This is a genomic window from Mycolicibacterium sp. MU0053, assembly GCF_963378095.1.
GTDB classification, from domain to species: domain Bacteria; phylum Actinomycetota; class Actinomycetes; order Mycobacteriales; family Mycobacteriaceae; genus Mycobacterium; species Mycobacterium burgundiense.
In genome coordinates, this window is record NZ_OY726397.1 from 4,492,624 (window position 1) to 4,550,294 (window position 57,671).

The following is a 57,671-nucleotide window of genomic DNA, read 5'->3' on the forward strand; positions in this document are numbered from 1 at the left end:
GGTCACCGGCGAATGGGCCGCCGAGGGCGCACCCGGGTAGGGCGGCAGCTCACGGCAAGGGCCGCCGCCGGATGCCGTCGGCGATGCCGGAGATCAGGAAGTCCAACTCTGCGGCATCGTGCACGCGCCGGCCGCCGCTGGCCGCGTCCTGCATCACGCCCCCGATGAACATTGCCACCGCATAGGCCTGTCGGTCGACCTGGCCCGGACCGGTTGGGCGGCCGCCGGGCTGCAGCCGCAGCACGGCGTCCCGGATCAGCCCCATGAACTCGTCGGCGTTGCGGCGCAGCGCCGCGGCCAGTTCCGGATCGCGGGCCGCCTGCAACGCAAGTTCATTGCGCGCCTTGGTCCGCAGCAGCTTGGCCCCGCGCAATGACCGGCTGACCAGGGTGGCCAGCCCCGACGGGCCGGCCGCGTCGGCCGAGGCCCGGGTGGCCGCCGTCAGGTCCTTGAGGTCGAGTTCGACGACCCGCTCGGCGACCGCGCGCAGCAGCGCCGAACTCGTCCGCCAGTAGAACGACGTGGTGCCATCGGGAAAGCCGGCCTTGCGGTCCACCCGCAGATGCGTCACACCCTTGAGTCCGCCCTCGGCGAGCAGCCGGATCGCGGCGTCACACAGCGCGCGTCGACGCTGCTCGGGGTTGGGCTTGCTGCGCATGATGAGCACGAAGTCTAACCCCTGGGTATTGCCCCGCCAATCTCTATCATCGTAGAGTCAGGGAGTGAAACTCGTCTTCAATCTCCCACACATGCTGCGTATCAAGGCGATGTCACAGCCCTGGGAAGCCTCCGTCACCGGCGCCGACCAAACCCGGATGGCCAAATGCGCCGATGAGTGGGGCTACGACATGATCGCTGTCCCCGAGCATTTCGTGATCCCCAACGAGCATGTCGAACTGTCCGGGCCGCACTGGCTGCAGTCGACGGTCGCCCAGGCCTATCTCGCCGGTGCGACATCGAACATCAAGCTGAACTCCTGCGTCACCGTGCTGCCGCTGCAGCACCCGATCGTGCTGGCCAAATCGTTGGCCACCGCGGACTGGATGAGCGGCGGCCGGATGATGGTCACGTTCGGTGTGGGTTGGCTCAAGCCCGAGTTCGAGCTGCTCGGCGTCCCGTTTCACGAACGCGGGCGGATCGCCGACGAGTACCTCGCCGCGATCGTGGAGTTGTGGACCAGCGAATCACCAAGCTACCAAGGCAAGTACGTGTCGTTCGACGACGTCGCCTTCGAGCCGAAGCCGGTGCAGAAGCCGCACCTGCCCATCTGGATCGGCGGCGACGCCGACGGCGCACTGCGCCGCGCCGCCAAATACGCCTCCGGATGGTGGTCGTTCCTGACACCGCCCGAACAGATCGCCGAGCGGGTGAACTTCATCAAGTCCCAGCCGGATTACGACGGCCGGGCCTTCGACGTGGTGCATGGGTTGGGCACCGGTCGGGTCGGCGAGGGCCATGAGGTTCGCGACGACCCACACGGCCGGCCCGGCATGAACGCCGCCGAGATCGTCGACCGGTTGGGCTGGCTCGCCGAACAGGGCGTGACGGTCAGCGCGGTGCCGCTGCCACCGGTGCGCGGGGTCGACGAGTACCTCGACTACGCGCAGTGGGTCATCGAGGAGATCAAACCCCAGGTGCCCTAAATGTAATGACCAGGCAGGTTGTGAACGCGTAGGCGCTCGATGGGGGTCTTTCCTCCGATACCGGTGTGGGGTCGGTGGTGATTGTAGTGATGCAGCCAATCTTGGTAGGTCTGCGCGCGGGCGTCGTTGGACCGGTAGGTCTGGGCGTAGGCCCATTCGGCGGCCAGGGTGCGGTTGAAGCGTTCCACCTTGCCGTTGGTCTGCGGCCGATACGGTCGGGTTCGCTTGTGCGTGATCACATCGCCTAGTGCTTCGGCGAAACACTTTGAGCGGTAACATGATCCGTTGTCAGTGAGGACGCGCCGAACGATGATGCCATGGTCTACGAAGAAGGCGTTGGCGTTGCGCCAGAACGCTGCGGCGGTCTCCTTGCGTTCGTCGTCGAGTTCTTCGGAGTAGGCCAGTCGGCTGTGGTCGTCGACCGCGTGGTGCAGGTAGGCGTAGCCCATCCCGCTGCGGGTTTTGCGCCCCGCTTGCCGGCCGAGCTTGCGGTGCCCACCACCATCGGGGATACGGCCGAGCTTTTTGATGTCCACGTGCACCAGATCGCCCGGCGCCGCGTGCTCGTAGCGGTTGGGCTTCGGGCGGCGTACCGGCAGGCCGGTGGCCTGATCCAGGTGCCTCAACAGGGGCATCTTGTAGCGCTTGAGCACCGCCTGCACCGTTGATCGCGGCACGTGCAGGTGTGCGGCGATCCGATCGGGCCCCCAGCGGCGGGTGAAGCGCAGCTTGACGATCCGACGCTCCCGACGTGCCGGCAGCCGGTTGGGGCTGTGGCGCGGACGGCTGGGTCGGTCGAACATCGCCTCCGCGCCACCGACCCGGTAGCGATCGGCCCACTTCTTCGCTGTGGCCGGTGAGCACTGGAACCGCTCAGCAGCACGTCGGATCGACCAACCCTCATCGACAATCAGCTTGGCGAGTTTCAATCGCCCCTTCGGGGTCAGCGAAGCATTAGCGTGGGACACGAGGACCTCCTGGTGATCGGCGTGTGTGTGGTAACCACACCGATACCGGAGGTCCTCACCTACTTCCGCGCACCACGCCGTTCACAACCTCCCTGGCCATTACACCTAAAGCGCCAGCGAGTAACCGCCGTTGGCGCAGATGGTCTGCCCGGTGATCCAGGAACCGTGCTCGCTGGCCAGCACCAGGGCGAGATGGGTGACGTCGTCGGGCACCCCGGGCCGGCGGATCGCGTAGTTCTGCAGGATCGCCTTGGCCTGCGGGGAATCGCCGTGCTCGGCCCACAGCGCTTCGGTCAGCGGGGTGCGCATGGTGCCCAGCGAGATGTTGTTGGCGGTGATGCCGTAGCGGCCGTTCTCCAACGCGACGGACCGAGTGAGCCCCGCGGCGCCGGCCTTGGCCGCGCCGTAGACGGCACCGCCCGGATCACCGGTCCGGCCCGCGTCGGAAACGATGGTGACGATGCGCCCCCAGGCGTTGTCGACCATCGCGGGCAGCACCGCGCGGGTGCAGTGCAGCACCCCGTACAGGTTGACCCGCAGGAATGATTCCCAGTCCGCCGGGTCGGACTCGGAAAAACGGCCGCGATACGCGAACCCTTCCGCGCCGGCGTTGCCCGCGTTGTTGATCAGGATGTCGACGGGCCCCGCCGTCGCGACGGCGGCGCTCACCGCGTCGTAGTCGGTGACGTCGAAGGGCACTGCGCCGGCGCTGCCGCCATGTTCCTCGATCTCGTCGACGACCACCTGCGCGCGTTCGGCCCGCAAATCGTTGACCAGGACCTCGGCGCCGGCGGCCGCGAAGGTCAGCGCCAGGCCACGCCCGACGCCCTGGCCCCCGCCGGTGATGAGCACCCGGCGCCCGTCGAGTGCGATTTGTGCGCCCATGTGACTCCTCAAGCCGTTGTCCAGCGCCGTTGCGCCGAAATTGTCTCTACTTTAGTAGAGGGCGCGATGCGGCTGCGGCCGCGCCCGTGGCACGGTGAATAATTCTTCCCACCAGAGCCTCCTTCATCGCGGCGAGCGCACCGGCGAGATTGGCACCATGTCGACGAACCCGAGCAAGAACCTCGCACCACCCTCCTGGTTTCAGCGGGCGCTGGACGTCCGGCCGACCCGCTTCGATGTCGAGGTCGAGGGCTGTCGAATCGCCTGTCGGTCCTGGGGCGAGCCGGGGTTGCCCGTGCTGGTGCTCGTCCACGGCGGTGGTGCGCACTCCGGCTGGTGGGACCACATCGCCCCGTTCTTCGCCGCCACACATCATGTCGTCGCGCCCGATCTGAGCGGCCACGGCGACAGCGAGACCCGGTCCCGGTACGGCCTGGGGGTCTGGTCGCGCGAGGTGCTGGCCGTGGCCGCCGCCGCGAACCCGTCGATCCGCCCGGTGATCGTCGGCCACAGCATGGGCGGTTGGGTCACCGGCACCGCCGCGACCCGCGACGGCGCCAAGATCGACGGGATCGTGGTGCTCGACTCCCCACTGCGGGACCGCGCACCCGAGGCCGACCACCTCCGACGAGTTGGCCGGCACGAGGGGCACCTGACGCGGGAAGCGATCGTGTCGCGGTTCCGGCCGGTCCCCGGCCAGGAGGTGATCCTGCCCTTCATCGCAAACCACATCGCGATCGAGTCGGTGCGACGCAAGGGCCTGCACTGGCGATGGAAGTTCGATCCGGCCATCTTCCAGGGACGCTGGGTTTCGGAAGGCCCTGGTGAAGCCGACACCATGGAGCACATCTTCGCCCAGATGCCCTGCCGCATCGCCTATTTGCGTTGTGAGTACGGTTCGATCGACGTGGACATGGCGAACCGGATCCGGGAGATGCTGCAACTGCGCGGCCCATTCATCGAGCTGCCCGAGGCCGGACATCATCCGATGCTGGACCAGCCGTTGTCGTTGGTGTCCACGTTGCGCGCGTTGTTGGAGATGTGGTCGATCAGCTGAGCGCTGCACCCTCTCCCGTAATCTGCCGACATGACTGCACCGCACGCCACGCCCCCGCCGGTGATCGCCCGCTGGCTGGATTTCATGTCCAGCGGCGATACCGCCACCCTGGCCGATCTGCTGGACGAGAACGCCGTCTTCTACTCCCCCGCGGTCTTCACCCCGCAGGCCGGCCGGGACAAGACCATCGCCTACCTGCTGGCCGCCGAGAAGGTCTTCGGTGCCGCCGACTTCCGCTATCTCGAGCACTGGTACAACGAGCGATCGGCGGTTTTGCAGTTCACCGCCGATCTCGACGGCACCGTGGTGGAGGGCATCGACATGATCGCCTGGAACGACGACGACAAGATCACGTCGTTCAAGGTGATGGTGCGGCCCTTGAAGGCCCTGCAGGCCCTGATCCCGCGGATGGGCCAGTTGCTCGCCGAACAGGGCTGAGTACGTTTCGACCTCGCGGTAGCGGGTTAACCCGCTGCCTGTGAGCTTCGATCTGCGGCCCACCGCCGCTCAGCACGATCTGGCTCGGCGCACCCACGAGTTCGCCGAGCAGGTGATTCGTCCGGTCGCGCTCGACTATGACCAACGTCAGGAATTTCCCTGGCCGGTGCTCGAGGAGGCCGCCGAGCGCGGGTTCTACAGCCCGCTGTTCTATCGGGACCTGATCGGCGACCCCACCGGGTTGTCGCTGCCGATGTTCATGGAAGAGCTGTTCTGGGGCTGCGCGGGCATCGGCCTGGCCATCGTGATGCCGGCCCTGGCGCTGTCGGCCATCGGTCAGGCCGCTTCCCCCGAACAGATGCTGCAGTGGGCGCCCGAGTGCTTCGGCGCCCCCGGTGACCTGAAGCTGGCCGCGCTGGCCATCTCCGAACCCGAGGGCGGCAGCGACGTCCGCAACCTGCGCACCACGGCCCGACGCGCCGGCCCCGGCCCCGACGCCGACTGGGTGATCAACGGTCACAAGATGTGGATCGGCAACGGCGGGATCGCCAACGTTCACGTGGTCAACGCCGTGGTCGACGCCGAACTCGGGCACCGCGGCCAAGCGTTGTTCGTGGTGCCCGGTGGCACCCCGGGTCTGGAGTTGGTGCGCAAACTCGACAAGCTGGGCTGTCGCGCGTCGCACACCGCGGAGCTGAGCTTCACCGACGTGCGGATACCCGCGGAGAACCTGCTGGGCGGTGCGGAGAAGCTGGAGCACAAGTTGGCCCGGGCCCGCGAGGTGGTGGCCGGCGGCGCCAAGTCCGGGTCCGCGGCGCTGGGCACCTTCGAGCAAACCCGCCCGATGGTCGCCGCGCAGGCGCTCGGGATCGCCCGCGCCGCACTGGAATACATGACCGAGTACGCGAATCGGCGCGAGGCCTTCGGGGCGCCGATCATCGACAATCAAGGCATCTCCTTCCCGATTGCCGACCTGGCCACCCAGATCGACGCTGCTCGCCTACTCACCTGGCGCGCGTCCTGGATGGCGGCCACCGGGGTGGCGTTCGATCGCGGCGAGGGCTCGATGTCCAAGCTCGCCGCCAGCGAGGTCGCGGTCAAGGCGACCGAAAGGGCCATCCAGACCCTGGGCGGCTGGGGCTACATCACCGACCACCCGGTGGAGAAGTGGTACCGCGACGCCAAGCTCTACACCATCTTCGAGGGCACCAGCGAGATCCAGCGGATGGTGATCGCCCGCGCGCTCGGGGCCGCCGACGGCGCCCCACCGCTGCACGTCGAACTCGAACCCTCCGGCGGCGCTCTGAACCGGTGGTTCGGCCGTGGCACACCGCTGCGCGGCCGCGCCGCCGACGCGATGTTGTCGGCCAAGGACCGGGTTCCGGAACCGGTGATGCGCGCTGCGATGAAAGTTCTTGCCCCACCGCGCAGGTGAAATCCGGCGGTCGTCGGCGGGTGTGCCCGCCGGCGCGCGGGCGCCTCCCCGTCCCGACACCACAACTGGAAGAATCACAGGCATGGATGCCAGCGAGAAGCCCGGCCTTCGCGAGCGCAAAAAGGTCAGGACCCGCGAGGCGATGCGACGGGAGGCCTTTCGGCTGTTCGAGGAGAACGGGTATCCCAACACCACCGTCGAGCAGATCGCCGAGGCCGCCGACGTCTCCCCCCGGACCTTCTTCCGGTACTTCCCGGCCAAGGAATATGTCCTGATCGACGACGACTTGATCCCGCCGATCATCGACGCGTTCGTCGCCGCCCCCGCCGACCTGCCGCTCATCGCGGCGTACAAGCACGCGGTGCTGAGCACATTCGCGGCGCTCACGGCGGAGGAGCGCGACAACGCCATCCGGGGCCAACAGTTGATGTACTCCATCCCGGAGGCTCGCGGGATCCTCTACTCGCACTACGTTCGGCTGATCGGGCTGATCGCCGAGGCCGCCAAGGCCCGGATTCCCGACACCATCGGCGACTTCGAGCGCCGGGTGCTCGCCGGCGCGATCGTCGGAGTGTTGTTGTCCTGCGCCGATGGCACCCCGATGCCGGGGGACCCGATCTCCGCGGGGCTCGAGATACTCGAGCGCCGGCTCAATCTCGATGCACCGCAGGATCCCGGTTTATCCTGACCGGATGAGCAGCCCCCGAGTCCCCGGTGGCGTGGTGCACAAGTTGCCCGCAGACTTGCGAACGGCGTTGATCGCCAACACCACCGCGCTGGCCGCCTGGACGGACATCACCCCGCTGGCCCGCAACGAATTCATCTGCTGGGTCGAGGACGCCAAACAACAGGCCACCCGGGAACGCCGGATCCGGCGCACCCAGGAGGAACTCGAGGAGGGCATGCGTCGCCCCTGCTGCTGGCCCGGGTGCAAGCACCGGGAGCGCAACGGCAAAGCGTGAACTGTCGAGGGGTTCCGATGGTAGAACCAGAGGAACATGAAGCCGACCTTGAGTTTCCTGGCGTCGCTGGTGCTGGCGACTGCTGCCGCCACGGCCATCGCCGTCGCACCGGTTGCCGCCGCAGCACCGTTGCCGGCGAGCCCAGGCGATGCCAGCGGGTGCACACCGGATGGGACCTGCGGCCACGGCGGCCCCGGCGGCGGCGAGGGTTGCACCTCCAACGGCATCTGTGGCCACGGCGGCTGGGGTGGCGGTGGCGGGTGCGTGCCGGGCATCGGCTGCTTCGAGTGGGGCCGCTGACCCGAACCGGGTGCGTCATGATGAGACATGGCTAAATCTGTCTTCATCACCGGCGCCGCCGCCGGCATCGGCCGCGCCACCGCACTCAAGTTCGCCGCCAAGGGCTACACCGTCGGCGGCTACGACATCGACGAGGACGGGTTGGCGTCGCTGCGCGACGAGATCACGACGCTCGGCGCCAAGGCGATCACCGGGCATCTCGACGTCACCGACAACGACGAGATGACCACCCGGCTAACCGAATTCGTCGCCGCCGCCGACGACCGGCTTGACGTGCTGATCAACAACGCCGGCATCCTGGTCGCCGGCCGATTCGAGCAGACCGACGTCGCGTTGCAGCACAAGATGATCGACATCAACTGCAAGGGCGTGATCAACGGCCTGTACGCGGCCCACCCCCATCTGCGCCGCACCCCCGGTTCGGTGGTGGTCAACCTGGCCTCGGCCTCGGCGATTTACGGCCAGGCCGAACTCGCGGTGTACAGCGCCACCAAGTTCTTCGTGCGGGCCATGACCGAGGCCCTGGACTTGGAATGGGGGCCGCAAGGCATCCGGGTGATCTCGATGTGGCCGTTGTACGTGCAAACCGCCATGACCCACGACATCAGCACCGGCACCACCGCCTCGCTGGGCATCAATCTCACCGCCACCGAAGTCGCCGAGGCGATCATCGCGGCGGTCGAACCGTCGGCGATCCGCCGCGCGCTGCATCAGGTGCACTTTCCGGTGGGCGCCCAGTCCAAGGCGTTTGCGACGGGATCGCGGTTCAGTCCGGCCTGGCTGATCCGACTGCTCAACAAACGCCTGGCGCGCGCCGAATAGCTTCCCGCTGAGCACAACCGGTTCGGCGACCGTGGTGAACATCCATCCTCTTCGGCAGTTTCTCCACGGCGACCTGAGCTGGGCGATTACTCTCGCCCAATGCGAACACAGTGCACGCGGCGGGGATTCTTTGCGCTGGCCGGCGCCGCGGGACTGGCGGTCGCAACGGCGTGCTCATCGGATCCGAAATCCGAGGCCGGCGCCGCAGTCACCATCACCCACGCGTTCGGTGAAACCACCATCCCGGCACGACCGACGCGGGTGGTCAGCGCGGGCTTCACCGAACAGGACAGCCTGCTGGCCGTCGGGTCGGTGCCGATCGCGACCACCGAGTGGTGGGGTGAGCAGCCGTTCGCGGTGTGGCCGTGGGCGCAGGCCGCGCTCGGTGGGGCCCAGCCGACGCTGCTGAGCCTGGCCGAGGGCATCGACGTGGACCAGATCGCGGCGCTGACACCGGATCTCATCGTCGCGATCAACGCGGGCTGCGACGAGGACACCTACCAGCGGCTGTCGGCGATCGCCCCCACCGTCCCGCAGTCGGGGGCCGCGCCGTTCTTCGAACCCTGGAAGGACCAGGCCGCCACCATCGGCCGGGCCGTCTTCGCCGCCGATCAGATGACCGCGCTGATCGCCGGGGTCGACGACGGGTTCACCGCCGCCGGCGCGGCCCATCCGGAGTTCAAGGACAAGAAGGTGCTGCTGCTGCAGGGCAGCACCTACTGGGAGAACAGCGTGATCGCCAAGCGGCCGGACTGGCGGACCGACTTCCTGACCCAGCTGGGCTTCACCATCCCGGACAGCCTGGCACCGTTCGCCCGCGAACACGACAACCGCGCCTTCATCCCGCTGCCCGAGATCGGCCCCGTGCTCGACGACGCCGACGTGCTGATCTGGAGCACCGAGAGCGACGAGGATCGGGCCAAGCTGCTGGCCGACCCCAACATCGCGGCGCTGCGCGCCACCCGGGAGAACCGCAACGTGTTCACCGGCAAGGAGCTGGCCGGGGCGATCGCCTTCAGCTCGGTGCTGTCCTACCCGGTGGTGGCCGAGCAGTTGCCGCCGCTGCTGGCCGCGGCACTGGCTTAACCCGCGTCGACCCATCTGCTTGGATGGGCCGGTGAACCACCCACCAGAACCCACCGGCTACGCCAGGGTCGGCTCGGTGTACTACCCGATCCTGGTCGCGGTCTTCACCGCACTGGTGATCATCTCCAACGTGACCGCCACCAAGGGCGTCGAATTCGGACCGATCATCACCGACGGCGGCTTCCTGGTGTTTCCGCTGACCTACATCATCGGCGACGTGCTCTCCGAGGTGTACGGCTTCAAAGCGGCCCGGCGCGCGGTGTTCCTGGGGTTCGGCATGAACGCGCTCGCCGCCGCGGTGTTCTGGGTGACGCTGTATCTGCCGGCAGCCGAGTTCTACGAGCACCAGGCGGCGCTGGAAACCGTCGTGCACGCCTACACCCAGCTGATCGTTGCCGGCATGGCCGGCTTCTTGGTGGGGCAGACCCTCAACGCGTGGGTCGTCGTCAAGATCAAGGAACGCACCAAGGAGAAACACCTGTGGGCGCGGCTGATCGGATCGACCGTGATCGGCCAGCTCGGCGACACACTGGTGTTCTGCGCGATCGCGGCAAGCGCGATCGGTATCAACACCTTTCGCGACTTCGCGGTGTACACCGCGATCGGCTGGTTCTACAAGACCATCGTGGAGGTGGTGATCCTGCCGGTGACCTATCAGGTGATCGGTTACATCAAACGGCGCGAACCCACATACCAGCCGATGTTGTGAAATCTCCCAGGCTCTGAGCCGTTGCTAAGGCTCCTCTGGCGGGGCCGTAAAGCCACGGGACACCAAGGCTACTCGGCGGTAACGTTAGGTCATGAGCGTCTCTGTAGATCATGGAGTCAGGGCTTCCGGGAAGGCCGTGGTGCGCGATTACGGCGACTGTGCCCTGCTCATCGAGTGCGACAGTACCGCCGAGGTGCTGGCCTGGACGGCCGCGCTGACGAGCGCGGGGCTGCCCGGTGTCCTCGACATCGTGCCGGCCTATCGCACCGTCCTGGTGAAGCTGGACGGTCCGCGCTATCAGGCGCCGACCCGCCAGCGGCTGGAGCGGCTGCCGGTATCGGTCCAGGAACAGCCGACCGAACCGCCCGGCGGCAAAGCGGATGTCGTCATCGATGTGGTGTACGACGGTGCGGATCTGGTCGAGGTGGGACGGTTGTCCGGGCTGGATCCGGTGGGGGTCATCGCCGCACACACCGGTTCCCTGTGGCGGGTTGGGTTCGGTGGCTTCGCCCCCGGATTCAGCTACCTCATCGGCGGCGACCGGCGCCTGCAGGTGCCGCGCCGCGACGAACCGCGCACCAAGGTGCCGGCCGGCGCGGTCGGCCTGGCCGGCGAATTCAGCGGTGTCTATCCGCGGGAGTCCCCGGGCGGCTGGCAACTGATCGGGCACACCGATGCGGTGCTGTGGGACGTCGAACGGCCCGAGCCCGCGCTGTTGCGGCCCGGGATGTGGGTGCAGTTCCGGGCGGTATGAGGAGACGACATGACGACATTGGAGATCATGCACACCGGGCCGCTGGCTCTGGTCGAGGATCTCGGCCGGACCGGTAAGGCGCACTTGGGGGTCAGCCGCTCCGGGGCCGCCGACCGGCGCTCGCACACCTTGGCCAACCGTCTCGTCGCCAACCCCGACGACCGCGCGACCGTCGAGGTCACCCTCGGCGGACTGGTGGCCCGCGTCCGCGGTGGTGACGCCGAGATCGCCGTGACCGGCGCCGACACCGACCCGATGCTCAACGGAAAACTGTTCGGCACCAACAGCATTTGCCATGCCCGCGACGGGGACGTCATCACCTTGGGCACCCCGTACGCGGGGATGCGTTCCTATCTCGCGGTCCGCGGCGGCATCGACGTCGAGCCGGTGCTCGGGTCGCGCAGCTATGACGTGATGTCGGCGATCGGGCCGCGTCCGCTGCAGCGCGGGGACATCCTGGACGTCGGCGCGCGCACCGACGAATACCCCGAACTCGACCAGGCACCCGTCGCCGCCATCGCGGATCAACTGCTGGAGTTGCGCGTCGTCCCCGGGCCGCGCACCGACTGGTTCGTCGACCCCGACGCGCTGGTACGCACGGTCTGGGTGACCTCGGATCGCAGCGACCGGGTCGGCATGCGGCTGACCGGAACGCCGATGCGCTGGCGCTGGCCCGACGGGCACCTGCCGTCGGAGGGCGCCACCCGCGGCGCGATCCAGGTGCCGCCCAACGGGCTGCCGGTGATCCTGGGGCCCGACCACCCCGTGACCGGCGGCTATCCGGTCGCCGGGGTGATCATCGAAGAGGATGTCGACAAGGTGGCCCAGCTCCGTCCCGGTCAGCCGGTCCGATTGCACTGGGCCCGGCCGCGCGGCTGAGCCTCCAGGGCTCGTAACTGCGGCCGATATGGGATAGAACGAAGGGGTGTACCCCCAGGTTCTGACCGCTCGGTTGGTGCACACCGCCGACCTGGATCCGGAAGCCCGCGACGCCGCGCGGCGGCTGCTGACCGACGCCTTCGACGGCGACTTCACCGACGACGACTGGGACCACACCCTGGGCGGCATGCACGCGCTCGTGTGGCACCGCGGCGAGTTGCTGGCGCACGCCGCGGTGGTGCAGCGTCGCCTGCTGTACCGCGCTGCCGCCCTGCGCTGCGGGTACGTCGAGGCCGTGGCGGTGCGCGCCGAGTGGCGCGGCCACGGGCTGGGCGCGGCGATCATGGACGCCGCCGAGCAGGTGATCCGCGGCGCGTACCAACTCGGCGCGCTGAGCGCCACCGACGACGCGCCGGGCTTCTATCTGGCGCGGGGCTGGCAGCGCTGGGCCGGAACGACTGCGGCGTTGGGGCCCAACGGGATTGCCCGTACCGCCGACGACGACGGCTGCGTCTTCGTGTTGGCCACCGACACTCCGCTGGACATCGACACCGAGCTGGTCTGTGATTGGCGCGGCGGCGACGTCTGGTAGCGCGGGGTACCTTGGATGAAGTGAGTGACAGTACCCCCGAAACCGTCCGGCCCGACCGCGAATCCTTCGACCGGCTCTACCGCGGCGAGCCCGCATTCGAGGGCGGACCACCGCCCGGCGCCATCCCGTGGGACATCGGGCAGGCGCAACCGCGGCTGATGGAACTCGAGGCGCTCGGCGCGATCTCCGGTGAAGTCCTCGACATCGGCTGCGGCCTCGGCGACAACGCGATCTTCCTGGCCTCCCGCGGCCACCTGGTAACCGGTCTGGACGGCTCGCCCGCCGCCATCGACCAAGCCCGGCAGCGGGCCGCCGACGCGGGCGCGTCGGTGACCTTCGGCGTCGCCGACGCCACCGATTTGACCGGCTACGACGGCCGGTTCGACACCGTGATCGACAGCGCGCTGATGCATTGCCTCGACGACGACGGCCGCGACGCCTACGCCGCGGGCCTGCACCGCGCCACCCGCCCGAACGCGCGGTGGTTCGTGTACTGCTTCGCCGGCGGCACCGTCAACGGGGTGCCGGCCCCGATGCCGGTACCCGAGGACACCCTGCGCGACACCCTGCACCGCAACGGCTGGCGAATCGACTTCCTGGGACCCACGACGTATCTGGGCACCGTCGCCGGATTCACCGCCGTGACCGAGGCCCAGCCGGCCCAACTGTCCGACGACTCGGCCCCCGGCCACGAGCAGATGCGCGAGATGGCCGAGCGGGCCGCGGTGATCCTGCCGTTGATCGACGACGGACGGGTCCATCTGCCGTTCACTGTGGTGCACGCCACCCGGGTCGGCTGAATCCACACGTCGGCGCAATGGCCCAGTAACACCGATGAAATATCGCCTGCCTACACAGGAACCATGACTGTGCCCGAGGGGGCTCCGCTGACCGGATACCGGGTCGCGGTGACCGCTGCCCGACGCTCCGAGGAGCTGTGCACGCTGCTGCGTCGCCGCGGAGCCACGGTCTGCGCGGCACCGGCGATCGAGATGGTCTCGCTGCCGGACGATGAGGAACTGCACCGCCACACCGAGGCCCTGATCGGGCAGCCGCCCGACATCGTGGTGGCCACCACCGGCATCGGGTTCCGCGGCTGGATGGCCGCCGCCGACGGCTGGGGGCTGGCCGGCGACCTCACCGCAGCGCTGGCCGGCGCCCGGGTGGTCTCCCGCGGGCCCAAGGCCACCGGTGCGTTGCGCGCCGCCGGTCTGCCCGAGGAATGGTCACCGGAATCCGAATCGTCCCGGGAGGTCCTGGAGTATCTGCGCACCGGCGACATCGCCGGAAAGCGCATAGCGGTGCAACTGCACGGCGCCACCGACGAATGGGATCCGTTTCCGGAGTTCCTCGACGAACTGCGCGGCGCGGGCGCCGACGTCGTCCCCATCCGGGTGTACCGCTGGCGGGCGGCCCCGCTGGGCGGGCCCTTCGACGCGCTGGTGCACGGCATCGCCGACGAACAGTTCGACGCCGTCGCCTTCACCTCGGCGCCCGCGGTCGCGGCCACCCTGCTGCGCGCCACCGATCTCGGCGTTCTCGACCGGGTGCTGGCGGCGTTGTGCGGACCCGTGCACGCCATGTGCGTCGGTCCCGTCACCGCGCGACCGCTGGTGCATTTGGGGGTGCCGACCTCGGCCCCGGAGCGGATGCGCCTGGGCGCCCTGGCCCGCCACATCACCGACGAACTCCCGCTGCTGCGCTCGCGCCGACTGGTCGCGGCGGGCCATCAGGTGGAGATCCGCGGTACCTGCGTCGTGGTCGACGGGGCGGTGAAGGCGTTGTCGCCGGCCAGCATGGCCACCCTGCGGGCGTTGGCCGACAAACCCGGGTTCGTGGTGTCGCGCGGTGACCTGCTGGCCGCGCTGCCGGGGGCCGGCACCGACACCCACGCGGTCGAGACCGCCGTGCTTCGGCTGCGAACAGCGTTGGGCGACAAGAACATTGTCGCCACGGTGGTCAAGCGCGGCTACCGGTTGGCGATCCAGGACGGCCCCGCGGATCCGGCGGGTGCGGGGTGAGAGAACTGGTGCTGGTGGCGCACGGCACCCGCAAGCCCGGCGGGGTCTCGATGATCGGCGAACTCGCCGAGCGGGTCGGTGCCGCGCTCGCCCGACCGGTGCGGGTGGCCTTCGTCGACGTGCTCGGTCCCACGCCCAGCGAGGTGTTGCGCAGCCTCGGCGGCGCCCCGGCCATCGTGGTGCCGGCCTTCCTGTCCAGCGGCTACCACGTGCGTAGCGACCTTCCGGACCACATCGCGGCCAGCGCCCATCCGGCGGTCACCGTGACCCCCGCCCTGGGCCCGGACCCGCAGATGGTCCGGGTGGTCACCGACCGTCTGCTGGAATCCGGTTGGCGCCCAGGCGATTCCGTCGTGCTGGCGGCGGCCGGCACCTCGGACCGGGGTGCGCAACGGGATCTGCGGATCACCGCGACGCTGCTGTCGGCGGCGCTGGGCAACCGCGTCGAGTTGGCGTACGCGGCCACCGGTGAACCCCGGGTGCCACAGGCCGTGCGCCGGCTCCGGGCGGCGGGTGCCCGCCGGGTGGTCATCGCGTCCTATCTGCTGGCCGATGGCCTGTTCCAGGACCGCCTGCGCGGCGCCGGCGCCGATCTGGTCACCGCGCCGGTGGGCCTGCACCCGGGTACGGTGCGGCTGGTCACCGCGCGCTTTCGCCGGGCGGTGCTGCCGGTCCTGAGCGGGGCCGTTGTCGGCCGGCCTCTTCCTCGCGGAACTACACCGCTCGTCGAACCGGCCGAGTCCATTGTCGCCCGGCCTCTTCCTCGCGGAACTACACCGCTCGTCGAACCGGCCGGGGCCTAGATACAGCCGCTGACGCTGATGCGACGGCCGACGTTCGCGCACACGTTGACATTTGGCGGCGGCGGCGGTGGTGGCGGCGGTGGTGGGGCGGCCGTCTCGTAGTCCTCGGGCAGCGGCGCATACGCCGCCGGGGGCGGCACCCACGGCGCGATCGCGTCGGCGATGTTGCCGCAGCCGCTGACCGAGACGTGCCGACCACCGGCTCCGACGCACACGTCGGCCCAGCTGTGCGCGGGCGCCACGACGGTGCCGAAACCCTGGACGCCGGTGGCCAGGGCAATCGAGAAGACCGCCACGACGCCGACTCTGGCGCTTCGGTTCATCGCGGGCCTCCTCACACGTGGCATTGGTGTGACGATAGCCGCACCGCGGCTGTCAGCGGCCGACTTCGACAAACCCGTCGGCGGTGGTGCGGGTGGCGTAGACCGGGACCGTCACGCTCGGATCCTCGAGGCAGGCCCCGTCCCGCAGCCCGAAGGCCTGCTTCTTGATCGGGGACTGCACCACAGGTCGGCCGTCCCGGTCGCCGACGATGCCGCGGGACAGCACGGCCGCACCGGAGAAGGGGTCGATATTGCCCACGGCGTGCAGCGTGCCGTCGGCCAGCCGGAACAGCGCGGCCTGAGCGCCGTCGTCGAGCAGCACCGCCACCCCGCGGTCGGGGATCAGGTGGGCGTACCGGCAGGCCGCCGTCCAGATCCGGACATCGTCAAGCACGCTCATCGGTGCTCCTTTCGGGGACGAACACGGGCATCCCGATCGGCACCTTGCGGCCCGACCTCTCGGTGAATTGCACGGTGGGATCTTCTTTTTCGGGCGCGTTGACGAACGACACGAACCGGGTCAGCTTGTCGGGGTCCTCCAGCACGCCCTTCCATTCGCAGGAGTAGCCCGTGACGTGGCGCGCCATCGCCTCTTCGAATTCCGCCGCCAGGCCCAGCGAGTCCTGGCACACCACCTCGCGCAGATGGTCCAGCCCGCCCTCGAGGCCCTCGACCCAGGGTGCGGTGCGCTGCAACCGGTCCGCGGTGCGGATGTAGAACATCAGGAACCGGTCGACGTAGCGGATCAACGTCTCGGTGTCGAGGTCGGCGGCCAGCAGCTGGGCGTGCTTGGGCGTCGCGCCGCCGTTGCCGCCGACATAGAGGTTCCAGCCGGATTCGGTGGCGATGACCCCGACGTCCTTGCCGCGGGCCTCGGCGCACTCCCGCGCGCACCCGGAGACCCCCATCTTGATCTTGTGCGGGGCCCGCAGGCCGCGATAGCGCAGCTCCAGGTCGATCGCCAACTGCACCGAATCCTGCTGGCCGTAGCGGCACCAATCGCTGCCCACACAACTCTTGACGGTGCGCAACGACTTGCCGTACGCCTGGCCGGACTCCATGCCGCCGTCGACGAGGCGCTGCCAGATCTGCGGGAGTTGTTCGACCCGGGCGCCGAACAGGTCGATCCGCTGACCGCCGGTGATCTTGGTGTACAGCCCGAAATCCTTGGCGATCTGCCCGATCAGGATCAGCTGGTCTGCGGTGATGTCGCCGCCGGGCACCCGGGGCACCACCGAATAGCTGCCGTTGCGCTGAATGTTGGCCAGGAAGTGGTCGTTGGAGTCCTGGAGCGCGGCCTGCTCCCCGTCGAGGATGTGGTCGGAACTGGTCGAGGCCAGGATCGAGGCGACCACCGGTTTGCAGATGTCGCAGCCGGCCCCGCTGCCGAACCGGGCGATCAGCGCGCTGAACGTGCGGGTACCGGTGGCGGTGATGATCTCGAACAGTTCGGCGCGCGACTGCGGAAAGTGCTCGCACAGCGCCTTGGACTGTTCGACGCCCTCGGCCTCGAGCAGTTGCTTGAGCAGCGGAACGCACGAGCCGCAGGAGGTGCCCGCGCCCGTGCAGGCCTTCAGGGCCGGCACGTCGGCGCACCCGCCCGCGATGGCGTTCGTGAGATCGCATTTGGTGACGTTGTTGCACGAGCAGACCTGGGCGTCATCCGGCAGCGCCCCGATCCCCAATGCGGCGGCGCCCGAACCGGAATCGACCGGGGCGATCAGCGACAACGGATCACCGGGCAGTTGACTGCCGACCATCGGCCGCAGCACCCCGTAGGCCGAGGCGTCGCCGACCAGCACACCGCCCAGCAGGGTGCCGGCGTCGTCGGAGAGCACCAGCTTCGCGTAGGTCTGCTTCACCGGATCGTTGACCACGACCTCGAGGCACCCCGGCGTGGCCCCCATCGCATCGCCGAAGCTCGCGACGTCGACGCCGAGCAGCTTGAGCTTGGTCGACAGGTCGGCACCCGGAAATTCGGCGGCCCCGCCGACCAGGCGATCTGCCACCACCTCGGCCGAGGTGTATCCCGGCGCCACCAGGCCGTAGCAGCGGCCCTCGATGGCCGCCACCTCACCGATCGCGTAGATGCTGGGATCGCTTGTGACACAGGACAGGTCGGTGAGTACGCCGCCGCGTTCGGCGATCCGCAGCCCGGCCTCGCGAGCCAACTCGTCGCGCGGACGCACGCCGGCCGCGAAGATCACCACGCCCGTATCGATGAATGTCCCGTCGCTCAGCGTGACCCGCAACGCGTCGGTGTCGGCGGAGCGCCGGACCGGCCGATTGCGTTGGGCGGGCCTGATGGTCTCGGTGCCGACGCCGGTGTGCACGGTGATGCCCAACTCGGTGATCATGGCGCCCAACAGCGCGCCGCCGGCCTCGTCGACCTGCTGGGACATCAACCGCGACGAGCGCTCCACGACATGCGCGGCCAGCCCGAACCCGCGCAGGGCGTTGGCGGCCTCGAGGCCGAGCAGGCCGCCGCCGATCACGACGCCCACCGGCGCGCCACCGGCACCCAGCGCCCGCATCGCGGCGGCCCGGATCGCGTCGAGGTCATCGAGAGTGCGGTAGACGTGACACGACGGGAGGTCTCGGCCGGGCACCGGCGGCACGAACGCATACGATCCGGTCGCCAGCACCAACGCGTCGTAGTCGACCCGCGTACCGTCGGCGGTCTTCACGAACTTCGCCGTCGGGTTGATCTCGACCACGCGGCCACCGAGTCGGACGTCGATCCGGTCGACACCGCGGTAATCGTTGCCCGGCAGCGCCAACCGGCCGCGCTCCCAATGCTCGGTGTAGGCGGTCAGGCCGACCCGGTCGTAGGCGGCGTCGGTTTCCTCGCCGAGCACGGTGAGGGTCCAACGACCGTCGGTGTCGCGGGCGCGCAACGCCTCGACGAAACGGTGCCCGACCATGCCGTGACCCACCACGACGCACTTTTGTGACTGCATGGCTGCGACGCTAGAAAGCGTGTATTGCCGCGATGTCGTCTCGGTGTGAACCGCCCATCACGGTGTGCTCACACCCGCGTCGTCCCGCTGTGAGCGGTTCGCTGCACGCAACCGGCGGCGGATTCGGCGACTAGCTCCAGCGCCCCAGGATCTCGTTGGCGCGGGTGGCCAGCGCGGCCTGGAAGAACGGGCCGAAGCTGATGCGGCCCACCCCCAACGGACCGAACGAGGCCGGATCGTCCTGATCCGGCAGCGCGATCGCGTTGATCGGCAGCGGCAACTCCGAGGCCAGCCGCGTCAACGTGTCCGGGTCGTGGCGGCCCACCGGGTACAGGCAGTCGGCGCCGGCCTCGGCCGCCTCCGTCAACCGCGCGATCGCACGGTCGACGCGGTCGCCGTCGTCGCCGTCCTTGCGCAGGAACAGATCTGTGCGGGCGTTGACCACCACGTGGACGCCCGCCGCGTCGGCGGCCTGACGCAGCGCGCCGACCAACGCGGCGTGCTCGCCCGAGGAGCGCAACCGCTTGCCTTCGCTGTGCACGGAGTCCTCGATGTTGAGTCCCACCGCGCCCACTCGCAGCAGGCCCGCGATCAGGTCCTCGGGCGGGACCCCGTAGCCCGATTCGATGTCGACCGAGATGGGCACGTCGACCTTCGCGGTGATGTGTTCGACCCGGGTCAGCAGGTCGTCGAACGACATCCCCTCGTTGTCGGGCTTGCCGATGGAATCGGCCACCGGGTGGCTGCCCACGGTCAACGCGGCGAACCCGGCATCGACCGCTAGCGCCGCCGACCAGGCGTCCCACACCGTCGGCAACACCACCGGATCGCCGGGTTTGTGCAGGCCCAGCAGGGTGTCCGCCCGTTGGGCCAAAACGTCTTTGCTGATCTGGTTGCTCATCCATTCTCCTGTTCGGCGGCGCGCGGACGTGACGTGAGTCACGCCCCGATCATGATGTGGCTAGCATCAGGTGTCGTAATGTGATTCATGACACCCTTCAGCCCAAGGAGGTCACTTGTCCAGTACTACCGAACTCGCCGAACTGCACAACCTCGTCTCTAGCCTGCGCCGCTGCGTCACATCGCTGCGGTCTCGCTATGGCGAGAGCCCGGCGATGCGCAGGATCGTGCTCGACGCCGACCGCATCCTCGACGATGTCGAGTTGCTCAACTCCGATGCCAACGATCTGGACCTGACGCGCTGCGCCCAGCAGCACACCGGCGAAAAGATCCCCGTCCCGGATACGCAGTACGACAGCGAATTCTGGCGGGACGTCGATGACGAAGGTGTCGGCGGTCACAGTCGCCCCCACTGAGCCATCCCCGCCACATCGCCTGTGATGCCGTAGCAGTAGCCTGCGGGGTGCACACCCAGCGTGCCCCGCCGACCGCCCCCGCCCACTGACGCCCCGCGTCGAAGAAGGGAACCGATGCAATGAGCGCGCCCGCGGCCGACCGCTCGAAGACCGGAGTCTTCTCGCCCACGCGAGCCAAGATCCCCCAGCGCACCCTGCGCACCGACAACTGGCTCAAGGCGCCAATACTCACCAACCTCGGGTTGGCGGCATTCGTCATCTACGCGACGGTCCGGGCGTTCATGCAGCAGGACTACTTCGTCCCGCAGTACAACTACCTGACGCCGTTCTACTCGCCGTGCCTGAGCGTCGGATGTATCCCGGAGGCCAGCCATTTCGGGCAGTTCCTGCCCGACGTCTGGTGGTTGCCCTACGCCGCGATATCGCTGCCGTTCCTGCTGCTGTTCCGGGTCACCTGCTACTACTACCGCCGCGCCTACTACCGCTCGGTCTGGCAGTCCCCGACCGCCTGCGCGGTCGCCGAACCGCACGGCAAGTACACCGGTGAGACCCGTTTTCCGCTGATCATCCAGAACTCGCACCGCTACTTCTTCTATGCGGCCGTGCTCATCTCGCTGGTCAACACCTACGACGCGATCTTGGCGTTCGACACGCCGACCGGTTTCCGCATCGGCGTGGGCAACATCATCCTGGTCGTGAACATCACGCTGCTGTGGGTCTACACGCTGTCCTGCCACTCCTGCCGGCACGTCACCGGCGGACGGCTCAAGCACTTCTCGAAACATCCCGTGCGGTACTGGATCTGGACCCAGGTGTCGAAGATCAACACCCGCCACATGGAGTTCGCCTGGATCACGCTGGGCACGCTGATGCTGACCGACTTCTACATCATGTTGGTGGCCCGTGGCATGACCGACCTGACGATCATCGGCTGACAAGAACATCGACGCGAAAAGGCAAGTGAGGTTTCATGGTTGAGCTGGAACGCCACCAGTACGACGTCGTCGTGATCGGTGCCGGCGGGGCTGGATTGCGGGCGGTGATCGAGGCGCGGGAACGCGGCCTGCGGGTCGCGGTGGTGACCAAGTCGCTGTTCGGCAAGGCCCACACCGTGATGGCCGAGGGCGGTTGCGCCGCGGCCATGCGCAACGTCAACACCAAGGACTCCTGGCAGGTGCACTTCGGTGACACCATGCGCGGCGGGAAGTTCCTGAACAACTGGCGGATGGCCGAACTGCACGCGCAGGAGTCGCCCGACCGGGTCTGGGAGCTGGAAACCTACGGGGCGCTGTTCGACCGGACCAAGGACGGCCGGATCAGCCAGCGCAACTTCGGCGGCCACACCTACCCCCGGTTGGCCCACGTCGGAGACCGCACCGGTTTGGAGATCATCCGCACCCTGCAGCAGAAGATCGTCTCGCTGCAGCAGGAGGACAAGGCCGAACTCGGCGACTACGAGGCCCGCATCAGGGTCTTCCACGAGTGCTCGATCACCGAGTTGATCAAGGACGGCGATCGGATCGCCGGGGCCTTCGGCTACTGGCGCGAGACCGGGAACTTCGTGCTGTTCGAGGCGCCCGCGGTGGTGCTGGCCACCGGCGGTATCGGCAAGTCGTTCAAGGTGTCGTCGAACTCCTGGGAGTACACCGGCGACGGGCACGCGCTGGCATTGCTGGCCGGCTCCTCGCTGATCAACATGGAGTTCATCCAGTTCCACCCGACCGGAATGGTCTGGCCGCTGTCGGTCAAGGGCATCCTGGTCACCGAAGGGGTGCGCGGCGACGGCGGAGTGCTGAAGAACTCCGAGGGCAAGCGGTTCATGTTCGACTACATCCCCTCGGTGTTCAAGGGTCAGTACGCCGAGACCGAGGAAGAAGCCGACCAGTGGCTCAAGGACAACGACTCCGCGCGCCGCACCCCCGACCTGTTGCCCCGCGACGAGGTGGCCCGCGCCATCAACTCCGAGGTCAAGGCCGGTAGGGGTTCGCCGCACGGCGGCGTGTACCTCGACATCGCCTCGCGGATGCCGACCGAGGAGATCAAGCGCCGGCTGCCGTCGATGTATCACCAGTTCATGGAGCTGGCCGAAGTGGACATCACCAAGGACGAGATGGAGGTCGGACCGACCTGCCACTACGTCATGGGCGGCATCGAGGTCGATCCCGACACCGGTGGTGCGCGCACCCCCGGCTTGTTCGCCGCCGGTGAATGCTCGGGCGGCATGCACGGATCGAACCGGCTGGGCGGCAACTCGCTGTCCGACCTGCTGGTCTTCGGCCGTCGCGCCGGCCTGGGCGCGGCCGACTATGTCCGCGACCTGACGGACCGCCCCGCGGTCTCCGGCGAGCAGGTCGACGCGGCCACCAAGCACGCGCTGGCCCCGTTCGACGAGCATCCCAACCCGGAGAATCCGTACACGCTGCACGCCGAACTGCAGCAGTCGATGAACGACCTGGTCGGGATCATCCGCAAGGAGGAGGAGATCCAGGAGGCCCTGGACAAACTCCAGGAGCTCAAGGCGCGCTACCAGAACATCACCGTCGAGGGCGGTCGGCAGTTCAACCCCGGCTGGCACCTGGCGATCGACATGCGCAACATGCTGCTGGTCAGCGAGTGCGTCGCGAAGGCCGCGCTGCAGCGCACCGAGAGCCGCGGCGGCCACACCCGCGACGACCACCCGGAGATGGACGCCAACTGGCGCAACACGCTGCTGGTGTGCCAGGTGAGCCCCGACGCCGATCCGACCACGACCGTGGCCCCGGAGATCCAGGTGACACCCGAACAACAGGAACCGATGCGGCCCGACCTGTTGGACTTGTTCGAGCTCTCCGAGCTCGAGAAGTACTACACCGAAGCCGAGTTGGCCAACCATGCGGAACGGAGAAGCTGAGATGGCCACTTATGACGCGAAGTTGCGGGTCTGGCGCGGCGATATCGCCGGTGGCGACCTGCAGGACTACACCGTCGAGGTCAACGACGGTGAGGTGGTGCTCGACATCATCCACCGGCTGCAGGCCACCCAGACCCCCGACCTCGCCGTGCGCTGGAACTGCAAGGCCGGTAAGTGCGGTTCGTGCTCGGCGGAGATCAACGGCAAGCCCCGACTGCTGTGCATGACGCGGATGTCGACGTTCGAACCGGACGAAACCGTCACCGTCACCCCGATCCGCACCTTCCCGGTGATGCGCGACCTGGTGACCGACGTGTCGTTCAACTACCAGAAGGCCCGCGAGATCCCGTCGTTCACGCCGCCCAAGGGGCTGCAGCCCGGCGAGTACCGGATGCAGCAGGAGGACATCCAGCGCAGCCAGGAGTTCCGCAAGTGCATCGAGTGCTTCATGTGCCAGAACGTCTGTCACGTGATCCGCGATCACGAGGAGAACAAGGAAGCCTTCGCCGGTCCGCGGAACTTCATCCGGATCGCCGAACTCGAGATGCACCCGCTCGACACGGCGGATCGCCGCGATCTGTCCCAGGACGAGGCCGGACTCGGCTTGTGCAACATCACCAAGTGCTGCACCGAGGTCTGTCCCGAGCACATCAAGATCACCGACAACGCGATCATTCCGATGAAGGAACGCGTGGCCGGTCACCGGTACGACCCGATCGTCTGGCTCGGTAACAAACTGTTCAGACGCTAATCGCCGCGAGGGCTGGCCTTTCTCGAGATCCCGCGTACCCTCGGGGTCGACGGCCAATCCCCCGCGAAAGGCATCGCAATGGGCATGCGAGAAATAGTCAGCATCAACGACATTCGCACCGCGATCCGCGAGCTCTCGGCCCGCGCGAACCTGGCCCGCAAGGAGGGCAGATTCGACGACGCCGAGGAGTTGGAGCAGCGCATCCAGGGCTACCGCGACGAACTCGCGGCGCGGCCCTGATCAGACGCCGAGCTTGCGAAACGCGCTGCGGTGGAACACGATCGGCGCGACATCGTCGTGCACGGTGATCGCACTGACCCGCAGCACCACGATGGTGTGATCGCCGGCCGGCACCAGCTGTTCGACTGAGCTCTCCAGCCAGACCGCGGTGCCGTCGATGTAGACCGCGCCGCGGTTGGAGACGGTCTGCAGACCGGCGAAACGGTCGCCGGTCTTGGCCGCCAGCGTCCTGGCCGCCTGATCGTGGCTTTCGCCCAGCACGCTGATGCCCAGCACCGGCAGGTCCTTGAGCTTGGGCCAGGTGGTCGAGCTGTTCTGCACGCAGAACGACACCAACGGCGGGTCCAGCGAGACGGGCACGAACGTGCTGGCCGCCAACCCGACGAGGGTGCCGTCGATTTCGGCGGCGATCGCGATCACGCCGGTGGGAAAGTGTCCGAAGGCCTCCCGCAGTGCGGCTGGGCTCAGTTCTGTGCTGCTCATAGCGGGTCCATCCTCACATGAACCGCGGCGCGGCGACCACGTAGGGGCCGTCAGGACTGCGGTTGATTGTCGATCACGTACTGCAGGCCGGCGAGGAGCTGCGACACCGGGTCGGCGGCGCCGCCGAACGCGGCCTGGGTGGCCGGCGCGGTGACCTCCGCCGGGTCGTAGCCGTTCACCGGATCCACCGTGATCGGGGCGGTCAGCGGGTCGTCGTGCCGCGAGTAGCCCGCATCCACGAAGGGCTTGAGTACCGCGTCGAGTTCGATCAGCGTTTCCTGCGGCACCCCGAGATACTTGAACGGGAGCACCAGCGGGAGGTGCTCCTCGGGAATCAGGTACGTCGTTGTCGTGGCGCCGCGGGAGTTGACGGTCTTGCGGATGTTCTGCGGCGGCACCATGCTCGGGTCGGTGAACGCGACCGCCGTGTGACCGGTCGCCAGCCCGACGATCGCGTTGGCGACCGATATCCAGTTGTCCGGGCGGTCCGGCCAGTCGGCGATGCTGTCGTAGGCCGAGACGAACTGGTGGGTGTCGTACTGGCTTTCCACCGGCGGCGGAATGCGATAGTCGAGCGACGGAACGACGCTGCCGACGGGGAAGGTCTGGGTGAGGAAGCTTTCGCCGAAGGCATGCCGCGCCACCGGGTCGCCGTACATGGCGAAGCTCAACTCGTTTGGCGGCGGGGCGGCCGGGTCGTAGGCGAGCTTGGCCTGCACGTCGTTGAGGACCATGGCGCCCTCGGACAGGCCGATCGCGGTCCCGGGGCCACCCGCCCGGATCGCCTCGATCAGATTCGGCGTGCCGACGTCGACCGATTCCCCGACACTGGGGCCGTCGATACCCAGCCCCGGGAAGGAGTCATCGAGCCGCCCGATGCCCGGGAACAGCCGCTCCAAGGTATGCCCCTGGACCTGCCCGGCGGGGTAGTCGACGATCTGGCGGTCCAGCCCGGGGAACCAGTCCGCGCCGGTGCGCATGATGTACTCGTCGTACGGAATGCCCAGCACATGGGCGCCGCCCAGGGCATAGGCGCGCCCTGGGGTGCCCAGCGGCGGTGGACCTTCGGCCGGTGCGATATCGGTCCGGCCGTCATCGCCCGCGGCGTCATCGGCCGCCGCGACGCCGAATCCGAAACAGCCTGCGGCGCAAATGGTTGTCAGCGCCGTCCCGAATGCGAGAAGTCGTTTCAAGTCCTACTCCCCTGCGGTTTCGACTGCCCTGCACCGCACCTTACTCCGGCTCGCGGCCGCGGTGGGCACGGTGCCGCGCTCATGCGTTCAACCGGACGAACTGGCTCTGCCGATACTGCTCGGCGCTGCCGGCGCGGCGGATCTTGCCGCTCGTCGTCGTGGGAATCGACCCCGGCGGCACCAGTACGAGATCGCCGACGCTGAGGCCGTGCGCATTGGCCACCGCGGCGGCGACGTCGCGCTTGATCTCGTCGAGATCCGGCCCCGCGCGTTCTCCCCCACCCGGCGCCTTCGGCAGTTCGACGATGGCGACCAGCTCCTCGGTGCCCTGCACCGGGACCGAGATCGCCGCGACCCGACCGCGGCTGACGGTCCGCACCGTCGCCTCGATGTCCTCGGGATGGTAGTTGCGGCCCCGGATGATCAACAGGTCCTTGATGCGGCCGACGACGAACAGCTCGCCCTCGTGGATGAACCCGAGGTCGCCGGTGCGCAGCCACGGGCCCGCCGGGGTGCCGGGCGACGGCTCGACGAGCGTGGCGGCGAAGCACTGCTGGTCCGGCGCTGGCCGCCGCCAATAACCGACCGCGACGTTGTCACCGTGCACCCAGATCTCGCCGACCCGCTCCGGCGGGCACTGCCGGCGGGTGTCGGCGTCGACGATCTGCACCACCGGCGACGGGGGCACTCGGTACTGCACCAGCGCCGTGGCCTTGGTGGCCGCCGCGCCCCGGCCGGGCGCGCAGGTCAGCACCCGGCCCGCGCCGAGCTCGCCGACATCGAAGTGGGCAGCCGGTGCCGCCTCGCTCCACGTGCCCGCGGCCACGAAGACCGTCGCCTCCGCCAGGCCGTAGGACGGGCGCAGCATGTGGTCGCGGAGATTGAAGTGCGCAAACCGATCCGCGAAGCGTTCCAAGGTGGCGGGCTCGACCCGCTCGGCGCCGTTGATGATGCCCACCACCCCGCCGAGGTCGAGCCCGGCCAGGTCGCTGTCGCGGGTCTTGCGGGCGGCCAGGTCGAACGCGAAGTTGGGGGCCGCCGAGAAGGCGTGGGAGTTCTCGGCCAGCGCTCGCATCCACCGGGCGGGCCGCTCCAGGAACGCGGTCGGGCTGATCAACGCGCCGGGATGGCCGCTCAGGATCGGCACGCAGACACCCAACACCAAACCCATGTCGTGGAAGAACGGCAACCACGAGACGAATGTGATGTCGGAGGCGGAGGTGGCGCCGCTGAAGTACGTGCGCATGATCTGCTCGAAGTTGGCCTGGAGATTCCGGTGCGAGATCATGGCGCCCGTCGGCAGCCGGGTCGAACCCGAGCTGTACTGCAGGTACGCGATGTCCGGCAGGTCGGTCGGCCCGAGCGGGGCCCCACCCTCGGCGTCCAGCGCCAGCGCGTCGATCTCGACGATCGCGGGTGCCGCCGCCAGCGGTGCCCGGGCGACGAAATCGCCGACCTCGTCGGCGGCCGCCGACGTCGTGAGAACGACCGTGGGTTCGGTGTCGGCGAGCACCGCGCCGACCCGGTCATGACCCGAGCCGCGATGCGGCAACGGCAGCGGCACCGCGACGAGCCCGGCCTGCATGGATCCCAGGAAGGCCAAGATGTATTCGAGGCCCTGCGGGGCCAGGATCACCGCCCTGTCACCGACCGCCCCGTGCCGCCGGATCTCCCGGGCCACATTCATCGTTCGGCGGGCCAGTTGCGACCACGTCAGCCGTTCGACGACGCCCGCCGGATCGGCGTCGTAGTGGGTGAAGGTGAATGCGACGTCGTTGGGGCGCAGGCTGGCGCGCCCCTGCAGCATCGACAGGATCGATGATTGCGACGTCGACGCGAGCTGATTCAGCATGTCCCCCGAAATCCTGACGCAGACCGGCGCAATGAACATCCGAGCGTGGCCGCATGCGCTGCGAAGAGCTTCATCATCTGCACTCTCGACCGCTCCGCTTCGTTTCGTAGTTTCACATACAATTCGGGTGCCCGCCGACTCGGCGCCGCTAGCTGACCTCGACCGGCGTCGGCGGACTCGACTGTTTGGGTCCGATCCGCGACGGCCACCAATTTGCCCGCCCGACGAGCGCCGCGATCGCGGGCACCGTGATGGTGCGGACCACGAAGGTATCCAGCAGGATCCCGATCCCGATCACGAAACCGCCCTGGACCACGATCCCGATGCTGGAGAACAGCAGACCGGCCATCGAGGCGGCGAAGATCAGGCCCGCCGCGGTGATCACGCCGCCCGTCGAACCCAGCGTACGGATGACGCCATACCGCACGCTGTGCGGAGACTCGTCGCGCATTCGCGATACGAACAGCATGTTGTAATCGGCGCCCACCGCGACCAGCACCACGAACGCCAACGGCGCCACGCTCCAATGCAGCGGCTGGTCGAGTATCACCTGGAACATCAGTACGCCGATGCCGATCGCCGCGAAGTACGAGAAGACCACCGAGCCGACGAGGTAGAGCGGCGCGATGAGCGACCGCAACAGCAGCATCAGGATCAACAGCACGACGATGAGCGTGACGATGATGATGAATCGGATGTCGCGCTCGTAGTAATCGCGGGTGTCCCGCAGCGCGGCGGGGAAGCCGCCCATCGATATCGACGCATCCGCGAGCGTGGTGTTGGGCTGCGCTCCGCGGGCGACGTCACTGATCGTGTTGACCTGGTCCATGGCCGCGGGGCTGAACGGGTTGAGTTCGGTCTGGACCAGATAGCGCGCCGAGTGGCCGTCCGGGGCGATGAACGCCTTGGCGGCCTGCTGGAACTCCACGGCGTTGAGCACCTCGGCCGGAATGTTGAACCCCGCCATCGAGGAGGCCGCCGCGTCGTGCCGCATGGTCAGCAGGAACGTCGAAGCCTGATCGAGGCCGGCCGCCATCACCTTGATCTGCGCGACCAATTCGTCCACTCCGCCGGCGACCTGGCGGCTCCCGGTGGCCAGCCGGTCGGCGCCCCGCCGGATCTCGGACAGGCCGGCCTGCGCGCCGGCCGGGCTGCCCACCCCCAAGCCGTTGACGGCCTTGACGATGTCGTTGAGCGCGCCGTTGAGCTTCTTCACCGTCGAGTTGAGGGTTTCCCGGTCCTCGAAGCCCTGCAGCTGGCCGGCGAGGGTGTTGATCCGATCCAAGCGACCGTCGTCGCGCGCTTCCATCAGCCGCTGGAACTGGATGCGGGTGTCTCGGCACGACGGGTTGGCGTCGCAGACCGCGTTGCCGTTCAGCGCCGCCAACACCGGGCCGATCCAGCCGAACATGTCGCGCACCGCGGTGAAGTTCAGGCCCATCGAGTTGCCCAGTTCGTTGAGACTCTTGACCAGTTTGGCGGCGGTCTCGACGTCGCGCACCAGCTTGTCGCCGCCATACTCGGTGCGCACCGAGGACAGGGCGTCGAGCAGGGTCTGCAGGCTGGGCGCGATGCTGTTGACCTGCGCGCGCACGTCGCCGAGCGAGTCGGCCAGCGTGTTGGCGCCGGTGGCCAGCTCGTTGAGGTCGCCGGTGCGCTGACCGATCTGTTCGGACCCCTCGGCCAGGCGGGCGCCGACGATCCCGGCCTGGAACGTGGCCCGGAACTCGGGCGGCACCTCGCCCAGCGGCCGAGTGACCCCGCTGATCAGGGCGATGTCCGGCAATTGCGCGATGCGCGAGGCCATTTGCTCCAGATCCGCGAGCGCCTGCGGCGTGCGCAGATCCCGCGGCGACTGCACCAGGATGTACTGCGGAATGGACTGACTGATCGGGAAGTGGCGTTCCATGGCGGCGTAGCCGACCGAACTGGGCGCCGACGCCGCGACGGCCTTGCGGTCGTCGTAGTTGAACTCGGCCACCACTGCCAGGCCGGCGAGCAGGGCCAACACCAGCACGCTGCCGACCAGATGCGGCACCGGCCGGCGCACGATGCGAATGCCGGACCGGCGCCAGAATCGGGCGGTCAGCTCGCGACGTGGGTTGATCCAGCCGCGCGGACCGGCCAGCACCAGGATCGCCGGCAGCAGGGTGGTCCCCGCCAGATACGCCACGCCGATCCCGATCGCCGCCGAGACCCCGATGGTCCGGAACACCCCCATCTGGGCGAAGTTCATCACCAGGAAGGTGATCCCCACGGTGGCGGCGGAGGCGCTGATGACCTTGCCGATCGACATCATCGCCGACTTGACCGCCTGATCGAATCCGGCGCCCGCGCGCAGATAGTCGTGGTAGCGGCTGATCATGAACACCGCGTAGTCCGTGCCGGCGCCGGCCATGATCGCGCTCAGGAACACGATGGACTGATTCGAGACGCCCGCACCGGTCAGGTACGAGTAGCCCGCCACCATGCCCTGCGCGATCATCAGCGACCCGCCGATCGTCACCAACGGCAGCAGCATCGTCCTCGGGTTGCGGTACACCAGCAACAGCACGCCGAGGACCAGGACGGCGATCGCGGTCTCGATCGGTAGGCGGTCCTGCTCGCCCGCGACCGTGAGGTCGGCGACGGTGGCCGCGGGCCCGGTGACGTGCACGTCGAGCGGACCGTCGGCGTCGTCCCCCACCGCGTGTTCGACGAGGTCGGCGGTTCGGTTGAACGCGTCGAAGGCCGGTGGCGTGCCGAGCTCACCGGCCAGGCTGACCGGCAGCACCCAGGTGGTCTTGTCTTCGCTGGTCAGGAACTGCCGCAGTGGCGGCGTGCTGACGAAGTCCTGCACCGACACGACGTCGGAGTCGTTGTCGCGCAACGCATCGACCACGTTGCGGTAGGTCGCCTCGTCGGCGGGCCGCAAGCCGGTTTCGTTGATGAACGCGACGACCAGCAGGTTGTCCGAGCTCGATTCCTGGAACGCCGCGGCCATGTTGCGGGCGGTGACGCTCGACGGCGCATCGCTGGGCAGGATGACCAGCGGATTGCGCTCGGCCATCGCGCTGAGCGAGGGGAACGACAGCGGGAGCGCGATCGCCAACGCGACCCACACCCCGATGACCGCCCAGGGCCACCGCACCACGAGATCGGCTAGCCGTCGCATATCGCCCTCACCATCGATGCCGCGCTAAGCGACGCGGCCCCAGTGTCCACCGTCGGCGACCATCGTGGACACGGACTGCATGGTCGCCAGGTAGCGGGCAACTGACTTGCTGGCGACGGGGTTGTCGGGGTGCATGATCGCCATCGCGGTGCCCTCGCCATAGCGGAAGATGTAGATGGTCAGCTGGTACGAGAACCGCCCGTCCGGGTAGATCCCGATGTTGTTCGCCAGGCCCATGTCGGCGGCGGCGAGAACCGCGTTGAGCGGCGCGGCGCCGCCGTGAAAGAAATTCGACACCGGGAAGTTCGGCTGCGGCCAGTTCAACTCCGGCGCCAACTCCATCACCCGGTAATACGGCACCTCGGCCATGGTCAGATTCGAGTCGAACGACTCCTGCGCGGCCCACGCCGCCTCGCTGAACGAGGCAGCCCCGATCGGCACGGTGATCGGGATCAGTCCGGTGAACCAACCCTGCGTCATGAAGTTGTCCGTCGCCTTGCGCGCGTCCCTCGGCGTGAGCCCGTAATAGGTCAGCGCGCCCGTGAGCTCGTGTTCCACCTGTGCCAGACAGGCGAACAGGCCGCCGACGAAGCGCGCGCCGGCCGACGCACACGCCGCCTCGAAGCGTTCGGTCTGCGCGGGGTCCATCAGCGCCAGGGTGGTCATGTCGCTGCGGGTCGACTCGGACGGGTCGCCCAGGGGCAGCGGGAAATCCGGAAAACCACCATTGTTGTTCTCGGCGAAGTCGAGCCAATCCCGCACCTGGGGCGAATCGGCGGTCAACTCGGCGGTGCGCTCGCGCTCCCGGATGCAGAAGTCGTCGAAGCTACCGGCCTCGGGCAGCGTCAACGCCGCACCGGTGCCGCTGAACGACGCATACATGCCGTTGGCTTCCAACATCGTGGTGCCGATCAGGGTCGCGTCCCCGTGCACATGGTCCATGGCTGCGAAGAACGTGAAGTTGTCCTCGTTCTGGATGATGCCGAACGTGAAGCAGCCCCACTCCAGCGGGCTCGGGATGGCCACCACGTGGGCGTGGATCTCGTCGATCGTCAGGTTGCCGTGATCGATCGGCACGAACTCGATGTCCGCCGGATCCTCGATGGCGTGCCGGGTGAAGTCGTCGTCGTCGGTCCGCCGGAACCAGCTGCGGAACGTGTCGTGTCGGCGCAGGTACGCGTTCACGGCGTGATCCATCGCGGCGATGTCGCACCGGCCGGCCACCTCACAGCTGGCGATGATCTGCCGGGAGAAGTTCAGCCCCGCATCCGTTCGCTCCGAGTAGTTACGCAGATGCTGGTGCTGCATGTAGCTGATGGGCACCGAACTCACCGGCGCCTGTCGTGCCTTCTCGGCCGCCGTGGCCGTCGGATGCCAAGAGGTGACCGCGCCCGGTTTCAGCGACCACTCGTCGAGTGGGCCGACCGTGATCTTGCCGATGCGCAAAGCGAGGTCCTCCAGAATTTTTATTCGGCCGGGGCCTGAATTCGCCCGTCAGCCAACGCGGGACCAACATACTGCCAGCTTCGGCAGTTGCCCCCCGGTGCCGCCTCGACCCCTCCCGTGGTCACCCATAGGCCGCACGTGAACAATGCCATAGTGTGCGTCGTAGGAGTAGGTTTTCGGACGCGCAAATTCAGTACTACCGGACCACGTCCGACCGCCAACTCGGGGAGGGACCCGGCATGAAGTCTGCCGAACATCCGGTTGCACCGGCATCAAGTTTTGCGATCATCGGCTACGCAGCGCGTTTCCCCGGCGCGCCGGATGCCGACGGCTTTTGGGAGCTGCTGCAGCAGGGCCGCGACGCGATATCCGAGGTACCCGGGGACCGCTGGAACGCCGACGCGTTCTATGACCCCGAACCCGGTGTGCCCGGCAAGGTGGTGACCCGGCGCGCGGGCTTCGTCGATGACCCCGCGGGCTTCGACGCCCCGTTCTTCGGCATGTCGACCCGCGAGGTCCGGCTGATGGACCCGCAGCACCGGCTGCTGTTGGAGACCGCGTGGCGCGCGGTGGAGCATTCCGGCACCGCGCCGTCGGCCCTGGCGAACACCAACACCGGCGTGTTCGTGGGCCTGGCGACGCACGACTACCTCGGGATGGCCTCCGACGAGCTGTCGTATGCCGAGATCGAGGCCTACATGGCCATCGGCACCTCGAACGCGGCCGCGGCGGGCCGAATCAGCTACCGGTTGGGACTGCAGGGCCCGGCGGTCGCCGTCGACACCGCGTGCAGTTCGTCACTGGTGGCCATCCATCAGGCCTGCCAGGCGCTGCAGCTGGGCGAATGCGACCTCGCGCTGGCCGGCGGGGCGAACGTCCTGCTGACCCCGGCGACCATGATCACGTTCTCGCACGCGCACATGCTGGCGCCGGACGGCAGGTGCAAGACGTTCGACGCGGCCGCCGACGGTTACGTGCGCGGCGAGGGCTGCGGCGTCATCGTCATCAAGCGCCTCGCCGACGCGATTCGCGACGGCGACCGGATCCGGGCCGTGGTCCGCGGCAGCGCGGTCAATCAGGACGGCGCCTCGGGCGGTCTGACGGTGCCCAACGGCGTCGCCCAGCAACGGGTCATCGCCGACGCGCTCAAGCGGGCCGACCTCGAACCCAGCGACGTCGGATACCTGGAAGCCCACGGCACCGGCACCTCACTCGGCGACCCGATCGAGGCCCAGGCCGCCGGTGCGGCGCTCGGTGCCGGCCGCGATCCCGCCCGGCCGCTGCTGATCGGTTCGGCGAAGACGAACATCGGACACCTCGAAGCCGCGGCGGGCATCGCCGGTGTCATCAAGGTCATTTTGTCGCTCGAAAACGAGGCCCTGCCCAAGCACCTCAACTTCGAGAACCCGTCGCCGCACATCCCGTGGGACCGGCTGCCGGTGCAGGTGGTGACTGAGAGCATCCCGTGGCGACGCGGCGACCGGCCGCGGATCGCCGGGGTCAGTTCGTTCGGGTTCGCCGGGACCAACGCGCACGTCATCCTCGAGGAGGCCCCCGAGCGCACCCCGGTGGGCGCCGCGGCACCCGAGCCCGTCGAGCGGTTCAGCGTGTTGCCGCTGTCGGCGCACACGCCCGCCGCGCTGGTGCAGCTGGCCGGGAAGTACCGCAGCTGGCTGCACGCACACCCCGAGGCCACCCTGGCCGACGTGTGCCTGACCGCGGGCACCGCCCGGGCGCACCTGGAGCACCGGGCGGCGTTGGTGGTGAACTCGAGGGACTCGGCCCTCGAGTTGCTCGGCGCGTTGGCCGACGACCGCCCCGCACCCGGTTTGGTGCGCGGCGAATCGCACGGCGCACCCAAGACCGCGTGGCTGTTCACCGGTCAGGGCAGTCAGTATCCGGGCATGGCCCGGGGGCTGTTCGACACCGAACCGGTGTTCGCCGAGACGCTTGAGCAGTGCGCCCATGTGCTCGCCGACGTTCTCGAAAAGCCGTTGCTCGACCTGATATTCGCGATGGACAGCCCGGCGGCCGAAGCGGCGCTGCGGCAGACCTCCTACGCGCAGCCCGCCTTGTTCGCGGTGGAGATGGGCCTGGCGCGCCTCTGGCAGTCGTGGGGCCTGGAACCCGACGTGGTGCTGGGCCACAGCGTCGGCCAGTACGCGGCGGCCTGCGTCGCGGGGGTGTTCAGCCTCACCGACGGTGCGTTGTTGATGGCCGAACGCGGACGCCTGTTCGGCAGCCTGCCCGCGGGCGGCCGGATGGCCGCGGTGTTCGCGCCCGCCGAGCGGGTCGAGAGCCTCACCGATGAGTTCCCCAGCCTGTCGGTGGCCGCCTACAACGGCCCCAACACCGTATTATCCGGCCCTGCAACCGATCTGGAGCAGGCGGTGGCGTCGCTGACGGCCGACGGCACCCGGTGCGACTGGCTGGAGACCAGTCATGCGTTCCACTCCGCGCTGCTGGACCCGATCCTCGACGAGTTCGAATCGTATGTGAACCGCTTCGAATTCCGTGCGCCGCAACGGATCCTGATCGACAACCGCACCGGCGCGGCGCTCGGCAGGAGCGTGCAACTCGACGGACCCTACTGGCGCCGGCACGCCCGCAATCCGGTGCAGTTCGCCAAGAGCGTGCGCACCCTCGCCGACCTGAACTGCAAGGTGTTGCTCGAGATCGGCCCGAGCCCGGTGCTCACCGCCACGGCCCTAGGCGCCTGGCCCGATCCGGCCACCGCGCCGCGCGCAATCGCGTCGCTGCGCCGAAACACCGCCGACCACCGACAGCTCACCGAAGCCGTCGCCGACGCCTACGTCCTGGGCCATGCGCCCGAGTTCGCCGCCTTCCGGCGGGCGCACGCGCGAAAGCTCGATCTGCCCACCTATCCGTTCGAGCACCGCCAGTACTGGTTCACCGACGGACGTGCCGAGGGTGCGGACACCGACCGGCGACCGCCCCTGGCCGCCCGCACCCAGGCCCTGAGCCTGCTGGAGGACGGGCGCATCGAGGAACTCGCGGCCCTGCTCGACGGCACCGATGGCGATGAGCAGACCCTGCAGGTCCTGCGAACGCTGGCGGCCCAGCACAACCGGCAACGCGCCAACCAGGACCGGGCCGACGACCGCTACGAGATACGTTGGGACGACGTCGGTTCGGGTCCTGCCGACGCCGGGGCCGGGCCGCAGTCCAGCTGGCTCCTGGTCGGCGACGGCACGGGCGCGGCCGGCCCCCTGGTCGATCTGCTGACCGCACGTGGGCACCGGCACCAGATCGTCGGGCTGCCGATCTCCGACGACGACGAGACCCGGCTCGCCGAGGTCCTGCGGGCCGCCGCGGCGGACGATTCAGCGCTACGCATCCTGCACATCGCGGCGCTCGACGCGGATCCGGCGGCCGATACCGGGTTCTCGATGCGGTCGCTGTCGCGAATGCAGCACCGGATCCTGGCCGGGACGCGTCGGCTCTTCCGGGCCGCGGTGGCCGCCGAACTGCGCAGCCCGATCTGGCTGGTGACCCGGGGCGCGCAGCGCGTCACCGACACCGACCTCGTCGCCCCCGAACAGAGTTGCCTGTGGGGATTCGGCCGCGCCGCGGCCCTGGAACTGCCGCAGGTGTGGGGCGGGCTGGCCGACGTGTCGGCGGGCGGCGACAACGCGGGCGAATGGTCGCGGTTCATCAATCGCGTCACCGCGTCGCGCACCTCCGACGTGCACGAGGATCAGATCGCGCTGCGCGATCAGGCCGTCTACGTCCCGCGGCTGGTGCGGCGCACCGCCCCGCCCGGCGAGTCGGCGCTGGAACTGCGTTCGGACGCAACCTATCTGGTCACCGGCGGGCTGGGCGCGCTGGGCCTGGAGATCGCCGGGTACCTGGCCGCGCACGGTGCCGGACAGCTGGTCCTGACCGGTCGACGCGCGCCGGACGACCGCGCGCAGCAGCGCATCGACGCGCTGCGCGAACAGCACGGCTGCGAGGTGCGGGTCATCGCCGCCGACGTCGCCGATGCCGACGACGTCGCGCACCTGTTGGCCACCGCGCGGGCCGAACTGCCACCGCTGGCCGGCATCGTCCACGCCGCGGGTGAGATCGGCACGACGGCGTTGGCGGACCTGGCCGACGCCGAAGTCGATCGGGTCTTTGCCGGCAAGGTCTGGGGCGCCTGGCATCTGAGCCAGGCCGCCGCCGACCTGCCGCTGGACTTCTTCGTCAGCACCTCGTCGATCGCCTCGGTATGGGGTGGCTACGGTCAGACCGCCTACGGTGCGGCGAACGCCTTCCTGGACGGACTCGCGTGGCGCCTGCGGGCGCAGGGCATCGCCGGGGCCAGCGTCAACTTCGGCCCCTGGTCCGGGGGCATGGCCGACGCGGACTCCCGCGCGCGACTCGAGCAGCGCGGCGTCCGGACGTTGTCGCCCGCCGATGCGCTCGCGGGCCTGGCCGATGTGGCCGCGGCTCAGGGCCCCGCACAACAGACGGTGGCCCGGATCGACTGGGCCCGCTTCCTGCCGCTCTATCAACAAGCCGGCCGGCGCGGATTCCTCGCGGAGTTGGAGCGCGAACTGCCCGCGGCGACGGACGCGACAGCCGCGGCGGCGACGGCCGGACCGACTCAACTGGTCGAGCGGCTCACGAATGCCCCGGTGCAGCAGCGCAAGAAACTCCTGACCGACTACCTGCGGGCCGCGGTCGCGGAGGTGACCCGCGTCGACGTCGCCGAGATCCGCGAGGACGCCGGGTTCTTCGATCTCGGCATGGATTCGCTGATGGCCGTGGAACTGCGGCGCCGCATCGAACAAGGCGTGGGCCGCGAGATTCCCATCACCCTGGTGATGGATCATCCCCGGCCGTCCGATGTCGCCGACTACCTGCTCGGCGAGGTGCTCGGGCTCAGCGAGCCGGCGGCCGATCCGGCCGCTCGGGTGGCATCGGCGCGGCCGACGCGCACCGACGAACCGATCGCGATCGTCGCGGTGTCGTGCCGGTTTCCGGGCGCGCCGAACCCGGAAGCCTTCTGGGAGTTGCTCGCCGACGGAGTCGATGCGATCCGGGAGGTCCCGGAGGACCGATTCGACATCGACGAGTTCTATGACCCGGATCCGGACGTGCCGGGCAAGACCTACACGCGGTTCGGCGGATTCCTGGACGGCATCGACGGATTCGATCCCGAGTTCTTCGGCATCTCCCCCCGCGAGGCGGTCTGGATCGAGCCGCAGCAGCGGTTGATGCTGGAGACGGTCTGGGAGGGTCTCGAACGGGCCGGCTACGCCCCGGCCGCGTTGCGCGGCAGCCGCACCGGGGTCTTCACCGGCGTGGCCGCCAATGAGTACGCACATCTGCTGTCCGCCGAGTCGATCGACAAGATCGAACCGCACTTCATCACCGGCAATGCGCTCAACGCCATCTCCGGTCGGGTCGCCTTCGCCCTGGGCCTGGAGGGACCGGCGGTCGCCGTCGACACCGCCTGCAGTTCGGCGTTGGTGGCCGTCCATCAGGCCTGTCAGGCGTTGCACTCCGGGGACTGCGATCTGGCCGTGGCCGGCGGGGTGAACGTGCTGCTGAGCCCGGTGACCGTGGTCGCGGCATCCCGCGCGCGGATGCTGTCACCGGTGGGGCGGTGCAAGACCTTCGACGCCTCCGCCGACGGCTACGTCCGCAGCGAGGGCTGCGGGATGCTCGTGCTCAAGCGCCTGAGCGACGCGCAGCGCGACGGCGATCGCATCTGCGCCGTCATCCCCAGCAGCGCGGTGAACCAGGACGGCGCCTCCAGCGGGCTCACCGTGCCCAACGGCGGTGCGCAGCAACGGCTTATCGAGCTGGCGCTGGCTCGGGCCGGACTGTCGGGCGGGGACGTCGACTACCTCGAGGCGCACGGGACGGGTACCCCGCTGGGTGATCCGATCGAGGTCCAGGCGGCCGCGGCCGCCTACGGCGGCGCGCGTGACGCGGACCGACCGCTGCTGCTGGGATCGGTGAAGAGCAACATCGGTCACACCGAGTCGGCCTCCGGTGCCGCCGGCCTGATCAAGGTCGTGCTGTCGCTGCAGCACGGACTGCTGCCACGCAGCCTGCACTTCGACACCCCGTCGCCGCACATTCCGTGGGACTCGCTGCCGGTGCGGGTCGTGGACAAACCGGTTTCCTGGCAGGCCGACGGCAGGCCGCGGCGCGCCGGCGTGAGTTCCTTCGGGTTCACCGGCACCAACGCGCACGTGTTGATCGAAGAGGCGCCCGACGAGGTGGCGGCGCAGTCGCCGGATTCGGACGCCGACGCCGAGCGGGTGCAGGTACTTCCGCTGTCCGCGCGCTCACCGGAGGCGCTGGTGGCCCTGGCGCAGCGTTACGACTCCTGGTTGGGCGCCCATCCGGATGTCGACATCGCTGACCTGTGCCGCACCGCCGGGACGGGCCGCTCGCACTTCGGGCACCGCGCCGCGCTGGTCTTGGACTCGGTTGCGGGTGCGCGCCGAGGTCTGGCCGACCTGATCGAGAACCGCACCCGCCCCGGTGTCGTGCGCGGCGAGTTCACGCACCACCCGACGACGGCGTGGTTCTTCACCGGGCAGGGCAGCCAGTATCCGGGGATGGCGCGTGAGTTGTTCGACGCGGAACCGGTTTTCGCCCAGACCGTGACCCGGTGCGCCGACGCGGTGAAGGACATCGTGGCGCATCCCCTGCTCGAGGTCCTGTTGGCCACCGACCGCGAATCCGGCGCACGGCTGCGGCACACCTCATTCGCGCAGCCGGCGCTGTTCGCCGTCGAGATGGGCCTGGCCCGGCTGTGGCAGTCGTGGGGCATCGAGCCCGACGTGGTGCTGGGACACAGCGTGGGCCAGTATGCGGCCGCGTGTGTGGCCGGAGTTCTCCAGCTCGAGGACGGCGCGCGGCTGATGGCCGAACGCGGCCGGATGTTCGGCAGTCTCCCCGAGGGCGGCCGGATGGTCGCGGTATTCGCCGACGCCAAGCACGTCGAGGCGGCCGCCGGTGAGTTCCCGCGGGTGTCCGTCGGCGCCTACAACGGACCCAACACCGTGCTCTCGGGCCCCGGTACGGATCTGGAACAGATCGTCGCCGGCCTCACCGACGAGGGGATCCGCTGCACCTGGCTGGAGACCAGCCACGCGTTCCACTCGGAACTACTGGATCCGGTGCTCGACGAGTTCGAGTCGTACGCAGCGCAATTCGAGTTCGCCGTGCCGACGCTACCGTTGGTCTGCAACCGCACCGGCGCGGTACTCCCGACGCACACCCCGCTCGACGCGCAGTACTGGCGACGCCATTCGCGCCAGCCGGTGCAGTTCTCCGAGAGTGTGCGCACCGTGGCGGCACTGGGCTGCTCGGTGCTGATGGAGATCGGACCGCAACCGGTGTTGACCGGGGCCGCGGTGCAGGTTTGGCCGGAACACCTGGCCGCGCCCCGGGCGGTGGCCTCGTTGCGCAAGGGCGTCGCCGACCGTCGTCAGATCGCCGACGCGCTGGCCGCCGCGTATGTCGGCGGCCACCGACCCGATTTCGCCGCGCTGCAACATCAGCCGGGACGCAAACTCGAACTGCCCACCTACCCGTTCCAGCGCCGCCGCTTCTGGCCCAAGACGTCGAGCATCGCGGTCGGCGGGGCCGACGGACCCACCTCCGGAATCCTGGGCGGGGCCAAGGATCTCGCATCCGGCGACACCGTCTACACCAGTCGGCTGTCGGTGAAGTCCCAGCCGTGGCTTTCCGATCACGTCATCTACGGCACCGTCGTCGTCCCCGGCGCGACGTACGCGGCGATGGCGTTGGCCGCGGTCGGCACCCCCGCCCGGACCACCGAGGTGTTCTTCTACGAACCGATCATCCTGCCCGAGAAGAGTTCTCGGGAAGTCCAGTTGACGTTGCACCCCCGCGACGGCGCCGACGGGTCGACGTTCCAGGTGCACAGCCGCCCCTACGGTGACCGCGACGCCGAATGGTCGCTGAACGCCGAAGGCGTTGTGGTGCCGGGAATCGATGACAGCACCAACGATGGCGCCGAACCGGCCGAACCCGTCGACGAGGCCATCGACCGGTTGGAACGCATGCGTCCGCAGGAGCTGTTCGAGACCTTCGCCGACATGGAACTGGCCTGGGGCCCGACGTGGGCCGGCTCGCTGAAATCGCTGTGGCTCGGCGACGGCGAGGCGATCGGCGACATCCTCGTCGGCGCCGAACTCGCCGAGCATCTCGGCGCCGAGCCGATGCATCCGGTGCTGATGGATCTGTGCACCGGCGTCGCCTTCCCGGCGTTCCCGGCTCTGCTGGCCGCCGAACAGGGCGTGCACGACCTGTTCCTGCCGCTGCGCTACGGGCAGGTCTGGCTGACGGAGCAGATGCCCCGGCGGTTCTTCTGCCGGGCCCGCTGGCACGCCGGCGCCCTCGACGCCGAGACCCAGGTCTTCGACCTCGACTTCGTCGATCGGGATGGCCACCAACTGGGCGGAATTCGCGAGTTCACCGTCAAGCGGGCCCCCCGCGAGGCGCTGCTGCGCGGGCTCGGCGCCGATGCCACCCGGCTGCTCTACACCCTCGGCTGGCACGAGGTACCGGCGCCGGAGGCAACCGAGGCGGCCGCGGGGACCACCGGCACCTGGCTGATCGCCGGCTTCGATGAGCTCGCGGCGCAGTTGCCGGGCTGCATCCCGTGCGACCCGAGCACCGACCCCACCCTGCTGGGCGAGCTGCTGACCCAGGCGCATGAGCGCGGGATGTCGTTCGCCGGCGTGGTGTGGCGGTGCGCGGCGCCCCACGGCGACATCGAGGCCCGGCTCGAGGCCGAGATCGCCAACCTGCTCAGCGCGGTGCACACCGTGCAAGGCGGCCTGAAGCTGCCCGGCGGACTGTGGATCGTCACCGAGCGGGCCGTGGCCACCGAGTCCGGCGAGCCGGTCGACCCGGTGCAGGCGGCGGTGTGGGGCTTCGGACGGACCGCGATCAGCGAGGAACCGGCGCTGCGGGTCAAGCTCGTCGACTGCGACGGCTCGCCGCAGGCCGTCCGGGCGGTGGCCGCCCTGCTCACCGGGCCGGGGCCGGCCCTGGAGGAGCCCGAACTCGCGGTGCGACAAGGGAAGCTGCTCGCCTCCCGGCTGTTGCCGTGGTCGCGCAGCGGCCATCTCGCGGTGCCCCGCGGCGGCGATTACGTGCTGGCACCCACCGAACGCGGCGCGATCGACAACCTGCGGCTGACCGAGAGCGACGTGCCGGCGCCGGGCGACGGGTACGTGCAGGTCGCGGTGGAGGCCGCGGGCCTGAACTTCCGGGATGTGCTCAACGTCCTCGGCCTCTACCCGGGCGACCCCGGACCGATCGGCGGCGACTTCGCCGGTGTGGTCACCCAATTGGGTGACCACGTCACCGGTCTCGAAGTGGGCCAACGCGTCTACGGGTTCATGCAGGGCGCATTCGCCAGCCGGTTCAACGTGCCGGCGCAATTGCTGGCGCCCATACCGACCCGGGTGAGCGCGGTGCAGGCGGCCACCATCCCCGCCGCGGCCCTGACGGCGCGCCTGGCCTTCGACTGGGCGCAACTCAAGCCCGGGGATCGGGTGTTGATCCACGCCGCCAGCGGCGGTGTCGGGCTGGCCGCGATCCAGCTGGCCCAGCAACACGGCGCCGTGGTCTTCGCCACCGCCAGCACCTACAAGCGCGCGACGCTGCGCGGCCTCGGCGTGCAGTATGTCTACGACTCGCGCACAACGGATTTCGCCGACCAGATTCTGGCCGATACCGACGGCGCCGGGGTGGATGTGGTGCTCAACAGCCTCACCAACGAGGGCTTCATCGAGGCGACCGTGCGGGCCACCGCCCGCAACGGCCGCTTCGCCGAGATCGCCAAGCGCGACATCTGGACACCGGAGCAGATGACCGCGGCGCGCCCCGACATCGCCTACGAGATCGTGGCGCTCGACACCGTGACCCTGCAGGAGCCCGACCGCATCCGCAGCCTGCTGACCGAGGTGTCGAGCGGGCTGGCCGCGGGCGACTGGACGCCGTTGCCCGCCGAGATCTACCCGTTGACCGAGGCCAAGACGGCGTTTCGGCGCATGCAGCAGGCCCGCCACATCGGCAAGATCGTGCTGCAGATTCCGGCCCCGTTGCAGCCGCGCGCCGACCGGAGCTACCTGATCACCGGCGGCCTCGGCGCGATCGGCCTGCACGCCGCGGCCTATCTGGCCCAACTCGGCGCCGGTGACGTCGTGTTGACCAGTCGCAGGGCCCCGGATGCGGACGCCCAACGCGCCATCGAGGACATCGCCGAGCGCCACAAGTGCCGCGTCCACGTCTTCGCCGCCGACGTCGGCGACGAGGCCGAGGTGGCCGCGCTGCTGGACCGGATCCGGACCGAGGTGGCGCCGCTGGCGGGCGTGGTGCATCTGGCCGGGGTGCTCGACGACGCGTTGCTGTCGCAGCAGAGCCCGGCGAGGTTCCGGACCACGTTGGCGCCCAAGGCGTTCGGCGCCTGGCATCTGGACCGGCTGACGCAGGACGACGAGCTGGACTTCTTCATCGTGTCGTCCTCGGTGTCGAGCCTGTTCGGCTCCCCCGGCCAGGCCAACTACGCGACGGCCAACGCGCTGCTCGACGGTCTGGTCGCGCAGCGCAGGGCGCAGGGCCGACCGGCCACCGGCGTCAACTTCGGGCCCTGGGCCCAGGGTGGCATGGCCTCGTCCGCGGCGGCGACCGCGAATATCGGTGCCCAGGGCCTGATTCCGGTGCAGCCCGCGGCGGCGCTGAGCGCGCTTTCCGAGATCGTGGCCAACGGCACCGGCCAGGCCACCGTCATCGCGGCCAACTGGCAGCGGGCGGCGAAGGTGCTGGGCGCACTGCGGCCGCCGATTCTCGATCTGGTGTTACCGAGTGCGGCCGGGGAGGCGGTCGGCGACAGCGAGTTGCTCCGGCAGTTGCAGGAGATACCGGTGCCCCAGCGCGTCGGTTTCGTCACCGAATTCCTGCAGCGCGAGGTGCAGAACTTCCTGCGACTGGCGCAACCGCCGGCCGCCACCAGCCGATTCCTGGACCTGGGCACGGATTCACTGATGGCGATCGAATTGCGCAACCGCCTGCACAGCCAGTTCGGCGGCGCGTTCACCATCAATGCGACCGCGGTGTTCGACTACCCCACCATCGGGGGACTCGCGGAGTATCTGGTGGGCCAGCTGCCCGACGCCGAAGCGCCGACCGAGTAACACCGCGAAACCCGCTCACACCCAGCGGGTGGCTTCCACCTCGGCGGGCAGCAGCGGGCGCAGCGGGACGTCGAGACCGTCGTAGATGCCGGGCTTCTGCTCGGCCAGCCACGCGATGGCGCCGAGCAGCCGGTTCGCGGCGGTAGTGTTGCCGCCGTCGGCGCGGGTGCCGCCGGGCACGTCGGCGCGGGTGACGATGGTCAGCTGCGGGTCACCGTCGATGATCACCCGATGGTCGCCGACGCCCTCGTCGGGTTGCGGCCAGTGCGGCGCGCAGGCCGGGTCGATGCGGGTGATGTGCTCGACGACGATGCGCTCCTGGCCGTCGGCCCAGCCGATCACCTTCAGAAAGAACGCGCCCTGGGTGCCCTTCTCGAAGCGGCCCATCACGGTGTCGCATGACTCTTCGAGCGGCAGCCGCTCCACCACCTCGGTGATCTTGTCGATCTCCAGGCCCAGCCCCCGGCCGATGAGCCGGATGTTTCCGCCCCACACCATGGTCGGGATGGTGGGCAGCAGCATCATCGGCACGTCATCCATGGCGCCGCCGAAACCACAGGACACCCGCACGGCGTGCGGCTGGTCGTAGGTCGAGTAGTCGAAGATCTCCTGGCATCGGATGGTGCGGATCCGGGTGCACAGGCCCGCGGCCACCACCGCCAGCGCGTCGTTGGCCCAGCCCGGGTCGACGCCGCTGACCAGCAGTGTCGCCCCACCGTGCGCGGCGGCCGCGGTGAGTCGGTCGACCCAGTCCGGCGGCGCCGACCGCGGATCGTAGAGCGAGTACAGCGACGGCGTCACCACGTGGGCGCCGGCGCGCAGGCACCGCTCGATATCGGCGACCGCGTCGTCGGGGCGGATGTCCCCGGAGGCCATATAGGCCACCGCATCGCAGCGCGCCAGCACCGCGTCGACGTCGTCGCTGGCCGCGACGCCGGTCGGCGCGGCCAGTCGAGCGAAGTCGGCGGCGTCCCGGCCGACCTTGTCCGGCGTCGAGGTGATGACGCCGGCCAGCTCCAACCCTGGGAAGCCGGTCACCGACCGGATGGCCGCGGCCCCCATGTTTCCCGTTCCCCAGACCGCAACACGCTGCATGCGGACAACCTATCCAGCTGGGACGTGATCAGAGTCACTACCCGGTAAATGCGCGGATCAACGGCCCCCCGGCGGCACATTTGACGAGGTCGGCCAACCGCTGGGTTGGTTAGTCGCCAGAAATAGCTCACGGCGGCTTGGCGTTGAAGTTACCGAGCGGTATAGTCAGCAGAGTTACTGGTGGGTAACTTAGCCAGAGTACCCAACCGAAAAACCTGAACATCGCAAATGCTGTGGCAGTTCTCACCGAGGAGGCACCATGAGCCACTACAAATCCAACGTGCGCGACCAGGAGTTCAACCTCTTCGAGGTATTGGGCATCGACAAGGTCCTGGGTCAAGGCACATTCGCCGATATCGACGCCGACACCGCCCGCGACATGCTCGGCGAGATGGCCCGGCTGGCCGAGGGGCCGATCGCCGAGTCCTTCGTCGACGGTGACCGCAATCCGCCGGTGTTCGATCCGGAGACCCACACGGTGAAGTTGCCGGAGTCGTTCAAGAAGTCGATGCGCACGCTGTACGACGGCGGCTGGGACAAGGTCGGCATGCCCGAGGAACTCGGCGGCATCCCGATGCCGCGCGCGCTGCAGTGGGCCCTGATCGAGCACATTCTGGGGGCGAACCCCGCCGCCTACATGTACGCCATGGGCGGCGGCATGGCGCTCATCCTGCACAACCTCGCCACCGAGGAGCAGAAGAAATGGGCGAAGCTCGCGGCCGAGCGCAACTGGGGCGCCACCATGGTCCTCACCGAGCCTGACGCCGGCTCCGACGTGGGCGCCGGCCGCACCAAGGCCATCCAGCAGGACGACGGTTCGTGGCACATCGACGGGGTGAAGCGGTTCATCACCTCGGCCGATTCCGATGACCTGTTCGAGAACATCTTCCACATGGTGCTGGCCCGCCCCGAGGGCGCCGGCCCGGGCACCAAGGGGCTGTCGCTGTTCTTCGTACCGAAGTTCCACTTCGACGCGGAGACCGGCGAACTCGGCGAGCGCAACGGTGTGTTCGTCACCAACGTCGAGCACAAGATGGGCTTGAAGGTCTCCACCACCTGTGAGCTGACGTTCGGCCAGCACGGCGTACCCGCCCAGGGTTGGCTCGTCGGCGAGGTGCACGACGGCATCGCGCAGATGTTCGAGGTCATCGAGCAGGCGCGGATGATGGTCGGTACCAAGGCGATCGCGACCCTGTCGACCGGTTACCTCAACGCGCTCGAGTACGCCAAGGAGCGGGTGCAGGGCGCCGACATGACGCAGCTGACCGACAAGACCGCTCCGCGCGTGACCATCACCCATCACCCGGATGTACGTCGTTCGCTGATGACCCAGAAGGCCTACGCCGAGGGCATGCGCGCGCTGTACCTGCACGCCGCCACCTACCAGGACGTCGAGGTCGCGCAGGCGCTCCATGGTGTCGACGCCGAGGTGGCGCTCAAGGTCAACGACCTGCTGCTGCCGGTGGTCAAGGGCTACGGGTCCGAACAGGCCTACGCCAAGCTCACCGAGAGTCTGCAGACCCTGGGCGGGTCCGGCTTCCTGCAGGACTACCCGATCGAGCAGTACATCCGCGACGCCAAGATCGACAGCCTCTACGAGGGCACCACTGCCATCCAGGCGCAGGACTTCTTCTTCCGCAAGATCGTCCGCGACCAGGGGCGGGCCCTGGGGCACGTCGCCGGTGAGATCAGTGAGTTCATCAAGAACGAGTCCGGTAACGGCCGGCTGAAGAGCGAACGGGCGCTGCTGTCCACCGCGCTGGAGGACGTACAGGGCATGGCCGCCGCGCTGACCGGTTACCTGATGGCCGCTCAGGAGGAGTCGACCAGCATCTACAAGGTGGGTCTGGGCTCGGTGCGCTTCCTGATGTCGGTCGGGGACCTGCTGGTCGGCTGGCTGCTGGCCCGCCAGGCCGCGGTGGCCGTCGAGAAGCTCGACGCCGGCGCGACCGGTGCCGACAAGTCGTTCTACGAGGGCAAGGTGGCCGTGGCGTCGTTCTTCGCGAAGAACATCCTGCCGCAGCTGACCAGCACCCGCAGCATCCTCGAGCACATCGACAACGAGATCATGGAGCTCGACGAAGCGGCCTTCTAGACCGTTCCAAGGACAAGAAAAGCTCCCGTACGCCATGGCGTGCGGGAGCTTTTCGTTGCGGGACTGCCGCCAAAAAAAGGGCGGGTTCGGGAGGACACATGAGGGCGTCTCATTACTACTCGCGCGTCCGGCCTTCGCCTCTTCGCCGGCACTTTGGATCAGTCACTCCCGAACCCGTCGTGCCGTCGATGCTACGCCTCTCAACCGGCCGGCACCAGAGCCGAAACCCGGGCGCGGCCCGGAGTCCCCTCGGCCCCGGGCGCGCCTGTCGCGGCAGACCAAAAAAGAGGTTGGCCCGTGTTGCCGTCGGGTCGGGGGGTCAGACGGCAACACGGAGCCAACCAGTACATCGAATACCCGCTACGGGGTGTTACAAACCGGGCGAAGAATCTTTCTAGGCCTCCAGGATCGCCGTCACGCCCTGGCCGCCGGCCGCGCAGATGGAGATCAGGCCGCGCACCGGACGCCCGTCGGCCTGGGCTTTCTTCTCGCTGAGTTGCTTCGCCAACTGCGCCAGAATCCGCCCCCCGGTCGCCGCGAACGGGTGCCCGGCCGCTAGCGATGAGCCGTTGACGTTGAGCTTGGAACGGGCGATCGGGCCCAGCGCCGCGTCCAGGCCGAGCCGCTGCTTGCAGTACTCGTCGGACTCCCAGGCCTGCAGTGCGGCCAACACCACCGACGCGAACGCCTCGTGGATCTCGTAGAAGTCGAAGTCCTGCAGCGCCAGGCCGTTTCGAGCCAGCAGCCGCGGCACCGCATAGGTCGGTGCCATCAACAGCCCGTCGGCGCCGCTGACATAGTCCACCGCCGCCGTCTCGGCGTCGACGAGACGGGCCAGCACCGGCAGGTCGTGCGCGGCGGCCCAGTCCTCGCTGGCCAGCAGGGCCACCGAGGCCCCGTCGGTCAGCGGCGTGGAGTTGCCCGCGGTCATCGTCGCGTCGCCGTTGCGCACCCCGAACACCGGCTTGAGCTTGGCCAGCTTCTCCGGCGAGGAGTCGGGGCGCAGGTTGTCGTCGCGGTACAGCCCGAGGAACGGCGTGACCAGGTCGTCGAAGAACCCGCGGTCATAGGCCGCGGCCATGTTGCGGTGGCTGGCGGCGGCCAACTCGTCCTGATCGACCCGCTTGATGCCCAGCTGCTTGGCCGTGACCGCGGCGTGCTCGCCCATCGACAGCCCGGTGCGCGGTTCGCCGTTGGTCGGGATCTGCACCCCCAGGGCCGCGGGCAGCTTGCCCACCAGCTTGAGCCGCTCGAGATTGGACTTGGAGCGCCGCAGGCTCAGCAGCACCCGGCGCAGGTCGTCGCCGAACGCGATCGGCGCGTCGGAGGTGGTGTCCACCCCGCCCGCAGCGGCCACCTCGTAGCGGCCCATCGCGATGCCGTCGGCCGCGGCGATCGCGGCCTGCAACCCGGTGCCGCAGGCCTGCTGCAGATCGAAGGCCGGGGTATCGGGCGACAGCGCACTGCCCAGCACGCATTCGCGCATCAGGTTGAAGTCCCGGCTGTGCTTGAGGACGGCACCGCCGATCACCATGTCGAGGCGCTGCCCGGTCAGGTTGAAGCGCTCGACCAGGCCGTCCAGGGCCGCGGTGAACATGTCCTGGTTGGAAGCCTGCGCGTAGGCGCCGTCGGATCGGGCGAACGGGATGCGGTTGCCGCCCAGTACCGCGACGGGACGACGGCTCTTGGCTGAGTTCGATTGCGCGTTGGTGGCCACGGGTATCTCCGTTGGGTCGGTTTGAGGTGGATGCCGATTACGGCCATACTACCCACTGATCTTACTTTCAAGTAAGTTCATGTTCCGACAGCGTAGAACCCTGAGACGAGAGGCGGCGCCGTGGCTCCCAAGCTTCCGAACGACTTGTATGCGCAGGTGGTCCTGTCCGGGCCCGGATCGTTTTTGGCCAAGCAGCTCGGGATCCCGCAGCCAGAGACCCTGCGTCGCTACCGGGTCGGCGAACCGGCGCTGGCGGGTCCGCTGCTGATCGGCGGTGACGGACGCATCGCCGAACCCATGCGCACCGCGCTCGCCGAGGACTACGAGCTGGTGGGCGACAACCTCGGCGGCCGCTGGGCCGACAAATTCGGCGGGTTGCTGTTCGACGCCACCGGCATCGGCACGCCGGCGGGACTGAAGGCGCTGCACGAGTTCTTCACCCCGCTGCTGCGGAACGTCGGGCCGTCCGGACGCGTCGTCGTGGTCGGCACCACGCCCGAGGACGCCGCCGGGCCCGACGAGCGCATCGCCCAGCGCGCCCTCGAGGGCTTCACCCGGTCGCTGGCCAAGGAGATGCAGCGCGGGGCGACGGTCTCGCTGGTCTACCTGTCGCCGGCGGCCAAACCCGCGGCCAGCGGCCTGGAGTCGACGCTGCGCTTCCTGCTCTCGGCCAAGTCCGCCTACGTCGACGGTCAGGTGTTCTACGTCGGTGCGGACGACGCGACACCGCCCGCCGACTGGGACCAGCCGCTGGCCGGCAAGGTCGCCATCGTGACCGGCGCGGCGCGCGGCATCGGCGCCACCATCGCCGAGGTGTTCGCCCGCGACGGCGCCAAGGTGGTGTGCGTCGACATGGCCGCACCCGAGGGCGCTCCCGACGCTCTCGGCGAGACCGCCGCCAAGGTCGGCGGAACCGCGCTGACACTGGATGTCACGGCCGACGATGCCGTGCAACGCATCACCGACCACCTGACCGAGCACTACGCCGGCAAGGCCGACATCCTCGTCAACAACGCCGGCATCACCCGGGACAAGCTGCTGGCCAACATGGACGACGCCCGGTGGGACGCCGTGATCGCGGTCAATCTGCTTGCACCGCAACGGCTCACCCAGGGATTGGTGGACAACGGCACGATCGGTGACGGCGGCCGCGTGATCGGGTTGTCCTCGATGGCCGGTATCGCGGGCAACCGCGGTCAGACCAACTACGCGGCCACCAAGGCCGGCATGATCGGCCTGACCGAGGCACTGGCACCCACGTTGGCCGAAAAGAACATCACCATCAACGCCGTCGCCCCGGGCTTCATCGAGACCAAGATGACCGACGCCATGCCGTTCGCCACCCGCGAGGTGGCCCGCCGGATGAACTCGCTGTTCCAGGGCGGCCAGCCGGTCGATGTGGCCGAGGCCATCGCATACTTCGCCAGCCCGGCCTCGAATGCGGTGACCGCCAACACGATCCGGGTCTGCGGCCAGGCCATGCTGGGAGCCTGAGATGACCGACACCGCGAGTCGACAATGCGCCGCGAGGCACAAACGGCGAGGAGGAGCGAGCCAATGAGCACCGATCAGCCCAGCGCCCTGATGAACATGGTGCGCGCCGCCGCCGGGGCATTACCGTTCATCCCCCGCGGCGACGACATCCCGGACCGGACGCTACGGGTGACCGACCTGGCGATCGACCGCGACAACGTCGCGGCGTATGCGGCGGTGACGGGCCTGCGCTACGGCGACACGGTGCCGTTGACCTACCCGTTCGCGCTGACCTTCCCGACCGTGATGGCGCTCATCACCGAATTCGACTTCCCCTTCGCCGCAATGGGTTCGGTGCATGTGGAGAACCACATCACCCAGCACCAACCGATCGCGGTCACTGACACCGTGTCGGTCAAGGCCCGCGCGGAGAACATGCGCGAGCATCGCAAGGGGCTGCTGGTCGACGTGCGCACCGAGGTGAGTGTCGGCAACGAGGTGGCGTGGCAGCAGGTGACGACGTTCCTGCACCAACAACGCACCAGCCTGTCCGACGAGCCCAAGCCGCCGCCGGTCAAGCAGCCGAAGTTGCCGCCGCCCAACTCGATCCTGCGGATCACGGCCGGCCAGATCCGTCGTTACGCCGCCGTGGCCGGCGACCACAACCCGATCCACACCAGCACGATCGGCGCCAAGCTGTTCGGCTTTCCCCGCGCGATCGCGCACGGAATGTTCAGCGCCGCCGCGGTGCTGGCCAACATCGAGGGACAGCTGCCCGACGCGGTGCGGTACTCGGTGAGGTTCGGCAAACCGATCGTCCTGCCGGCCAGCACCGGATTGTATGTCGATCGCGTGACCGAGGGCTGGGACCTGTCACTGCGGCATCTGTCCAAGGGGTATCCGCACCTGACCGGCGAGGTCCGCGAACTCCGCGACGGCTAGGTCGTCGTCGGCTCATTCGACGTCTTGCCCTTGAGGCCGCGCCAGAACAGGTTGATCAGCAGTTCGGCGGCGTCGTCGACATCGACGTCGCCCGAGCTGACCCGGGCGGCCACCGCCTCGCCGGCACCCACCAGCGCGATCGCCATCATGTGAAAGTCGGTGCCGGGCTCCGGATTACGCGTCCCGGTGGACAGCAGGCGCGCGACCAGATCGATGATGCGTTCGCGGCCGTCGCGCACCGTGTGGGCGAACGCCTGGGAACTGGTGGCCTGGGTGTAGAGCACGATCCAGGACGCGCGGTTGGCGTCGATGTAGGACAGGAACGTCAGGATGGTCTTGCGCAGCATGTCGCGCGGCGGCAGCGTGAAGTCGACATCGGTGCGCACGGCCTCGATGAACCGGCTCAACTCGCGGCTCAGGCACGCCCCGAACAAGTCTTCCTTCGACCCGTAATAGAGGTAGAGCATCGGCTTGGAGATCTCGGCCTTGGCCGCGATGGCATCCATCGAGGTCTCGTGATAGCCGTTGACGGAGAACACCTCGACCGCGGCGTCGAGCATCTGCTGCTCGCGCACGGCACGCGGCAACCGCTTGGTACCACCGGCCATCCGCCTACCCTTCGCCCGAACCTGTGCGGAGACTGATATTACTCAGGAGTAAGCAAAGCTGCGCCCAAGGCCGCGGCTCAGCGTAAACCGGCAATCTGCGCCACGGTCAGCGAAGCGGTAAGTCGCAGTAGATCCCGCGGTTTGGCCAGCCGCAATCCGGTCAGCTCCTCGAGTCGGCGGGTCCGTTGTTGCACGGTGTTCGGGTGCAGATGCAGTGCTGCGGCAGCGGCCCGGCGATCCAAATCATGCTCGAGCAGGACACGGGCGGTATGTACCAGTTCAGTCGACCGCTCGCGGTCGTAATCGAGGGCGGGCCCCAACACTGAACGCGCAAATGCGCGCAGTCCCTCCGGGTCATCGAGTTGCAGCAACAAATGGTCGATGGCGATCTCCTGCAGGTCGATGACCGCGGGGGAAGGACCGTCGGCGGCCAACTCCAGCGCGCCACGCAGCGTCCGAAAAACCCCGGACAGGTCCTGGACGGCAGCGGGCGGTGCCACGGCTGACAGTGCGCGCTCGACCACCTCCTCGGCGGTCAGTAGATCGACCAGCCGGGCGGCAACCTCGGTGATCTCGCCGTCGACTCCTGGGCCCCGCGCGTCTCGGGCCCACACCAAGACCAAGTCACCACGATGGACCGCGGTCAGCGGACGGGGAGATACCCCCGCCACAAACCGATCGACGGCAGACAACAACCGTTCGGTCATCGGTCGGCTGCCGGGCTTGTCGCGTTCGACGCAGCGCACCGCGAGCAACACCTGCTCACCGGACAGATCCCAGCCGAGGCGACGTGCCCGACCCAACAGGGCGGCGATGTCGGCGCCGTCCGAATTGAGCAACTCGGCGACCAGCGACCCGCGCAGCCGCTGTTCCACCTCGGCAGCTGTACGGGCCCGCAGCAGTTCGAGCGCCGTGACGACTGCGGCGTGCTCAATCGCGCGCATGTCGAGCCGGGTGAGCGCCGCGGGCAGATCCTGGACATGGATTCGTGCCACGACGTCGCCGTCGAGCACGACCGGGGACCAGCTGTGCTCTCCCCCGCTGGTGTCCTCGGTGAGCCAGCCCGCGCGCGCCAAGGTCTCGTCGTACACGTCCTCGATCCACACCGGGCGGTCCAGCAATTCGGCCAGCGCGGCAGCCACACCCTCGACCCCCTCGCCGCGTAGTGCGGTCGCGGTGAGCAGCGTATGTATCTCCTCCGCTCGGCGCAGTTCCCGAATGGTGTCCTGCTCACGGGCACGCAACTGGGCGGTACCCAAGGCGATCGCCACCTGGGTCGCCAATGTGGTCACCATGCTGATCTCGGCGGCATCGAACCGGTGCGGGCGGGCGTGATAGCCGTTGAGCGCGCCGACGACGGTGCTGCCGCGGCGCAACGGCACCGACACCAACGCGCGGTAGCCCTGCTCGTCTGCCACCCCACCCCACGCGAAGCCCGGATGGAGCTCGATGTCCTCCAACACCACCGCCTCGCCGGTGCGGAAGGCAATGCTCGTCGGTGCTTCGTCGGCGCCTCGAACGTCGAGCAGGATCGGCCGACTGGCGTTGACTTCGGCAATGTAGTCGGTCAACAAGCCATGAGAGCCGACGATAGCGAGCGCCTGCCCACTTTCGTCGGGCAAGAATACGCCGCAGAAGTCGTACCCGAGCAATGTGCAGGCGGTGCGCGCCACCCGTCCCAACAGGTCCGTGACAGGCTCGTCGCCACCGACAGCCTCCCCGATGGTCGCGAGGGCATCGAGCCAGCGTTCCAGCGGCACACCGGAACGTGATGTTGGGACAGACATAGGTTGAAGCATAAGTGTGTTCAGCAGGACATTGCCGCGGCCTGCGCGCATCACGCATGGTGATGCGCAGCGGTGACAGTCGTCACAAGCGGGGATCAAGGAGGTTTTCCGTTGCGCAATCCAGCACGATCGCGAATGTTTCGATCGGCGATCGCCCTAGCGGCCGTGGCCGTGATGGCCGTGACGACGGCGTGCTCCGCAGGACTAGGTGGACCGGCATCCTCGCGTGCTGCCCAAGAAGGCGTCATCCGCTTCACCTTCGCCCCAGACCCGATCTGGGACTACATGAACGAAACCGGCATCGTCGAGGAGTGGCAGCACTCCACCGGCTACACCATCGAATCCAGCGCCACCTGGGACGAGTTCGGTCTGTTCGCCGGCGGGCACGCCGACATCATCTCGACGGCCTCTTTCGAAGTGCCTTACCTCGAGGAGCAGACCCAGCGCGAGACCGTGATCATCGGACGCTACAACGCCGAACGTAGCCGAATCCTGGTGCGCACCGACGACCCAGCGCAGTCAGTGGCGGATCTCCGCGGGAAACGCTTCGGGGTGTTCACCACGGTGTCGGGCACCCTGGTCTGGAGCGCCTTGCTCAAGCACATGCACGATCTCAACCTCATCGGCAACGGCAGCGACTTCCGAGTCGTGGTGGCTGACATCCAGAACTTGTCGAACCTGCTTGCCCGCGGTGAGATCGATGCTTGCATCTGCTACCCCGACCTGTCGGCTCGGGAACTCCGGCAGGGCACGGTGCGGGCGCTCTACGACGGCAGGTCCTCGGCTGACCTGTTCGGCGAACTCATTGCCCCAGGACATGACGGGCCTATGGGCAACGTCTTCGTGGCCCGCCGCGATTGGGTCGAGGAGCATCCGCGCGAGGTATCCGCTTTCCTCGACCTGTGGACCAGGGGGCTCTCCGAATGGCGGGGACACCGCGAAGAAATGATCGAACACTACCCACAGCACTTCGCGGTAGAGAATCCCGAAGACATCACCTTCATGAAGGAATATGTGGCCGAACACGATTGGGTCGTCGACGACGTGCGGTTCGACGAAGAGTGGGCAACCGACGAGAGCTCGATCTTCGAACTGATGCGGGAAACCGGCGTCATCGGCGATGACGTGGCGGACCCTCGCTTTCTGCCGACCGAGGGAGTCAAGCCGTGACCCAGACTGTCGCACTACCGAGCACCGCGCCCGGACCCCGCGACCCTGCGCAGCCACCCCGCTGGCGGCGGAACCCAGGACGGCCCACCGGCCCGCGGCGGTGGTTGATCTCTGGCAGTGCGCTGGTGCTGGCGATCGCGGCCTGGATGGCAATCGCCGCCTGGGTGGACGATCCCATCCTGCCCAAGCCCGTCGATGTGCTGGAGCGGACCGTCGCCATCATCGCCTCCGGTGAGGCGTTGACGAACTTCGCCTCGAGCATCGGCAAGATCGCGGCCGGATTCGCAATCGCGATGATCGCCGGTCTGATCATCGGCTTCGCAATGGGTCGTAGCCGGTTCATGACGTCCTACTTCTCGCTGCCGCTGTTCGTCCTCGGCAATATGCCGGGCCTGACCTATGCGGTGTTCGGCCTGTTGATATTCGGCATCGGCCCGGGCGGTCCGATCGTGGTCTCGGCCCTGGTGGCCACCCCATTCATCGCGATCAACGTCGCCGAGGGGGTGCGCTCGGTCGACGGGAACCTGTTGGCGATGTGCCACGCGTTCGAGCGCAACCGCGTCGACATTCTGCGTCACCTGTACTTGCCTGCCGTGGCCACCTTTGTCTTCGCCGGCGTGCGTTACGGCTTCGCGATGGCCTGGAAAGTGGAGGCCCTCACCGAGGTGTTCGGCGCCAGCGACGGTGTCGGATTCATGATCCGCAAGGCCTATCAAGAGTTCCAGGTCGACGACATGCTTGCCTGGACAGCACTTTTCGTCATCGTCATGATTCTGATGGAGCGTGGTCTGGCGTACCTCGAAACCCGTTTGTTCGCCTGGCGGAAGGACCTCGGATGAGTACCACCACCACCCCGATCACCCAGCTGCAATCCTGGCGGTATCAGCTGCGCGGTCACGGTTCTGGAGCGCTCGCCGTCGCCGCGTCCGTGTTGACCATCCTGGCCGTTTGGCAACTGGCAGTGGTGGTGGGCAACCGGATTCCCTCGCCGGCCGACACCGTCGACAGCCTGGCAAGCGAGGCCGCCGCGGGACAACTCTGGGCCAACCTGGCCGTCTCGGCCAACCGATTCGCGCTCGGCCTGGCTGCCGCGCTTCTGGTCGGGGCGGTGCTGGGCGTCCTGATGGGGCTGTCCAAGATCGCCGACCTGGCGCTGTCCGACCTCAACGCAGCCGCGTTGGCGATCCCAGCCGTCATCTGGGCGCTGCTGACCACGATGTGGTTCGGCTTCGGTTGGCTGACACCGGTGGTGACGGTGTTTCTGGCGGGTCTGCCATTCGTCATCGTCAACATCGCCAAGGCCACCCGGGCGGTGCCGGCCGACCTGGTTCTGATGGCACGGTCCTTCGGAGTCTCCCGCGCAGATGTGCTGCGGCACATCGTCGCACCCGCGGTCGCCGGATCCACCGTGGCCGCCGTGCGGTTCGCCATCATGAGCGCCTGGAACGGACTGCTGCTGGCCGAGTGGTTCGGATCGACGTCGGGGGTGGGTTGGCGGTCCAGATACTGGTATGACGCTAACCAACTCGATGGCTTCTTCGCCTGGGTGCTGGTTTTCATCCTGGTACTGATCATCGCCGATCTGGTGATCCTCGGTCCGATCGAGCGCTACGCCACGCGCTGGCGTTCGGCCTGAAACCCCTCTGACACAACGAGAGCGAGTACAACTATGGCATCTATCGAAATCCGGAACCTGGTCAAGGAATTCACCGACCGCCGAGGCAATGCCACCCGCGTCCTCGACGGGATAGACCTGACCATCACCGGCGAGACCTTCGTATCGGTCGTGGGCCCCTCTGGCAGCGGGAAGACGACGCTGCTCAACATCGTCTCGGGCATCGAAACCCTCACCTCCGGTGATGTTCGGCTGCGGTCGGGCGACCGCGACGCCCGGGTCGGGTACGTGTTCCAGGACGCCCGCCTGCTGCCGTGGCGCACCGTGATGGCCAATCTCAGCTTCGTGCAACGTGACCGGACCGACTGGCACCGCCGCGCGAGCCATTACCTCGACCTGGTTGGCCTCGCCGAGTACGCCGATCGCTACCCGGCGCAACTGTCCGGCGGGCAGCAGCAGCGCATCGGAATCGCCCGAGCGTTCTCCGTCGAACCAGACATTTTGTTGATGGATGAGCCTTTCTCGCACCTGGACGCGATGACATCGCGGGCGTTGCGGGAGCATTTGGAGCGGATCTGGCTGGAGTCCCGTCGCACCGTCATGTTTGTGACACACGACGTAACCGAGGCCGTCCAACTCTCCGACCGCATCGTGGTGCTTGCACCGGGCGGACGGGTGCACGAGATCATCGACGTGGACCTGCCCCGCCCGCGACGGGCCTCGGATCCGGCGGTGGCGATGCTGCAAGCCGACGTGCTGGCCCGCTTCGAAGCTCTCGAGGCGGCGGCAGCGTGAATACCGTTGTGCCCGTGCAACCGGGCCCCATCGATGTCCATGCGCACTGGCTGCCCGAAGAACTCTTCGGCCTGCCTCCTGGTTCGCCGCTGCCGGCCCTGAACGGACGTGACGGCGAACTGCACCTCGGCGACCTGCCGTTGTCCATCGACACCGAGGCGATGTGTGACGCGGACCTGGTGCTGGCCGATACCGAAGCGGCGGGCTTGGGCTCGCGGGTGCTGTCGGCACCGCCGTTCGCCTTCCCCGTCGTAGCCGCCGCCGGGGTCGGCGAGTACGTCGGTCGCTTCAACGATGCACTCACGCGGGCGTGCCGAGACAGTGCCGGCAGGTTGTTGGGCCTGGGCCTGGTGTCTCTGCACGATCCAGATGCCGCCCGCGCAGAGATGGCAGCCCTGTCGAAAACCGGTGTGGTACGCGGCATCACCGTGCCGCCGCTGCTGGGATCTGAGTCGTTCGATGCCGGCCCGCTGCGGGAGGTCATCGAACTTGCCGCTGCCGCCGATCTTGCCGTGCAGGTGCATCCGATGCAGCTGCCGCGGCCGGAGTGGGAGTCCTACTACCTGGCCAACCTGATCGGCAACCCAGTCGAGACGGCAACCGCCGCCGCATCGTTGATTCTCGGCGGTGTACTGGACCGACTGCCCGGTCTTCGCATCTGCCTACTGCATGGCGGCGGCTGCGCACCGGCGCTGCTCGGGCGTTGGCGACATGGCTGGGAGCAACGCGCAGACGTCCGCAGCAACACGAGCCAACCTCCGACCGCCGCGTTCGGCTCGCTGTGGTTCGACACCCTGACTCACGACGGACCCACCCTCGAACTCCTTCGGGCCCAGGCGAACCCGGAACGGTTGATGTGTGGCAGCGACTACCCGTTCGATATGGGCGTCGCGCTGCCGTTGGCCCTGCCGCGCAGCGTCGGGCTCACCGATGACGAGCTCGAGGCCAACGCACGACGATTCCTGAATCTTGACCAAGGAGAGAAGCATGCCTGAGATCAACGGCGGGCTCGGTGCGTCGCGCGATTGGTCAGGTCGGCGGGCTTTGGTCATCGGCGGGTCGTTCGGCGGTTTGACCGCCGCGCTGCTGCTGCGTCGGCTCGGCTTCGATGTCTCGGTGTTCGAGCGCACTCCAGATAACCTCGACAGCCGAGGTGGTGGCATCGTGCTGCAACCCGACACGCTGCGCTGGTTCACCGAGTGCAGCACCCAGCA

At 68.5% G+C, this 57,671-nt stretch carries 48 protein-coding genes (2 of these 48 only partly in view); 32 read left to right on the plus strand and 16 right to left on the minus strand.

Features of this window, described 5'->3' with window-relative positions:
- Nucleotides 1–40, plus strand: the final stretch of a protein-coding gene (locus RCP80_RS21440; protein ID WP_308479591.1) for a carboxymuconolactone decarboxylase family protein. The gene continues 752 nt to the left of window position 1, outside the view; 40 of the gene's 792 nt are visible here — the last part of the coding sequence; its start codon lies beyond the left edge, outside the window; it ends in the stop codon at nucleotides 38–40.
- 9 nt (nucleotides 41–49) lie between these two features.
- Here the strand turns inward: RCP80_RS21440 and RCP80_RS21445 are convergent, their stop codons facing one another.
- Nucleotides 50–658: a TetR/AcrR family transcriptional regulator gene (locus RCP80_RS21445; RefSeq protein ID WP_308479592.1), complete on the minus strand. Its 609-nt coding sequence runs from the start codon at nucleotides 656–658 to the stop codon at nucleotides 50–52.
- A 64-nt stretch (nucleotides 659–722) separates the two neighbouring features.
- Here RCP80_RS21445 and RCP80_RS21450 point away from each other — a divergent pair, with 64 nt between their 5' ends.
- Nucleotides 723–1,643 carry a TIGR03619 family F420-dependent LLM class oxidoreductase gene (locus tag RCP80_RS21450; protein ID WP_308479593.1) on the plus strand — a complete coding sequence of 307 codons (921 nt, stop codon included), beginning with the start codon at nucleotides 723–725 and terminating at the stop codon, nucleotides 1,641–1,643.
- Here the strand turns inward: RCP80_RS21450 and RCP80_RS21455 are convergent.
- Together RCP80_RS21455 and RCP80_RS21460 are read right to left on the minus strand one after the other, a co-directional pair.
- A complete protein-coding gene (locus RCP80_RS21455) occupies nucleotides 1,640–2,611 on the minus strand; it encodes an IS481 family transposase (protein ID WP_308479594.1) in 972 nt (323 codons plus the stop codon). The two genes, RCP80_RS21450 and RCP80_RS21455, sit on opposite strands and share 4 nt — an antisense overlap.
- 105 nt (nucleotides 2,612–2,716) lie before the next feature.
- Complete coding sequence (locus tag RCP80_RS21460; protein ID WP_308479595.1) at nucleotides 2,717–3,496, minus strand: SDR family NAD(P)-dependent oxidoreductase; 780 nt, start codon at nucleotides 3,494–3,496, stop codon at nucleotides 2,717–2,719.
- Between the two features lie 157 nt (nucleotides 3,497–3,653).
- Here RCP80_RS21460 and RCP80_RS21465 point away from each other — a divergent pair, with 157 nt between their 5' ends.
- The 15 genes from RCP80_RS21465 (at nucleotide 3,654) to RCP80_RS21535 (ending at nucleotide 15,354) form a co-directional block, all read left to right on the plus strand.
- Complete coding sequence (locus RCP80_RS21465) at nucleotides 3,654–4,553, plus strand: alpha/beta fold hydrolase (protein WP_308479596.1); 900 nt, start codon at nucleotides 3,654–3,656, stop codon at nucleotides 4,551–4,553.
- Between the two features lie 30 nt (nucleotides 4,554–4,583).
- A complete protein-coding gene (locus tag RCP80_RS21470; protein ID WP_308479597.1) occupies nucleotides 4,584–4,991 on the plus strand; it encodes a nuclear transport factor 2 family protein in 408 nt (135 codons plus the stop codon).
- A gap of 40 nt (nucleotides 4,992–5,031) precedes the next feature.
- Nucleotides 5,032–6,426 carry an acyl-CoA dehydrogenase family protein gene (locus RCP80_RS21475; RefSeq protein ID WP_308479598.1) on the plus strand — a complete coding sequence of 465 codons (1,395 nt, stop codon included), beginning with the start codon at nucleotides 5,032–5,034 and terminating at the stop codon, nucleotides 6,424–6,426.
- 82 nt (nucleotides 6,427–6,508) lie between these two features.
- Nucleotides 6,509–7,114, plus strand: coding sequence for a TetR family transcriptional regulator (locus RCP80_RS21480; RefSeq protein ID WP_308479599.1), 606 nt, complete (start codon nucleotides 6,509–6,511; stop codon nucleotides 7,112–7,114).
- A 4-nt stretch (nucleotides 7,115–7,118) separates the two neighbouring features.
- Entirely contained in the window at nucleotides 7,119–7,388 is a 270-nt protein-coding gene (locus RCP80_RS21485) for a YdeI/OmpD-associated family protein (RefSeq protein WP_308479600.1), read from the plus strand.
- A 36-nt stretch (nucleotides 7,389–7,424) separates the two neighbouring features.
- A complete protein-coding gene (locus RCP80_RS21490; protein WP_308479601.1) occupies nucleotides 7,425–7,688 on the plus strand; it encodes a PE-PGRS family protein in 264 nt (87 codons plus the stop codon).
- Between the two features lie 27 nt (nucleotides 7,689–7,715).
- Complete coding sequence (locus tag RCP80_RS21495; RefSeq protein WP_308479602.1) at nucleotides 7,716–8,510, plus strand: SDR family oxidoreductase; 795 nt, start codon at nucleotides 7,716–7,718, stop codon at nucleotides 8,508–8,510.
- A gap of 99 nt (nucleotides 8,511–8,609) precedes the next feature.
- Complete coding sequence (locus tag RCP80_RS21500; protein ID WP_308479603.1) at nucleotides 8,610–9,596, plus strand: ABC transporter substrate-binding protein; 987 nt, start codon at nucleotides 8,610–8,612, stop codon at nucleotides 9,594–9,596.
- A gap of 31 nt (nucleotides 9,597–9,627) precedes the next feature.
- On the plus strand, nucleotides 9,628–10,305 hold the full coding sequence (locus RCP80_RS21505) for a queuosine precursor transporter (RefSeq protein WP_308479604.1): 678 nt from the start codon (nucleotides 9,628–9,630) through the stop codon (nucleotides 10,303–10,305).
- A 91-nt stretch (nucleotides 10,306–10,396) separates the two neighbouring features.
- Entirely contained in the window at nucleotides 10,397–11,059 is a 663-nt protein-coding gene (locus RCP80_RS21510) for a 5-oxoprolinase subunit B family protein (protein ID WP_308479605.1), read from the plus strand.
- Nucleotides 11,060–11,068: 9 nt separating this feature from the next.
- Nucleotides 11,069–11,938, plus strand: a complete 870-nt coding sequence (locus RCP80_RS21515) for a 5-oxoprolinase/urea amidolyase family protein (protein WP_308479606.1) — start codon at nucleotides 11,069–11,071, stop codon at nucleotides 11,936–11,938.
- 46 nt (nucleotides 11,939–11,984) lie between these two features.
- Entirely contained in the window at nucleotides 11,985–12,530 is a 546-nt protein-coding gene (locus RCP80_RS21520) for a GNAT family N-acetyltransferase (protein ID WP_308479607.1), read from the plus strand.
- Nucleotides 12,531–12,550: 20 nt separating this feature from the next.
- Complete coding sequence (locus RCP80_RS21525) at nucleotides 12,551–13,330, plus strand: class I SAM-dependent methyltransferase (RefSeq protein ID WP_308479608.1); 780 nt, start codon at nucleotides 12,551–12,553, stop codon at nucleotides 13,328–13,330.
- Nucleotides 13,331–13,393: 63 nt separating this feature from the next.
- Entirely contained in the window at nucleotides 13,394–14,551 is a 1,158-nt protein-coding gene (locus RCP80_RS21530; RefSeq protein WP_308479609.1) for a uroporphyrinogen-III synthase, read from the plus strand.
- Complete coding sequence (locus tag RCP80_RS21535; RefSeq protein WP_373693389.1) at nucleotides 14,548–15,354, plus strand: sirohydrochlorin chelatase; 807 nt, start codon at nucleotides 14,548–14,550, stop codon at nucleotides 15,352–15,354. The genes RCP80_RS21530 and RCP80_RS21535 overlap by 4 nt, the downstream gene beginning before the upstream one ends.
- Here the strand turns inward: RCP80_RS21535 and RCP80_RS21540 are convergent.
- From RCP80_RS21540 to RCP80_RS21555, 4 genes are all read right to left on the minus strand, one after another.
- A complete protein-coding gene (locus RCP80_RS21540; protein WP_308479610.1) occupies nucleotides 15,351–15,677 on the minus strand; it encodes a hypothetical protein in 327 nt (108 codons plus the stop codon). The two genes, RCP80_RS21535 and RCP80_RS21540, sit on opposite strands and share 4 nt — an antisense overlap.
- A gap of 52 nt (nucleotides 15,678–15,729) precedes the next feature.
- Nucleotides 15,730–16,077: a nitrite reductase small subunit NirD gene (gene nirD, locus RCP80_RS21545; protein WP_308479611.1), complete on the minus strand. Its 348-nt coding sequence runs from the start codon at nucleotides 16,075–16,077 to the stop codon at nucleotides 15,730–15,732.
- The gene (nirB, locus tag RCP80_RS21550) at nucleotides 16,064–18,637 is read right to left on the minus strand and encodes a nitrite reductase large subunit NirB (RefSeq protein WP_308479612.1); all 2,574 of its coding nucleotides are present in this window, start codon (nucleotides 18,635–18,637) and stop codon (nucleotides 16,064–16,066) included. Before nirB ends, nirD begins: the two co-directional genes overlap by 14 nt.
- 130 nt (nucleotides 18,638–18,767) lie before the next feature.
- Entirely contained in the window at nucleotides 18,768–19,538 is a 771-nt protein-coding gene (locus RCP80_RS21555) for an isocitrate lyase/PEP mutase family protein (protein ID WP_308479613.1), read from the minus strand.
- Between the two features lie 115 nt (nucleotides 19,539–19,653).
- On the opposite strand from RCP80_RS21555, the gene RCP80_RS21560 reads away from it, so the two are divergent.
- From RCP80_RS21560 to RCP80_RS21580, 5 genes are all read left to right on the plus strand, one after another.
- Nucleotides 19,654–19,953 carry an Rv0250c family protein gene (locus tag RCP80_RS21560; protein ID WP_308479614.1) on the plus strand — a complete coding sequence of 100 codons (300 nt, stop codon included), beginning with the start codon at nucleotides 19,654–19,656 and terminating at the stop codon, nucleotides 19,951–19,953.
- Between the two features lie 119 nt (nucleotides 19,954–20,072).
- The gene (locus RCP80_RS21565) at nucleotides 20,073–20,888 is read left to right on the plus strand and encodes a succinate dehydrogenase subunit SdhC (protein ID WP_308479615.1); all 816 of its coding nucleotides are present in this window, start codon (nucleotides 20,073–20,075) and stop codon (nucleotides 20,886–20,888) included.
- 35 nt (nucleotides 20,889–20,923) lie between these two features.
- Nucleotides 20,924–22,843 (plus strand): fumarate reductase/succinate dehydrogenase flavoprotein subunit, encoded by a 1,920-nt coding sequence (locus RCP80_RS21570; RefSeq protein WP_308479616.1) that lies wholly within the window; start codon nucleotides 20,924–20,926, stop codon nucleotides 22,841–22,843.
- Between the two features lies 1 nt (nucleotide 22,844).
- Nucleotides 22,845–23,594 carry a succinate dehydrogenase/fumarate reductase iron-sulfur subunit gene (locus RCP80_RS21575; RefSeq protein ID WP_308479617.1) on the plus strand — a complete coding sequence of 250 codons (750 nt, stop codon included), beginning with the start codon at nucleotides 22,845–22,847 and terminating at the stop codon, nucleotides 23,592–23,594.
- An 84-nt stretch (nucleotides 23,595–23,678) separates the two neighbouring features.
- The gene (locus tag RCP80_RS21580; protein ID WP_308483049.1) at nucleotides 23,679–23,834 is read left to right on the plus strand and encodes a hypothetical protein; all 156 of its coding nucleotides are present in this window, start codon (nucleotides 23,679–23,681) and stop codon (nucleotides 23,832–23,834) included.
- Here RCP80_RS21580 and RCP80_RS21585 read toward each other — a convergent pair whose 3' ends face one another.
- The 5 genes from RCP80_RS21585 to RCP80_RS21605 form a co-directional block, all read right to left on the minus strand.
- Complete coding sequence (locus tag RCP80_RS21585) at nucleotides 23,835–24,317, minus strand: flavin reductase family protein (protein WP_308479618.1); 483 nt, start codon at nucleotides 24,315–24,317, stop codon at nucleotides 23,835–23,837.
- Between the two features lie 50 nt (nucleotides 24,318–24,367).
- Complete coding sequence (gene pe, locus RCP80_RS21590) at nucleotides 24,368–25,510, minus strand: acyltransferase PE (RefSeq protein ID WP_308479619.1); 1,143 nt, start codon at nucleotides 25,508–25,510, stop codon at nucleotides 24,368–24,370.
- A 79-nt stretch (nucleotides 25,511–25,589) separates the two neighbouring features.
- Nucleotides 25,590–27,362 (minus strand): AMP-binding protein, encoded by a 1,773-nt coding sequence (locus RCP80_RS21595; RefSeq protein WP_308479620.1) that lies wholly within the window; start codon nucleotides 27,360–27,362, stop codon nucleotides 25,590–25,592.
- A 148-nt stretch (nucleotides 27,363–27,510) separates the two neighbouring features.
- Nucleotides 27,511–30,516 (minus strand): MMPL/RND family transporter, encoded by a 3,006-nt coding sequence (locus RCP80_RS21600; RefSeq protein ID WP_308479621.1) that lies wholly within the window; start codon nucleotides 30,514–30,516, stop codon nucleotides 27,511–27,513.
- Nucleotides 30,517–30,540: 24 nt separating this feature from the next.
- Nucleotides 30,541–31,962, minus strand: coding sequence for a condensation domain-containing protein (locus tag RCP80_RS21605; protein ID WP_308479622.1), 1,422 nt, complete (start codon nucleotides 31,960–31,962; stop codon nucleotides 30,541–30,543).
- 239 nt (nucleotides 31,963–32,201) lie between these two features.
- On the opposite strand from RCP80_RS21605, the gene RCP80_RS21610 reads away from it, so the two are divergent.
- Nucleotides 32,202–43,160, plus strand: a complete 10,959-nt coding sequence (locus RCP80_RS21610; RefSeq protein ID WP_308479623.1) for a type I polyketide synthase — start codon at nucleotides 32,202–32,204, stop codon at nucleotides 43,158–43,160.
- A gap of 15 nt (nucleotides 43,161–43,175) precedes the next feature.
- On the opposite strand, the gene RCP80_RS21615 is transcribed toward RCP80_RS21610, so the two are convergent.
- The gene (locus RCP80_RS21615; RefSeq protein ID WP_308479624.1) at nucleotides 43,176–44,255 is read right to left on the minus strand and encodes an NAD(P)H-dependent amine dehydrogenase family protein; all 1,080 of its coding nucleotides are present in this window, start codon (nucleotides 44,253–44,255) and stop codon (nucleotides 43,176–43,178) included.
- A 259-nt stretch (nucleotides 44,256–44,514) separates the two neighbouring features.
- Here RCP80_RS21615 and RCP80_RS21620 point away from each other — a divergent pair, with 259 nt between their 5' ends.
- Nucleotides 44,515–46,350, plus strand: a complete 1,836-nt coding sequence (locus tag RCP80_RS21620; RefSeq protein ID WP_308479625.1) for an acyl-CoA dehydrogenase — start codon at nucleotides 44,515–44,517, stop codon at nucleotides 46,348–46,350.
- Nucleotides 46,351–46,744: 394 nt separating this feature from the next.
- Here RCP80_RS21620 and RCP80_RS21625 read toward each other — a convergent pair whose 3' ends face one another.
- Nucleotides 46,745–48,067, minus strand: coding sequence for an acetyl-CoA C-acetyltransferase (locus tag RCP80_RS21625; protein ID WP_308479626.1), 1,323 nt, complete (start codon nucleotides 48,065–48,067; stop codon nucleotides 46,745–46,747).
- Nucleotides 48,068–48,187: 120 nt separating this feature from the next.
- Here RCP80_RS21625 and RCP80_RS21630 point away from each other — a divergent pair, with 120 nt between their 5' ends.
- A complete protein-coding gene (locus RCP80_RS21630) occupies nucleotides 48,188–49,561 on the plus strand; it encodes a 3-oxoacyl-ACP reductase (RefSeq protein ID WP_308479627.1) in 1,374 nt (457 codons plus the stop codon).
- A 63-nt stretch (nucleotides 49,562–49,624) separates the two neighbouring features.
- Complete coding sequence (locus RCP80_RS21635; protein ID WP_308479628.1) at nucleotides 49,625–50,482, plus strand: MaoC/PaaZ C-terminal domain-containing protein; 858 nt, start codon at nucleotides 49,625–49,627, stop codon at nucleotides 50,480–50,482.
- Here RCP80_RS21635 and RCP80_RS21640 read toward each other — a convergent pair.
- The gene (locus RCP80_RS21640) at nucleotides 50,479–51,090 is read right to left on the minus strand and encodes a TetR/AcrR family transcriptional regulator (protein ID WP_308479629.1); all 612 of its coding nucleotides are present in this window, start codon (nucleotides 51,088–51,090) and stop codon (nucleotides 50,479–50,481) included. The genes RCP80_RS21635 and RCP80_RS21640 overlap by 4 nt on opposite strands.
- A 77-nt stretch (nucleotides 51,091–51,167) precedes the next feature.
- Nucleotides 51,168–52,877 carry a helix-turn-helix domain-containing protein gene (locus tag RCP80_RS21645; RefSeq protein WP_308479630.1) on the minus strand — a complete coding sequence of 570 codons (1,710 nt, stop codon included), beginning with the start codon at nucleotides 52,875–52,877 and terminating at the stop codon, nucleotides 51,168–51,170.
- 135 nt (nucleotides 52,878–53,012) lie between these two features.
- On the opposite strand from RCP80_RS21645, the gene RCP80_RS21650 reads away from it, so the two are divergent.
- The 6 genes in view from RCP80_RS21650 to RCP80_RS21675 are tightly spaced (at most 33 nt apart) and all read left to right on the plus strand, a layout consistent with a single transcriptional unit that may run on beyond the window.
- Nucleotides 53,013–54,047, plus strand: a complete 1,035-nt coding sequence (locus RCP80_RS21650) for an ABC transporter substrate-binding protein (RefSeq protein WP_308479631.1) — start codon at nucleotides 53,013–53,015, stop codon at nucleotides 54,045–54,047.
- Nucleotides 54,044–54,886 carry an ABC transporter permease gene (locus RCP80_RS21655; RefSeq protein ID WP_308479632.1) on the plus strand — a complete coding sequence of 281 codons (843 nt, stop codon included), beginning with the start codon at nucleotides 54,044–54,046 and terminating at the stop codon, nucleotides 54,884–54,886. Before RCP80_RS21650 ends, RCP80_RS21655 begins: the two co-directional genes overlap by 4 nt.
- Nucleotides 54,883–55,683 carry an ABC transporter permease gene (locus RCP80_RS21660; protein ID WP_308479633.1) on the plus strand — a complete coding sequence of 267 codons (801 nt, stop codon included), beginning with the start codon at nucleotides 54,883–54,885 and terminating at the stop codon, nucleotides 55,681–55,683. The genes RCP80_RS21655 and RCP80_RS21660 overlap by 4 nt, the downstream gene beginning before the upstream one ends.
- A 33-nt stretch (nucleotides 55,684–55,716) precedes the next feature.
- Nucleotides 55,717–56,457, plus strand: coding sequence for an ABC transporter ATP-binding protein (locus tag RCP80_RS21665; protein ID WP_308479634.1), 741 nt, complete (start codon nucleotides 55,717–55,719; stop codon nucleotides 56,455–56,457).
- 14 nt (nucleotides 56,458–56,471) lie between these two features.
- Complete coding sequence (locus tag RCP80_RS21670) at nucleotides 56,472–57,452, plus strand: amidohydrolase family protein (protein WP_308479635.1); 981 nt, start codon at nucleotides 56,472–56,474, stop codon at nucleotides 57,450–57,452.
- A protein-coding gene (locus RCP80_RS21675) for an FAD binding domain-containing protein (RefSeq protein WP_308479636.1) crosses the window boundary here: on the plus strand, nucleotides 57,445–57,671 show its 5' end (the start). Its footprint extends 994 nt past the window's final position; only the first 227 of its 1,221 coding nucleotides appear in the window; its start codon is at nucleotides 57,445–57,447; its stop codon lies off the right edge, out of view. Before RCP80_RS21670 ends, RCP80_RS21675 begins: the two co-directional genes overlap by 8 nt.

Excerpts from the sequence above, each read along its gene's own strand:
- RCP80_RS21445 (WP_308479592.1), bottom strand. The coding sequence starts at position 658 with ATGCGCAGCAAGCCCAACCCCGAGCAGCGTCGACGCGCGCTGTGTGAC.
- RCP80_RS21460 (WP_308479595.1), bottom strand. The coding sequence starts at position 3,496 with ATGGGCGCACAAATCGCACTCGACGGGCGCCGGGTGCTCATCACCGGC.
- RCP80_RS21465 (WP_308479596.1), top strand. The coding sequence starts at position 3,654 with ATGTCGACGAACCCGAGCAAGAACCTCGCACCACCCTCCTGGTTTCAG.
- RCP80_RS21470 (WP_308479597.1), top strand. The coding sequence starts at position 4,584 with ATGACTGCACCGCACGCCACGCCCCCGCCGGTGATCGCCCGCTGGCTG.
- RCP80_RS21480 (WP_308479599.1), top strand. The coding sequence starts at position 6,509 with ATGGATGCCAGCGAGAAGCCCGGCCTTCGCGAGCGCAAAAAGGTCAGG.
- RCP80_RS21485 (WP_308479600.1), top strand. The coding sequence starts at position 7,119 with ATGAGCAGCCCCCGAGTCCCCGGTGGCGTGGTGCACAAGTTGCCCGCA.
- RCP80_RS21490 (WP_308479601.1), top strand. The coding sequence starts at position 7,425 with ATGAAGCCGACCTTGAGTTTCCTGGCGTCGCTGGTGCTGGCGACTGCT.
- RCP80_RS21495 (WP_308479602.1), top strand. The coding sequence starts at position 7,716 with ATGGCTAAATCTGTCTTCATCACCGGCGCCGCCGCCGGCATCGGCCGC.
- RCP80_RS21500 (WP_308479603.1), top strand. The coding sequence starts at position 8,610 with ATGCGAACACAGTGCACGCGGCGGGGATTCTTTGCGCTGGCCGGCGCC.
- RCP80_RS21510 (WP_308479605.1), top strand. The coding sequence starts at position 10,397 with ATGAGCGTCTCTGTAGATCATGGAGTCAGGGCTTCCGGGAAGGCCGTG.
- RCP80_RS21515 (WP_308479606.1), top strand. The coding sequence starts at position 11,069 with ATGACGACATTGGAGATCATGCACACCGGGCCGCTGGCTCTGGTCGAG.
- RCP80_RS21530 (WP_308479609.1), top strand. The coding sequence starts at position 13,394 with ATGACTGTGCCCGAGGGGGCTCCGCTGACCGGATACCGGGTCGCGGTG.
- RCP80_RS21540 (WP_308479610.1), bottom strand. The coding sequence starts at position 15,677 with ATGAACCGAAGCGCCAGAGTCGGCGTCGTGGCGGTCTTCTCGATTGCC.
- nirD (WP_308479611.1), bottom strand. The coding sequence starts at position 16,077 with ATGAGCGTGCTTGACGATGTCCGGATCTGGACGGCGGCCTGCCGGTAC.
- nirB (WP_308479612.1), bottom strand. The coding sequence starts at position 18,637 with ATGCAGTCACAAAAGTGCGTCGTGGTGGGTCACGGCATGGTCGGGCAC.
- RCP80_RS21555 (WP_308479613.1), bottom strand. The coding sequence starts at position 19,538 with ATGAGCAACCAGATCAGCAAAGACGTTTTGGCCCAACGGGCGGACACC.
- RCP80_RS21565 (WP_308479615.1), top strand. The coding sequence starts at position 20,073 with ATGAGCGCGCCCGCGGCCGACCGCTCGAAGACCGGAGTCTTCTCGCCC.
- RCP80_RS21570 (WP_308479616.1), top strand. The coding sequence starts at position 20,924 with ATGGTTGAGCTGGAACGCCACCAGTACGACGTCGTCGTGATCGGTGCC.
- RCP80_RS21575 (WP_308479617.1), top strand. The coding sequence starts at position 22,845 with ATGGCCACTTATGACGCGAAGTTGCGGGTCTGGCGCGGCGATATCGCC.
- RCP80_RS21580 (WP_308483049.1), top strand. The coding sequence starts at position 23,679 with ATGCGAGAAATAGTCAGCATCAACGACATTCGCACCGCGATCCGCGAG.
- RCP80_RS21585 (WP_308479618.1), bottom strand. The coding sequence starts at position 24,317 with ATGAGCAGCACAGAACTGAGCCCAGCCGCACTGCGGGAGGCCTTCGGA.
- RCP80_RS21595 (WP_308479620.1), bottom strand. The coding sequence starts at position 27,362 with ATGCTGAATCAGCTCGCGTCGACGTCGCAATCATCGATCCTGTCGATG.
- RCP80_RS21600 (WP_308479621.1), bottom strand. The coding sequence starts at position 30,516 with ATGCGACGGCTAGCCGATCTCGTGGTGCGGTGGCCCTGGGCGGTCATC.
- RCP80_RS21610 (WP_308479623.1), top strand. The coding sequence starts at position 32,202 with ATGAAGTCTGCCGAACATCCGGTTGCACCGGCATCAAGTTTTGCGATC.
- RCP80_RS21615 (WP_308479624.1), bottom strand. The coding sequence starts at position 44,255 with ATGCAGCGTGTTGCGGTCTGGGGAACGGGAAACATGGGGGCCGCGGCC.
- RCP80_RS21620 (WP_308479625.1), top strand. The coding sequence starts at position 44,515 with ATGAGCCACTACAAATCCAACGTGCGCGACCAGGAGTTCAACCTCTTC.
- RCP80_RS21635 (WP_308479628.1), top strand. The coding sequence starts at position 49,625 with ATGAGCACCGATCAGCCCAGCGCCCTGATGAACATGGTGCGCGCCGCC.
- RCP80_RS21640 (WP_308479629.1), bottom strand. The coding sequence starts at position 51,090 with ATGGCCGGTGGTACCAAGCGGTTGCCGCGTGCCGTGCGCGAGCAGCAG.
- RCP80_RS21645 (WP_308479630.1), bottom strand. The coding sequence starts at position 52,877 with ATGTCTGTCCCAACATCACGTTCCGGTGTGCCGCTGGAACGCTGGCTC.
- RCP80_RS21650 (WP_308479631.1), top strand. The coding sequence starts at position 53,013 with ATGTTTCGATCGGCGATCGCCCTAGCGGCCGTGGCCGTGATGGCCGTG.
- RCP80_RS21660 (WP_308479633.1), top strand. The coding sequence starts at position 54,883 with ATGAGTACCACCACCACCCCGATCACCCAGCTGCAATCCTGGCGGTAT.
- RCP80_RS21665 (WP_308479634.1), top strand. The coding sequence starts at position 55,717 with ATGGCATCTATCGAAATCCGGAACCTGGTCAAGGAATTCACCGACCGC.